The 54,275-nt window shown below is 45.7% G+C and carries 48 protein-coding genes and 1 pseudogene; 5 read left to right on the forward strand and 44 right to left on the reverse strand.

The window, feature by feature from the left end; all coding sequences use genetic code 11:
* Positions 1 to 345: 345 nt before the first annotated feature.
* The 23 genes from RTX25_RS10550 to RTX25_RS10660 form a co-directional block, all read right to left on the reverse strand.
* Positions 346 to 1,044, reverse strand: coding sequence for a DUF6198 family protein (locus RTX25_RS10550; protein ID WP_312653455.1), 699 nt, complete (start codon positions 1,042 to 1,044; stop codon positions 346 to 348).
* 27 nt (positions 1,045 to 1,071) lie between these two features.
* Positions 1,072 to 1,551: a metallophosphoesterase gene (locus RTX25_RS10555; RefSeq protein ID WP_312653457.1), complete on the reverse strand. Its 480-nt coding sequence runs from the start codon at positions 1,549 to 1,551 to the stop codon at positions 1,072 to 1,074.
* Positions 1,529 to 2,152 carry an RdgB/HAM1 family non-canonical purine NTP pyrophosphatase gene (rdgB, locus tag RTX25_RS10560; RefSeq protein WP_312653459.1) on the reverse strand — a complete coding sequence of 208 codons (624 nt, stop codon included), beginning with the start codon at positions 2,150 to 2,152 and terminating at the stop codon, positions 1,529 to 1,531. Before rdgB ends, RTX25_RS10555 begins: the two co-directional genes overlap by 23 nt.
* Complete coding sequence (rph, locus tag RTX25_RS10565) at positions 2,152 to 2,886, reverse strand: ribonuclease PH (RefSeq protein ID WP_312653461.1); 735 nt, start codon at positions 2,884 to 2,886, stop codon at positions 2,152 to 2,154. Before rph ends, rdgB begins: the two co-directional genes overlap by 1 nt.
* Before the next feature lie 19 nt (positions 2,887 to 2,905).
* On the reverse strand, positions 2,906 to 3,886 hold the full coding sequence (locus RTX25_RS10570; RefSeq protein ID WP_312653463.1) for an AIR synthase family protein: 981 nt from the start codon (positions 3,884 to 3,886) through the stop codon (positions 2,906 to 2,908).
* A 115-nt stretch (positions 3,887 to 4,001) separates the two neighbouring features.
* Complete coding sequence (locus RTX25_RS10575) at positions 4,002 to 4,511, reverse strand: GNAT family N-acetyltransferase (protein ID WP_312653465.1); 510 nt, start codon at positions 4,509 to 4,511, stop codon at positions 4,002 to 4,004.
* 110 nt (positions 4,512 to 4,621) lie between these two features.
* Positions 4,622 to 6,058, reverse strand: coding sequence for an Asp-tRNA(Asn)/Glu-tRNA(Gln) amidotransferase subunit GatB (gene gatB / locus RTX25_RS10580; protein WP_312653467.1), 1,437 nt, complete (start codon positions 6,056 to 6,058; stop codon positions 4,622 to 4,624).
* 11 nt (positions 6,059 to 6,069) lie between these two features.
* Positions 6,070 to 7,515, reverse strand: a complete 1,446-nt coding sequence (gene gatA / locus RTX25_RS10585) for an Asp-tRNA(Asn)/Glu-tRNA(Gln) amidotransferase subunit GatA (protein ID WP_312653469.1) — start codon at positions 7,513 to 7,515, stop codon at positions 6,070 to 6,072.
* On the reverse strand, positions 7,516 to 7,815 hold the full coding sequence (gene gatC / locus RTX25_RS10590; protein ID WP_312653470.1) for an Asp-tRNA(Asn)/Glu-tRNA(Gln) amidotransferase subunit GatC: 300 nt from the start codon (positions 7,813 to 7,815) through the stop codon (positions 7,516 to 7,518).
* Positions 7,816 to 7,916: 101 nt separating this feature from the next.
* Positions 7,917 to 8,219: a hypothetical protein gene (locus tag RTX25_RS10595; protein WP_312653471.1), complete on the reverse strand. Its 303-nt coding sequence runs from the start codon at positions 8,217 to 8,219 to the stop codon at positions 7,917 to 7,919.
* On the reverse strand, positions 8,212 to 10,218 hold the full coding sequence (gene ligA / locus RTX25_RS10600; protein ID WP_312653473.1) for an NAD-dependent DNA ligase LigA: 2,007 nt from the start codon (positions 10,216 to 10,218) through the stop codon (positions 8,212 to 8,214). The genes RTX25_RS10595 and ligA overlap by 8 nt, the downstream gene beginning before the upstream one ends.
* Positions 10,219 to 10,281: 63 nt before the next feature.
* On the reverse strand, positions 10,282 to 12,516 hold the full coding sequence (pcrA, locus tag RTX25_RS10605) for a DNA helicase PcrA (RefSeq protein WP_312653475.1): 2,235 nt from the start codon (positions 12,514 to 12,516) through the stop codon (positions 10,282 to 10,284).
* 360 nt (positions 12,517 to 12,876) lie between these two features.
* Positions 12,877 to 13,599 carry a 16S rRNA pseudouridine(516) synthase gene (locus tag RTX25_RS10610; RefSeq protein WP_312653477.1) on the reverse strand — a complete coding sequence of 241 codons (723 nt, stop codon included), beginning with the start codon at positions 13,597 to 13,599 and terminating at the stop codon, positions 12,877 to 12,879.
* Between the two features lie 80 nt (positions 13,600 to 13,679).
* Positions 13,680 to 15,023 (reverse strand): glucose-6-phosphate isomerase, encoded by a 1,344-nt coding sequence (locus tag RTX25_RS10615; protein WP_312653479.1) that lies wholly within the window; start codon positions 15,021 to 15,023, stop codon positions 13,680 to 13,682.
* Between the two features lie 93 nt (positions 15,024 to 15,116).
* Positions 15,117 to 15,629: a SprT-like domain-containing protein gene (locus RTX25_RS10620; protein WP_312653481.1), complete on the reverse strand. Its 513-nt coding sequence runs from the start codon at positions 15,627 to 15,629 to the stop codon at positions 15,117 to 15,119.
* Positions 15,630 to 15,656: 27 nt separating this feature from the next.
* Complete coding sequence (locus RTX25_RS10625) at positions 15,657 to 15,908, reverse strand: metal-sensitive transcriptional regulator (RefSeq protein WP_312653483.1); 252 nt, start codon at positions 15,906 to 15,908, stop codon at positions 15,657 to 15,659.
* A gap of 157 nt (positions 15,909 to 16,065) precedes the next feature.
* Positions 16,066 to 16,320, reverse strand: a complete 255-nt coding sequence (locus RTX25_RS10630; RefSeq protein ID WP_312653485.1) for a metal-sensing transcriptional repressor — start codon at positions 16,318 to 16,320, stop codon at positions 16,066 to 16,068.
* Positions 16,310 to 16,615 (reverse strand): rhodanese-like domain-containing protein, encoded by a 306-nt coding sequence (locus tag RTX25_RS10635; RefSeq protein WP_312653486.1) that lies wholly within the window; start codon positions 16,613 to 16,615, stop codon positions 16,310 to 16,312. Before RTX25_RS10635 ends, RTX25_RS10630 begins: the two co-directional genes overlap by 11 nt.
* A gap of 1 nt (position 16,616) precedes the next feature.
* Positions 16,617 to 18,263 carry an FAD-dependent oxidoreductase gene (locus RTX25_RS10640; RefSeq protein ID WP_312653488.1) on the reverse strand — a complete coding sequence of 549 codons (1,647 nt, stop codon included), beginning with the start codon at positions 18,261 to 18,263 and terminating at the stop codon, positions 16,617 to 16,619.
* On the reverse strand, positions 18,263 to 18,556 hold the full coding sequence (locus RTX25_RS10645; RefSeq protein ID WP_312653490.1) for a rhodanese-like domain-containing protein: 294 nt from the start codon (positions 18,554 to 18,556) through the stop codon (positions 18,263 to 18,265). Before RTX25_RS10645 ends, RTX25_RS10640 begins: the two co-directional genes overlap by 1 nt.
* Positions 18,557 to 18,826: 270 nt before the next feature.
* The gene (locus RTX25_RS10650; RefSeq protein WP_312653491.1) at positions 18,827 to 19,384 is read right to left on the reverse strand and encodes a helix-turn-helix domain-containing protein; all 558 of its coding nucleotides are present in this window, start codon (positions 19,382 to 19,384) and stop codon (positions 18,827 to 18,829) included.
* 202 nt (positions 19,385 to 19,586) lie between these two features.
* Entirely contained in the window at positions 19,587 to 20,027 is a 441-nt protein-coding gene (locus tag RTX25_RS10655; RefSeq protein WP_312653493.1) for a VOC family protein, read from the reverse strand.
* Positions 20,028 to 20,080: 53 nt separating this feature from the next.
* A complete protein-coding gene (locus tag RTX25_RS10660; protein ID WP_312653495.1) occupies positions 20,081 to 21,229 on the reverse strand; it encodes an alanine--glyoxylate aminotransferase family protein in 1,149 nt (382 codons plus the stop codon).
* A 219-nt stretch (positions 21,230 to 21,448) separates the two neighbouring features.
* Here RTX25_RS10660 and RTX25_RS10665 point away from each other — a divergent pair, with 219 nt between their 5' ends.
* Positions 21,449 to 22,375 carry a VOC family protein gene (locus tag RTX25_RS10665; RefSeq protein WP_312653496.1) on the forward strand — a complete coding sequence of 309 codons (927 nt, stop codon included), beginning with the start codon at positions 21,449 to 21,451 and terminating at the stop codon, positions 22,373 to 22,375.
* A 77-nt stretch (positions 22,376 to 22,452) separates the two neighbouring features.
* Here RTX25_RS10665 and RTX25_RS10670 read toward each other — a convergent pair whose 3' ends face one another.
* The 5 genes and pseudogenes from RTX25_RS10670 to RTX25_RS10695 form a co-directional block, all read right to left on the reverse strand.
* Positions 22,453 to 23,028 carry a manganese catalase family protein gene (locus tag RTX25_RS10670; protein ID WP_312653498.1) on the reverse strand — a complete coding sequence of 192 codons (576 nt, stop codon included), beginning with the start codon at positions 23,026 to 23,028 and terminating at the stop codon, positions 22,453 to 22,455.
* Positions 23,029 to 23,040: 12 nt separating this feature from the next.
* The gene (locus RTX25_RS10675) at positions 23,041 to 23,295 is read right to left on the reverse strand and encodes a spore coat protein CotJB (protein WP_312653500.1); all 255 of its coding nucleotides are present in this window, start codon (positions 23,293 to 23,295) and stop codon (positions 23,041 to 23,043) included.
* Positions 23,296 to 23,306: 11 nt separating this feature from the next.
* Positions 23,307 to 23,525 (reverse strand): spore coat associated protein CotJA, encoded by a 219-nt coding sequence (locus RTX25_RS10680; RefSeq protein ID WP_312653502.1) that lies wholly within the window; start codon positions 23,523 to 23,525, stop codon positions 23,307 to 23,309.
* 366 nt (positions 23,526 to 23,891) lie between these two features.
* A pseudogene (locus RTX25_RS14635) lies at positions 23,892 to 25,326 on the reverse strand (flavocytochrome c).
* Between the two features lie 21 nt (positions 25,327 to 25,347).
* Complete coding sequence (locus tag RTX25_RS10695; protein ID WP_312653506.1) at positions 25,348 to 25,689, reverse strand: FMN-binding protein; 342 nt, start codon at positions 25,687 to 25,689, stop codon at positions 25,348 to 25,350.
* Positions 25,690 to 25,996: 307 nt separating this feature from the next.
* Between RTX25_RS10695 and RTX25_RS10700 the strand changes: the two genes are divergently transcribed.
* Complete coding sequence (locus RTX25_RS10700) at positions 25,997 to 26,611, forward strand: TetR/AcrR family transcriptional regulator (protein WP_312653508.1); 615 nt, start codon at positions 25,997 to 25,999, stop codon at positions 26,609 to 26,611.
* A gap of 68 nt (positions 26,612 to 26,679) precedes the next feature.
* Here RTX25_RS10700 and RTX25_RS10705 read toward each other — a convergent pair whose 3' ends face one another.
* The 7 genes from RTX25_RS10705 to RTX25_RS10735 all read right to left on the reverse strand — a co-directional run bounded on the left by RTX25_RS10705 (position 26,680) and on the right by RTX25_RS10735 (position 37,873).
* Complete coding sequence (locus RTX25_RS10705; protein ID WP_312653510.1) at positions 26,680 to 27,333, reverse strand: helix-turn-helix domain-containing protein; 654 nt, start codon at positions 27,331 to 27,333, stop codon at positions 26,680 to 26,682.
* The gene (locus tag RTX25_RS10710) at positions 27,333 to 31,124 is read right to left on the reverse strand and encodes an efflux RND transporter permease subunit (RefSeq protein WP_312653512.1); all 3,792 of its coding nucleotides are present in this window, start codon (positions 31,122 to 31,124) and stop codon (positions 27,333 to 27,335) included. Before RTX25_RS10710 ends, RTX25_RS10705 begins: the two co-directional genes overlap by 1 nt.
* A 398-nt stretch (positions 31,125 to 31,522) precedes the next feature.
* A complete protein-coding gene (locus RTX25_RS10715) occupies positions 31,523 to 34,102 on the reverse strand; it encodes an FtsX-like permease family protein (protein ID WP_312653514.1) in 2,580 nt (859 codons plus the stop codon).
* 5 nt (positions 34,103 to 34,107) lie between these two features.
* Positions 34,108 to 34,854: an ABC transporter ATP-binding protein gene (locus tag RTX25_RS10720; RefSeq protein WP_312653516.1), complete on the reverse strand. Its 747-nt coding sequence runs from the start codon at positions 34,852 to 34,854 to the stop codon at positions 34,108 to 34,110.
* Positions 34,851 to 35,564, reverse strand: a complete 714-nt coding sequence (locus RTX25_RS10725) for a glycerol-3-phosphate acyltransferase (RefSeq protein WP_312653518.1) — start codon at positions 35,562 to 35,564, stop codon at positions 34,851 to 34,853. Before RTX25_RS10725 ends, RTX25_RS10720 begins: the two co-directional genes overlap by 4 nt.
* A 15-nt stretch (positions 35,565 to 35,579) precedes the next feature.
* A complete protein-coding gene (locus RTX25_RS10730; protein WP_312653520.1) occupies positions 35,580 to 37,091 on the reverse strand; it encodes a PEP-utilizing enzyme in 1,512 nt (503 codons plus the stop codon).
* Positions 37,092 to 37,144: 53 nt separating this feature from the next.
* Complete coding sequence (locus RTX25_RS10735) at positions 37,145 to 37,873, reverse strand: PEP/pyruvate-binding domain-containing protein (RefSeq protein ID WP_312653522.1); 729 nt, start codon at positions 37,871 to 37,873, stop codon at positions 37,145 to 37,147.
* 435 nt (positions 37,874 to 38,308) lie between these two features.
* Between RTX25_RS10735 and RTX25_RS10740 the strand changes: the two genes are divergently transcribed.
* Positions 38,309 to 39,277 carry a DUF1002 domain-containing protein gene (locus RTX25_RS10740; protein WP_312653524.1) on the forward strand — a complete coding sequence of 323 codons (969 nt, stop codon included), beginning with the start codon at positions 38,309 to 38,311 and terminating at the stop codon, positions 39,275 to 39,277.
* A 126-nt stretch (positions 39,278 to 39,403) separates the two neighbouring features.
* Here RTX25_RS10740 and RTX25_RS10745 read toward each other — a convergent pair whose 3' ends face one another.
* From RTX25_RS10745 to RTX25_RS10775, 7 genes are all read right to left on the reverse strand, one after another.
* Complete coding sequence (locus tag RTX25_RS10745) at positions 39,404 to 40,357, reverse strand: tocopherol cyclase family protein (protein ID WP_312653526.1); 954 nt, start codon at positions 40,355 to 40,357, stop codon at positions 39,404 to 39,406.
* Between the two features lie 57 nt (positions 40,358 to 40,414).
* Complete coding sequence (locus tag RTX25_RS10750) at positions 40,415 to 40,924, reverse strand: hypothetical protein (RefSeq protein ID WP_312653528.1); 510 nt, start codon at positions 40,922 to 40,924, stop codon at positions 40,415 to 40,417.
* Positions 40,921 to 42,033, reverse strand: a complete 1,113-nt coding sequence (locus RTX25_RS10755) for a glycosyltransferase family 2 protein (protein ID WP_312653530.1) — start codon at positions 42,031 to 42,033, stop codon at positions 40,921 to 40,923. Before RTX25_RS10755 ends, RTX25_RS10750 begins: the two co-directional genes overlap by 4 nt.
* Complete coding sequence (locus RTX25_RS10760) at positions 42,030 to 43,607, reverse strand: NAD(P)/FAD-dependent oxidoreductase (protein ID WP_312653532.1); 1,578 nt, start codon at positions 43,605 to 43,607, stop codon at positions 42,030 to 42,032. The genes RTX25_RS10755 and RTX25_RS10760 overlap by 4 nt, the downstream gene beginning before the upstream one ends.
* The gene (locus tag RTX25_RS10765) at positions 43,604 to 45,448 is read right to left on the reverse strand and encodes an FAD-dependent oxidoreductase (protein ID WP_312653534.1); all 1,845 of its coding nucleotides are present in this window, start codon (positions 45,446 to 45,448) and stop codon (positions 43,604 to 43,606) included. The genes RTX25_RS10760 and RTX25_RS10765 overlap by 4 nt, the downstream gene beginning before the upstream one ends.
* 301 nt (positions 45,449 to 45,749) lie before the next feature.
* Positions 45,750 to 47,174 carry a glycosyltransferase gene (locus RTX25_RS10770; protein WP_312653536.1) on the reverse strand — a complete coding sequence of 475 codons (1,425 nt, stop codon included), beginning with the start codon at positions 47,172 to 47,174 and terminating at the stop codon, positions 45,750 to 45,752.
* Positions 47,164 to 48,006 (reverse strand): HEAT repeat domain-containing protein, encoded by an 843-nt coding sequence (locus RTX25_RS10775; protein WP_312653538.1) that lies wholly within the window; start codon positions 48,004 to 48,006, stop codon positions 47,164 to 47,166. Before RTX25_RS10775 ends, RTX25_RS10770 begins: the two co-directional genes overlap by 11 nt.
* 64 nt (positions 48,007 to 48,070) lie before the next feature.
* On the opposite strand from RTX25_RS10775, the gene RTX25_RS10780 reads away from it, so the two are divergent.
* Entirely contained in the window at positions 48,071 to 48,775 is a 705-nt protein-coding gene (locus RTX25_RS10780; protein ID WP_312653540.1) for a hypothetical protein, read from the forward strand.
* A 340-nt stretch (positions 48,776 to 49,115) separates the two neighbouring features.
* Complete coding sequence (locus RTX25_RS10785) at positions 49,116 to 50,306, forward strand: zinc-dependent alcohol dehydrogenase (protein ID WP_312653542.1); 1,191 nt, start codon at positions 49,116 to 49,118, stop codon at positions 50,304 to 50,306.
* Positions 50,307 to 50,494: 188 nt separating this feature from the next.
* Here the strand turns inward: RTX25_RS10785 and RTX25_RS10790 are convergent, their stop codons facing one another.
* Entirely contained in the window at positions 50,495 to 50,806 is a 312-nt protein-coding gene (locus tag RTX25_RS10790; protein WP_312653544.1) for a YbjQ family protein, read from the reverse strand.
* 551 nt (positions 50,807 to 51,357) lie between these two features.
* The gene (locus RTX25_RS10795; protein WP_312653546.1) at positions 51,358 to 54,099 is read right to left on the reverse strand and encodes an ABC transporter ATP-binding protein/permease; all 2,742 of its coding nucleotides are present in this window, start codon (positions 54,097 to 54,099) and stop codon (positions 51,358 to 51,360) included.
* Positions 54,100 to 54,275: the final 176 nt, after the last annotated feature.

A 54,275-nucleotide genomic window follows, 5' to 3' on the forward strand; every position in this document is an offset into this window, starting at 1 on the left:
AACCTGCGACCTCATGCTCCCAAAGCACGCGCGCTCCCAGCTGCGCTACACCCCGTAGATCATCTGTTTTCGACGACAAAAATAATTCTATACCAAAAACCGGAACCCGTCAATAGCTATCTTGGAACATTTTCTGAGATATTTTTCCAGAAAAGCTAAATGCCTTAATACTCATACTGAAACCGGTGATAATCTTTTTTGTCTTGCAACGGACTTATTACAGACCGTAATCCGGCCGCCGTTTTGCCGAAAATCAGGAGAACCACTGGAAACTAAGGTCAATTATGATTATAACCTAAGGCTGCAGATATTTAAAGCGTAAAAATGAAAAAACAGGAAAATCCATCAATTTCCTCCCTGAATTTTTCCTGAATCTGCCACGGACAGCTCAAATCGGTCCTCTTTTTCACCGATGAATCTCTTCACATTATTCTTCAGAATTCCTGAAAACACTCCGACAAACTTACCGATAAAGAAAGCGGAAATGAGTGTACCGATACCGATTCCCTGAATACGCCCAAGAAAAATAAGTGAAAAAGCCAGGCTCACGACAACCATAGTGAGATCAAACATCACCTTCACTTTGGCGAACGGTTTCCCTGTCTTATCGGATATCGCCTTTGTGAGGCCTTCTGCGGGCAGGGGCATGACTCTCGCCTCGACATACAGAAATATACCCAGACCGCAAAGGGCTGCGCTGCTTATGGCTATAACGAGTCTCAGGAGAAAATGGTCAGGTGTCGTAAAAAAAGACAGGAGAAAGTTCGACAGATTGACAAAATAACCGAAGGCAATGGAGCAGAGAATCTGAAGCGCATTTATGATCTTGAACTCTCTTCTTAAGATCGCGACCTGCAGTCCGATAAACGCAATAAAAACACCCATGGTGAAATACCCCATTTCGAGGTCCACGATATGGCTCAGCACGTAGGGCAGTGAATTGACAGGTGAAATGCCAAGGTTGGATTTGATTGAAACGGATACGCCCAGTGCCAGAATAAAAAGTCCTGCTATATAGATTCCGATTTTTCTCATTGCTGTCATGATTCTCCCCCAATTTATCATTCGATACTACAGTTTTACGATATCGAAGAAAACCCCATTCTCTCCAATATCAAGAAAAGCCATACTCTTCTTCTGACCTTCCTTAGGCAGGGACGCACTCCCCGGATTAAAAAGATACACCTCGCCTATTACTTCTTCCTTCGCCACATGGGTATGCCCGTAAAGAGCGATTCTAGCCCCTTTTCTGCGCGCTTCGCCTTTAAGGAGGTTAAGCCCTCTCTTCACGCCGTGAGCGTGTCCATGGACCGCAAGGACCTTATATCCTTCCACTTCCAGCAGGATCTCCTCGGGGGTGCCGAATGTGTAGTCACAGTTTCCAGGAACCCGTCTGACTTCGCGATCAAGCATCACTTCCATGACATCGGCATCATCCATGACATCACCCAGGTGTATGATGAGATCCGCATGTGAAGATCTGATTTTCTCACATACCTTCTCTATGGCGTCCATGCTTCTATGGGTATCAGAGACTACTGCGATCCTCAATTTTCTTCAGCTCCTTGATCAGATTCTTTAACGCATTTCCCCTATGGGAAACGCTGTTCTTCTCCTCATTGGTGGCATCAGCAAAAGATTTCTCAAGATCAGAGGAATAGAAAAGAGGGTCGTAACCGAAACCGCTGCCGCCCGAGCGCTCGAATAGAATTCTCCCCTTTGCCTCTCCTGTCACACGGATATCCATGTCTTTACCAAGGAGAACCATGGCGGTGATGAACTTTGCACCTCTTTCTTCTTCGGGTACATCCTTAAGTTCTTTAAGCAGTTTCTCGTTGTTTGCCTCATCATTATGTGCCTCTCCAGAGTAACGTGCTGAATAGACCCCTGGCGCACCATCCAGGTGATCCACGGACAGTCCTGAATCATCGGAGAGTACAAGGGTGTTTTCTCTTTCTTCCTCACTGAGATGAAGATAGATCTCTTCCGCTTTTTTATGGGCATTGCCCATGAAAGTGTCTCTGTCTTCTTCCACATCGATCTCTATTCCCGCATCATGCAGGCTGAGAATCTCGTAGTGGAAGTCTTTGAGCATTTCTCTGATTTCCATGACTTTATGTGCATTATTGCTGGCTATGATCAGTTTTTTCATTAAACGAGCCTCCTCAGATCTTCTCCCAGAACTTCCCTTACTTCTCTAAGAAGCTCTTCATTTCCTTTGGCGCCGAGCGCCATAAGATCAGACATTTCACTGGCCGTGAACGGTCTTTCTTCTCCAGTTCCCTGAAGCTCGATATATTCTCCCTTATGGTTCATGATGACATTCATGTCCACATCTGCAGTGGAGTCTTCCAGGTAGTTGAGATCTAGAATTGCGTAATCTTCCCTGATGCCGACACTGACGGCAGAAACCATTCCATTAAGCGGATACACTTCAAACGGTGTTTCTCTGTCTATCGCATTCACAGCATCCACAAGTGCAACAAATGCCCCTGTAATGGATGCGCAGCGGGTACCTCCGTCTGCCTGAAGGACATCACAGTCGATCCATACGGTTCTTTCGCCCAATGCTTCAAGGTTCATTATAGAGCGCAGCGATCTTCCGATCAGTCTCTGTATCTCCGTGCTTCGGCCATCAAGTCTCAGCTTTGAGATGTCTCTCTGTTTTCTTGTCTGTGTGGAGCTTGGGAGCATGGCATACTCTGCAGTCACCCAGCCCTTTCCGCTTCCTTTAAGAAATACAGGAACCTTTTCCTCAACTGTCGCTGTGCAGAGCACTTTGGTATCCCCCATCTCAATCAGCACGGACCCTTTCGAAAACTTCGTGAAGCCCCTCGTTATCTTCAGCTTTCTTAACTCATCATTTTCTCTTCCATCAAATCTCATAATTATCTCCTTCTTTTCTTCAGTCATACAGCTTGTAGATTTCATCCCGAAGGGGAGCATCCACTTCTACGAGCCTGCCTTCAATATTTAGCAGACTTTCCTCTTCTGTCACCTCTCCGATGACATGCGCTTCCACCTGATGATCCCTAAGAATCTTCAGTGCCTGGTCTGCATCTTTTACGGTCACGAGCATGCTGCCGGATGAAATGAGCCTTAAAGGATCGATTTCAAAATGTGCACACAGCTTTTTTGTGATGTCTCTTATGGGCAGGGCATCATAATCCACCAGGAATCCCTTCCCTGCGGCTTCTCTTACTTCCCACAAAGCGCCGAGCACTCCGCCTTCCGTAATGTCATGCATGGATGAAGCCAGGTTCTTGAGGAGTCTTCCTTCCTTGAGTACGGAAAGTTCATGGGAAAACGCCTTAGCCCTCTCCATCTCCTCTTCATTCAAAACTTCTCGTGCCTTATCCTGAAAATCATTCACCAGAATGGACGTCCCTTCAAGACCCAGAGCCTTAGTGACGATGATCTTATCATGGACTTTCGCCCCACCTGTCCAGACCACATCATCTCCGGAATCCATGGTTCCTATGGCTGTGACGGACACGATCATCCTGTTCACAGCGTCTGTCACTTCCGTATGTCCGCCGATGATCATCACATCATTTGCCTTCGCTTCACGTGAGATCTCACCCATGACCTTGCTGATCTCTTCCAGTGAAGATTCCTTCGGTGCAAGGATGGTCACCATGATGCCAAGAGGCTTTGCCCCGGTCGTCGCAACATCATTGATGTTGATGTGGAAGGCGATATGCCCAACATCTTCTGTTGCCGCTGTCACAGGATCTGTAGAAAGGACCAGTTTCTCACGGCCAAGCTTTATGACTGCACAGTCTTCTCCGACCGCTCCGCCTTTTATCACTTCTTTTCTCCTCGCTCCCTGATTCTCCTCAAGAAGCTTTTTCAATATATCCCAGTTCAGTTTACCTGTTATCATGATTTCTACCTGTATCCTTAAATTAAATCTATTCTCATTTTAGCACAGCTCCATGAAGATACAAACTCTCACACCTTAAAACTCTGACTCCTTAAAATCCCGTAATGGATATTTGTCAGAGTTCAAGCTTCATGAGATCATCTGTCTGTATATCATCCCCCAGCATGAATACATGCCGGTCAAAGCGTACAAAGCCCATCTTTTCATAGAATCTGATTGCAGCCGTGTTATGCTCCCAAACGCCAAGCCAGATATACTTGAGATTTTCAGCCTTTGCCGTTTCCACAGCTTTCTCTATGAGTTTCTGACCGATCTTCTGGCCCTTGTATTTCTTCTCTACGTAAATTCTCTGCACTTCCAGAGAGTGCTCATGGCCTTTCTCTGTCTGAGCTTCACCGAAATTTATCTTCATGTAGGCAGCAGGCTGATCCGAAACGAATACCAGAAGGTACCTGGATCGGCTGTCACTGAGCTCTTCATAAAGCTTTTCTACTGAGAAATTTTCCTGAAGATACGCTTTCATATCCTCTTCTCTATTGTCCGCACCGAAAGTCTCCACAAATGTGATTTCACTGATGGATCTAATGATTTCGAGATCTTCAACTGTGCATTCTCTGATCTTCATATTCTTCACCTTATCTTTCCTTCGTTTTTTCTGTTCTTCTTATTTCTTCACCTGCACCCAAGAATAAGAGCGGATGAAAAACACCCGGGAATAAATCCCGGGTATGACTTCTATATTCTTCTGTCCAGTTCTTCTTTAACCAGCTTGTTGATGATGGCAGGGTTCGCTTTCCCCTTGGTCGCCTTCATGGTCTGGCCTACGGCAAAGCCCAAGATCTTGGTCTTTCCGTTTCTGTAGTCTTCCACGACGTTCGGATGCTGATCCAGAACCTTTCTCACTTCGTCCAGGATGAAATCTTCATCACTGTTCTGAACAAGACCTTTTTCTTCCACGATGACCTTAGGATTCTTTCCTTCGGTAAACATGAATTCCAGCACCTTTTTCGCAATGGCTGTGGAAATGGTTCCGTCAGCGATAAGCTTCAGAAGATCGCTGAGATCCTGTGGTGTGAATTTAAGCTCTCCGATCCAGGTTCCGGCTTCATTCATGAGCCTTGAGAGATCGCCCATGAGCCAGTTGGATGCCCCTTTGGCGTCGCCTGAAATCTTCGCCGTCTCGTCAAAGAAGTCCGCCATTTCTTCAGTAAGGGTAAGAACCATGGCATCATACTTCGGAATACCGTATTCTCTTACAAACCGCTCTTCCTTTTCATGAGGAAGTTCCTTTATGCCGGCTCTTATGCTCTCGATCCACTCCTCGCTGATGTTAAGAGAAACAAGGTCCCCTTCCGGAAAGTATCTGTAGTCGTTGGCCATTTCTTTTGATCTCATGAGCACGGTCTTCTCCTGTGATTCATCCCATCTTCTGGTTTCAACGGAGAGCTTTCCGCCTTCATTCAAGGTCTCCACCTGTCTTGTGTACTCATATCTCATGGCTTTTTCAAGCGCCTTGAAGGAGTTCATGTTCTTGACCTCTGCCTTTACCCCGAATGCTTCGTGTCCTGCTTCTCTTATGGAGATGTTACCGTCGCATCTTAAAGAACCTTCCTCCATCTTGACATCGGATACGCCAAGGGAGAACAGGATCGCTCTAAGTTTGGTCAGGTAAAGGGTCGCTTCTTCGGGTGTTCTGATGTCCGGTTTTGACACGATTTCGATCAGCGGAACCCCTGAACGGTTGAAATCCACAAGGGTACCTTTACTGGAATGAAGCTGCTTTCCGGCATCTTCTTCCATATGGATTCTCTCGATACCGATTTTCTTCTTTACCCCGTCAGCTGTCTCGATTTCAATGTACCCGTCGTAGCAGATGGGAAAATCGTTCTGAGTGATCTGATAGTTCTTCGGCGCATCAGGATAGAAATAGTTCTTTCTGTCGAATCTGTTGAACCGGTTTATGCTGCAGTTAAGAGCGAGTCCGGTCTTGATGGCTTTATTCACCACTTCAAGATTTACCCTTGGAAGAGCACCCGGAAGACCCAGGCACACCGGACAGACATGGGAGTTCGGCTTTCCGCCGTATTCGGTGGTGCAGCCGCAGAAGGCTTTAGTTTTTGTTGAAAGTTCTACATGGACTTCAAGTCCGATGACTGTTTCATAATTCTTCATCATATATCCTCCTATAATCCCGGTGTCATATCTAGATTCAGGCTCTGTTCCACGGCATGGGCGATATTTAAAATGCCCTGCTCGTCGAAATAGTTCCCCATGATCTGAAGACCAAGCGGAAGACCATTAAGCTTTCCGGAAGGAATGGACACTGCCGGGATTCCTGCAATATTCACAGGAACGGTATAGATGTCATTGAGGTACATCGCAAGGATGTCCTCTGTATTGTCGCCCAGTTTAAAGGCGGGAGTAGGTGTGGTCGGTGAAATGATGGCATCATAATTTCTGAAGATCTCCTTATACTCATCCTGGATGAGCTTTCTGACCTTCAGGGCTTTGCTGTAGTAGGCATCGTAGTATCCAGCCGAAAGAACATAGGTCCCCAGCATGATTCTTCTTTTCACTTCCGCTCCGAAGCCTTCACTTCTGGATTTGTTGTACAGATCGATGACATCCTTCGCCTTTTCCGCTCTCTTTCCGTATCTGATTCCGTCGAATCTTGCAAGATTAGAGGAAGCTTCTGCGGAGGAGATGATATAGTAAGCCGCAAGGGAGTAGTCTGTGAGCTTAAGATCGATGAAATCGACACTTGCCCCATTGTCCTTTATGACCTCGATCATGTCCATAAGGTTCTTTCTAGCTCCGTCACTTAAGCCTTCACCAAGGAAGTCCTTTGCGATGGCGATCTTCTTTCCACGGATATCTCTGTTGAGACCAGTATAGAGATCGACCTTATCACGCTGATTGGTGGTGAAGTCCATTCTGTCGTATCCGCTGATGGATGTTGTAAGAAGCGCAAGATCCTTGACATCACGGGCGAAAGTGCCTACCTGATCAAGGGTTGAACCGAAGGCTGTAACGCCATATCTTGAAATGTTCCCATAGGTCGGCTTAAGACCTGCGATTCCGCAGAAAGATGCAGGCTGTCTTACAGAGCCTCCGGTATCCGTTCCAAGGGAAAGAGGCACTTCCATGGCAGCAACAGCTGCTGCGGATCCGCCTGAAGAACCGCCTGGAACCCTGTCAAGGTCATGGGGATTCTTTGTGGGGAAGTATGCACTGTACTCGGTGGAAGAGCCCATGGCAAATTCGTCCATGTTGAGCTTTCCGAGAATGATCGCACCCTCTTCCTTAAGCTTTGTAACAACCGTTGCGTCATAAGGCGCAATATAGCCTTCCATGAACTTTGAACCGCAGGTGTTCTGCATACCCTTAACGGATATGTTGTCCTTTATGCCCACAGGAATTCCTGAAAGCAATCCGCCGTTTTCCCTGTTTTCATCGGCTTTCTTTGCGTTTTTCAGACTTTCTTCCTTATCCACATAGAGGAAAGCGGACACTTTAGGATCCACATCTTCTATTCTCTGAAGAAAGCTTGATACGATCTCTTCACTCTTGAGCTCACCCTTCTCGAGCAGACTTTTCAGCTCATGGGATTTCAGCTTGTATAAATCCATTTATGCATCCTCCCGATCGATTACACTTGGCACTTTCAGATAATCATCTGTTCTGTCCGGTGCATTCATGAGGAAATCTTCACTCTTCAGTGATTCTTCCACCACATCTTCACGATATACATTTTCAATATAAAGAGGGTTGACCAGTATTTCCACATGATCGGTGTCAAGCTCCTGAAGCTTGTCCACATATCCGAGAATCATGTTCAGATCCTTCACCAGTCCCTCAGTTTCTTCTTCATTCACACGAAGCCTTGCCAGCTCCTTGATATAGTCCACATCCTTTTTGGATACCGCCATATCGCACCTCCATTAAACTCTTTCTATTATAGTGAAGAAGTTACGACGAAAATGTCATAACTTCTCCGCAAAAACCTTATACTATTTTAGCATAACTCATTCTAATATACATTAGACAGAAGAAAAATTAACTGAATGAGCGCAAACACCAGAGCGAATATGCTGTACTTGAAATAGCTCGGATACCTTCTGGAATTGTAGTAGAACCTTATCCCCCAGATCACCTGAGTGATGAGAAGAGAAAGCCCGAGCGGGAAATAATTGTTGAAATAGGGCGTATCCATGACACCGTTAAGGGTAAGGACCGTAAGGCCCACCACAATGATGGTCACAAACAGCATAAACCATCCAAGGCTCCCCAGAGCATTCTCTAAGTTCTTTATGATCTTCTCATTCCTATCCATCTTTTTCACCGGTCATCTCAAGGAACTCGTCTTCCGTCAGTGTCTTCACACCCAGATCATTCGCCTTTGTAAGCTTCGAACCCGCTTCCTTGCCATAGACAACATAATCGGTCTTCTTCGAAACTGAAGAACTTACCTTTGCGCCAAGACTGAGGAGCTTTTCCTCTGCATCCTTTCTGGTGAACTTCTCAAGAGAACCTGTAAGAACCACAGTCTTTCCGGTGAACGGACTTTCCGTGATCTCCACTTCCTCATAGATGATTTCGATGTGGGAAAGGAGCTTTCTGATCTCCTGCCTGATCTTATCCGGTTCAAAGAATGTGAGGATGCTTCTTGCGACGATCTCACCCACATCATTTACCGCCATCAGTTCCTCAAGAGATGCTTCCATGACCTTATCCAGAGTCTTGAATGTGGATTCAAGATCTCTTGCAGTACTGATGCCCACATTCGGAATCCCTAAAGCATAGAGGAAGGCATGAAGCTCGCGTTTTCTTGACTTGTCTATAGCGGAGAGAAGATTCTCGGCTTTCTTGTCCTTCACCTTCTCAAGGGACATAAGGTCTTCCTTGGTCAGGGTATAGAGTTCGGAGACTTCTCTCAGCTGAAGCTTTTCGAAAAGCTGTTCCACGGTCTTTTCGCTGAGCCCTTCAATATTCATGGCATCTCTTCCTGAGAAGTGAACAATGCTTTTCACAAGCTGCGGTTTGCAGCTCAGCGTGTTTTCACAGAAAAGATGAGCTCCGTCAAGAATCAGCTCCGTTCCGCAGGAAGGGCAGAATTTAGGCGGAACGATTTCGATGATCTCTTCCCTCAGTTCCTCGTCCACTGTGCCCATGATTTCAGGTATGACATCATTTGAGCGTCTGACAAGAACCATGGAATTTATGGAGACTCCTTTACGGCGGATGTCATCCATATTGTTCAAGGTCGCACGCTTGACCGTAACCCCGGAAAGATCCACCGGATCAAGAAGTGCTGTGGGATTCACTCTGCCGCTCCTGCCCACGTTCCACTCCACATCCAGAAGCTTCGTCACCGCCTCTTCCGCTTCGAACTTGTAGGCGATGGCCCATTTGGGGAATTTTATGGTATAACCGAGAAGCTCCCTTGTCCTCATGTCATCAATGGCAATGACGACGCCGTCGATATCAAAGTTCAGGTCCTGTCTTTCTTCTTCGATTTCTCTGATGAGTTTTTCAAGGGTCACGAAGTCCTCCGCTTCCTTGAAGAAGTGATCCGTAAGGAATCCCTTTTCCTGTATGAATCCGATCATTTCACGGTAGCTTTCAAACGGTCTTCCTTCCTTGTACCCGATATCATAGAAGAAAACCGTAAGGTTTCTCCTTCTGGTTTCTGCAAGATTCAGGTTTCTCAGTGCCCCTGCTGCGCCGTTTCTTGTGTTTTTCAAAGGAACTGCAGCGTTTTCGTTATATGCGCGGAAGGCTTCCTTTGTCATCATGGCTTCACCGTGAATTTCAAGAACATCCTGCGAATCGATTTTAAGGGGGACCGACCCGATGATTCTCACCTGGGCGCTCACCTCTTCCCCAACGGTTCCGTTTCCTCGTGTTGCGGCAGTGGTCATGATTCCATTCTCGTCATAGGTGACATTTACTGTCAGTCCGTCAAATTTTCTCGTGACGATATACCGGATTTCCGGCAGCTTGTCTTCGTTCACCATATTATAGCCTTCAACAAAGCTCAGATTCCGTTTATGCCAGGCAGAAAGTTCGATGAAATCCTGAGCTTTATCCAGGCTCCACAGCCTCGCTTTGTGTCTGTGCTTCACAAAAGCTGCAGCCGTTTCATCCCCTACCCTCTGGGTCGGAGAGTAGGAAAGGATATATTCCGTTTCCTTTTCAAGGCTTTTCAGCCTATCGTACTTCCTGTCGTACTCCGCATCGGATACGCTCGGTGCATCGAGAGTATAATATTCTTTTGCATAGCGGTTAAGCTCTTCCACTAAAGATTCGATTTCTCTTCTTTTCTCTTCCATATCAGATCTTCAGATGACCCGCTAAAGGTCATCCTCTCCTTTTACAAAAAATTATGTTTGATGCTAGGCAAGCTCAAGCGGTGCAAGGCTCAGCATCAGCTGCTTGATGCCCTTGCTGTCGAATGCGATGGTGACTTTGATGTCGCCTTTGGCATCTTCAGCAGAAACCACGGTGCCCACCCCGAATTTAGGATGTTTCACCTTTGCTCCGGGCTTGATGTCCTTCTTGCCCATGGCCTTATGATCCGGAACATCCAGAATCCTTGCCGCGTCTTCCAGTGCTTTTTCCACACTGTAGTTCGTGTATTTGAGGTTCTTGTCTGTGTACTTTATGGTATGAGGATTCACTTCTTTTCTGAATGACTTCTGCTCATCATTGAGATATTCCTTCAGTGCAGATGGGATATCCAGAAGGAAATCCGATACCGGATAGGATACGATTCGGCCATAGACCATACGGTTTTCCGCATAGGTCATGTAAAGCTCTTCCATGGCTCTTGTGATGCCTACATAAGCAAGCCTTCTTGACTCTTCCATTTCCCCGGAATCAGATAAAGATGCAACGCCAGGGAACAGGCCATTTTCCATACCCACCATGAAGACCACCGGGAATTCCAGCCCTTTTGCACTATGAAGCGTCATAAGGGTAACGGAGTCCACCTCTTCGTCGAAGCTGTCGATGTCCGATACCAGCACGACGGTTTCCAGGAATTCCGAAAGACTTGGCTCTTCCGCCTTCATCTCGTATTCCATGACTACGCTGACAAATTCTTCAAGGTTCTCCACTCTGGAGATGTCTTCAGGACTCTTGGATTCTCTGAGTTCCTTAAGATATCCCGTAGATTTCAGGATATGATCCACAAGATCCGATACTTTCATATCCACCTGCTTGTCGTTGAAATCAAGGATCATGTCACGGAAGCTTACCACCGACTGGGTGGATCCTACTGAAAGTAGATTGTACTCCTCAAGATTCATGATGGTATCAAAGAGGCTCTCATCCTGAGAAAGGGCATTTTCCTGAAGCTTCTCCATGGTCGTGTTTCCAATTTTTCTCTTAGGCACGTTTATGATTCTTCGAAGGCTCACTTCATCAAACGGGTTATTGATGATTCTCAGGTAAGCAAGAATATCCTTGATTTCCTTACGGTCGTAGAACCTCAGGCCACCGATGATCTTGTAGGGAACACCCTCACGCATAAGGGCTTCTTCAAACTTTCTGGACTGAGCGTTGGTGCGGTAAAGCACGGCCATTTCCCTGTAGTTTCTTCCCTCACGGAACTGTCTTGCCATCTCGCGGACAACAAAGCTTGCTTCATCTCCGTCGTCAAAGGCACGATAGATCTTGATCTTGGAACCGTCATCCTTGGTTTTCTTAAGTGTCTTCTCTTTTCTTTCCGTATTGTATTTGATCACCGCATTGGCAGCGGAAAGAATGTTCCCCATGCTTCTGTAGTTCTTTTCCAGCTTCACCACTTTGGCGTTTGGAAAGTCCGATTCAAAATCGAGAATATTTCTGATGTCTGCGCCTCTGAACATGTAGATGCTCTGATCGTCGTCACCTACCACGCAGATGTTCTGATGCTTCTTTGTGAGAAGCTGAACCAGCTTGTACTGGGCGTGGTTTGTATCCTGATACTCATCCACAAGGACATATCTGAACTTCTCTCTGTACTTTTCCAGAACTTCCGGAAACTTCTCAAAAAGCTCAACGGTCTTCATGATGATGTCATCAAAGTCCAGAGCGTTATTCTGCTTCAGCTTCTTCTGATAAAGGAGATAAGCATCCGCAATCTTATTCAGTCTGAAATGATATTCATTCTTCTTCTTGTAATCCAAAGGTTCAATGAGCAGATTCTTTGCTGTGGAGATCTGTCCGATGATTTCTTTGTCCGTGATGTCTTTCTCATCAATATTCAGCTCTTTTGTTACCTGTTTCATCAGGGATTTCTGATCATAGCTGTCATAGATGGTGAAATCCTTCTTGTATCCCATGACATCAATTTCTCTTCGGAGAATCTTCGCGCAGCTGGAATGGAAGGTAGATATCCACATGTATTCAGCTGTGTCACCAACCAGAGTCTTCACTCTCTGTTTCATTTCGCCTGCTGCTTTGTTCGTAAACGTGATGGCCAGAATCTCATAAGGGCTGATCCCTTTTTCCTTGATCATGTAGGCGATTCTGTGGGTAAGCACCCTCGTTTTTCCCGATCCTGCACCAGCCAGTATGAGGAGCGGCCCCTCTACAGTGGTTGTGGCGATATACTGTTCTTCATTCAATAACTTTTTTAAGTCCAAATCTACTCACTCCTTCTCTTTCAATTAAAATTATACCATATAAGAACCATGGGTATATAGTACAAATTCGAACTGATGTTTTTTAGAAGACAACAAAAAAACCTAAACGATTCACGTTTAGGCTCTGCTTAATCTCTGCCCTCTGAAAATTGGGGGGATCCAGAGGGAGTTTAAAAAGGCTTTACTGTATAACCGATTGGGGGGTGGTTATACTTCAATAAAAAGGGGCTATATGTCTTTTTATTTATCCTTACATTTGAATTATAGACCTTTCCACGCCTGATTTTCAACGGTTTATGTAAAGTTTCAGAGGATGACATTTTGAAACCTTTACATTTTAATAAAGACAAATGTAAACCATTAATTTTTTTCATTTGTTAGCGCCAGAAGTTCCTCTTCCGTCAGCTCTCTGAAGTCTCCTTCTTCAAGATTCTCATCCAGCCTCAGCGGACCAAAAGAAATTCTCTGAAGGTAAGTCACTTCATTGTTTCTGGCATGGAACATACGCTTCACCTGATGAAATTTCCCTTCTCTAAGGGTCACATGCACTTCTTTTCTGTCTTCTTCGCTTATGGTGAGTCCTGCCGGCATGCACTTGTAGCCATCACCCAGGACAATGCCCTTTTCAAAGGCTCTGATGTCCTCGTCCTTTGCGTCTTCCTTGAGATAGGCATAGTAGATTTTGTCCACATGATTCTTCGGAGACAGGAGCTTATGGTTCAGCTCTCCGTCATTGGTAATGAGAAGAAGTCCCACGGTGTCCTTATCGAGCCTCCCCACAGGAGCAGGATCGAAAGCCTTGTAGTCAAAGGGCAGAAGATCGATCACAGTCTGATCGTGATTGTCGAAGGTCGCCGAAACAACGCCTTGAGGCTTGTTCATCATGAGATAGATGAATTTTCTATAGATGACTTCCTCTCCTTCAATGACGATCTCGTCTGATTCAGGATCCACCTTCATTCCAGGATCTGTCACAACCTCACCTTTGACGGTGACCACTTTCTTCTTGATCTTTTCCTTGATTTCCTTACGACTACCGAAGCCCATATTGGAAAGCACCTTATCGATTCTCTCTTGTGCCATACATTCTTCATCTCCTCTATCCTTAAAAATTATGGACCCGGAAAAGCATCCCGGGTCCAGAGTCTATTCAGTCACCTTTTCTATTTCAGTCTCTTCTCTAATGTCGCCTTAAGCTCTTCATAGCCTGGCTTTCCGAGAAGGGCGAACATATTCTTCTTGTAGTCTTCAACGCCCGGCTGATCGAATGGGTTGATGCCCAGAAGATATCCGCTGATGGCATTTGCAAGCTCGAAGAAGTAGACCATGTAGCCGAAGCTTTCTTCTCTCTTGTCGCGGAGATTCAGGACGATATTCGGTACACCTCCATCAAGGTGTGCAAGCAGTGTGCCCTTGAACGCGTTCTTGTTGACTTCATCCATGGTTTTCCCCGCAAGGAAGTTCAGTCCGTCAAGATCGTCTTCGTTGGCTTCTATGGTGAAGCTTGAATTCATATTTTCCACATTGATGACGGTCTCGAAGATATTTCTTCTTCCATCCTGTACATACTGTCCCATGGAATGAAGATCTGTCGAGAAGTTCACAGAAGCCGGGAACAGTCCCTTTCCATCCTTACCATGGCTTTCGCCGAAGAGCTGTTTCCACCACTCGGAGAAGAAGGTAAGTTGAGGCTCGTAGTTCACGAGAATCTCGATGTCTTTTCCTCTGTTGTAAAGTGCAGTTCTTGCTGCAGCATAAGCGTAGCATTCATTATCCTTCACGGAATCGGAGGTATAGGCTTCTCTTGCCTTGGCTGCCCCCTGCATCATAAGATCGATATCGATTCCTGCACAGGCTATAGGCAGAAGACCTACAGGAGTAAGTACGGTGAAACGTCCACCTACATCATCCGGTACGATGAAGGTCTCATAGCCTTCTTCATTGGACAGGCTCTTTAAGGCGCCTCTTGCCTTGTCTGTTGTGGCATAGATTCTCTTTGCAGCTTCTTCCTTTCCATACTTCTTTTCAAGATAGTCCTTCATCACTCGGAAAGCGACAGCAGGTTCAGTCGTTGTTCCTGATTTTGAGATGACATTCACAGAAACGTCTTTTCCTTCGATGATTTCAAGAACATCATTTAAATAATCCCCAGAGATGTTCTGTCCGAGGAAATAGATCTCCGGAGTCTTTCTCTTGTCCTTTGAAAGCGTATTGTAGAACGTGTGACTCATCATTTCAATGGCAGCTTTGGCACCAAGATAGGAGCCTCCGATACCGATGACAATCAGCACATCAGAATCGCTTTTGATTTTTTCCGCCGCTTTTTTCACTCGGTCAAATTCTTCTTTATCATAATCTCTTGGCAGATCCAACCATCCCAGGAAGTCGTTTCCAGGTCCGGTTTTGTCATGGAGCATCCCATGGGCTGCTTTGACCAGCGGGTCCAGATATTCAATTTCATGAGCATTCATAAAGCCTTCAAGATTTTTAAGATCGACTTTTAACATTTATATGCACCAACCTTTCCATTTTCTTTTGTTTAACAGAATAATTATACCACAGGAATTTCCAATTTCATCAGATAAAGTCGAACTCCCTGCCTAGAACACAGAGCTCCTGTAGCGGATCTTCGCATGGCAGCATCCCGAGACTTTCATCTTGACGATGTTCTGTACCGCATCGATTTTTCTTCTAGCCGCAACTTGGCTTCCGCACTTGCTGCAGACGAGAATATAACCTTTTCTTTTCACTCTGGGCAGCAGTTCTTTAAAGTAGGTGTGACTGGGAATGCCTAGCGCCTCGCAGGTCTTTTTAAAATATTCGTCATGCATGTGATTTCTGTTGTCTTTCACATTCACATAATAATGGGCATATTCATGGATGATGACATTCCTGACCACAGTTTCATCATAGTATCCCGAAAGAAGCACATGAGAAAATCGAAAAGCGTGAGGCAAAATCTTTCCATCCTTTGCCTTGAAGAGAAATGACCCCATGGTCTTCTCCATACGTTTAGATACTTCAACCGGGACATCCCCGCAGGGAAATCCTGCTTTTTCACCTGTCTCATGAAGAAGTGTTCTCACATCTTCCACTGACCAGACTTTATTCATGGTAAATCCCTCCAGTCTCCTTCATTCTCATCTGATCTTGAATATCAGCTCCAGAGCATCTTCAAGTTTCTTTTTATTGATTTCTTCGCCGTCCTTAAGGACACATCCCAGAAGATTCTCAGTCACGATGATGCTGATGACTTTGTCGACACCGGCTTTCACTGCGGCCAGCTGAGTGACGACTTCACTGCAGTCTCTTTCTTCTTCGATCATCTTTGTGATCCCTCTGATCTGTCCTTCTGTCCTGTTTAATCTGTTGATGAGTTTTTTTCTATCCAAATTATCCTGTTCTCCTTCTGTCTTTGATGTCCGACTCATCTTTTTAAAGGTCGGCTTCACTTTTTTACTTCTTTTATTATACCAGAGCCTTCAGAAAAGGACACAACAAAATACACCCAGGGGTATTCCCGCTGGATGTATCCGTTACATATTTTTCTTATCTGCTTTTGAAGATCAGCTTGAGCGCCTCTTCTACCCTCTCCCTCTGATTCTCCTCATCTTCACCTGAGACGCAGTGCAGGAGATTTTCTGTGACCATCATGGTGATGATCTTGCCGATTCCCGCTTTCACCGCCGAAAGCTGGGTCACCACATCCTGGCAGCCTCTTTCTTCTTCGATCATTTTAGAGATTCCTCTGATCTGGCCTTCCACTCTGCTGAGTCTGTTGATATAGACCTTTCTATCTTCCAAATTCAACATCTCCTCTGTACGCGGACATGCCTCCCATTACATTTACGATCTTGAAGCCCTGCTGGCCGAGGTATTTCGAAGCCATTGCCGACCTTCCTCCGGAAAGGCAGATGACATGGTATTCCTTATTCCTGTCCAGTTTTGCCAGGTTTGAAGGGATCTCCCCAAGTGCGATATGCTCCGCACCTTTGATATGACCTGATTCAAACTCATCCGCTTCTCTTACATCTATAATGTTGAGCCCGCCTTTTCTAAGCAGCTGCTCGAACTCCGCCATCATTACTGAATTAAACATATTATCTGATCTCCTCTTTCTTTGCTTTACTGTAGATATTGAATGCACCGTCAAGGTTTGCGGTCCTGTAACCCTTCTGCTTGAGTATTCTTTCTGCCATGTAGCTTCTCTGACCGCTCTGGCAGCTGACAACAACTGTCCTGTCCATTGGGATCTCACCGATTCTTGTTCTCAGATCGTTCAGCGGAATATTGACGAAGCCGTCAATTCTACCTCTTTCCACTTCACCGGGTTCTCTGACATCAAGAAGAAATGCACCATTCTCTCTCATCTCTTCCAGTTCATACCACTGGATATTATCGCTGAACCCTTCCATGATGTTGGTTGCCGCATATCCCAGCATGTTTACAGGATCCTTGGCTGAACCGAATGGAGGAGCATAGGTGAACTCAAGCTCCATAAGGTCATCTACCTTGAGATTGCCTTTTATGGCTGTTGCAAGAATATCGATTCTCTTATCCACGCCCTTCTGGCCTACACCCTGTGCACCGAAGATGGTTCCATCTTCAGGATCGAACAGCATCTTCATGTAGATGGATGTGGCTCCAGGGAAATATCCTGCATGATCGTTCGCTGTGACATGCACAGCCTTGAAATTTCTGCCTGCAGCTTTAAGCTGTCTTTCATTGAGACCGACAGAAGCTGCCGAAAGATCGAACACTCTTACAATTGCGGTACCGATGGCACCTCTGTTTCTTCTTCTGTAGCCGCTGATGACGTCAGCCACCTGTCTTCCCTGTCTGTTTGCAGGATTTGCCAGTGGAATCATGGTGTTCTCGTCTAGGATCTGATTCTTGATGATGATGGCATCGCCGACCGCATAGATATCCCTGGCACTGGTTTCGTAGTTTTCATCCACAAGGATTCCGCCGCGCATCCCAAGTTCTATGCCTGCAGTCTGAGCAAGGGTATTTTCGGGAAGCACGCCGACAGACATGATCGTAAGATCACTCTCAAGTCTTTCACCGCTCTGGAGCTCCACGATTCTGCCTTCTTCAAGGAACCCTGAAGCAGCTACACCTGTATAAAGCTTTATTCCATTTTTCTCCAGCTCTTCCTGGACAAATACGGACATTTCATAGTCAAATGGAGGCAGTACCTGAGGTGCCATCTCGACGACGGTCACATCGATACCTCTGTGCTTAAGTGCCTCAGCCATTTCCAGTCCGATGAATCCTGCTCCGATTACAACAGCTTTCTTAGGACTCTTTTCATCGATGAAACGGGTCACCGCATCAACATCCGGTACATTTCTCATGGTGAAGACATTCTTTGCTTCAGGAAGGCCAGGTGTATTGGGCACAAAAGGTCTTGCTCCAGGGGATAGGATGAGCTTGTCATAACCTATGCTGTACTCTCCTTTTTCGCCTCTGACCATGATTTCCTTCTTATCCGGATCGATGGACAGTGCCTCTGTGTTCACTCTGACATCAAGTTCGAATCTTCCTTTAAGGCTTTCAGGTGTCTGGACAAGAAGCTTTGATCTTTTTGTGATCTCACCGGACACAAAATACGGCAGTCCGCAGTTTGCGAAGGATACATAAGGTCCTTTTTCAAGGATGATGATCTCTGCATCTTCGTTCAGTCTTCTGAGTCTTGTTGCTGCAGACATTCCTCCGGCAACTCCACCTACGATTACGATTTTCATTATTTTCTGGCTCCTTTCCACATGTTCATACCGCCCTTGACGTTGATGGCGTCAACACCCATCTTTGTGAGCTTCTTTGTCGCACTTGAGCTTCTCATTCCGGACTGACAGATGACATAGACAGGACCTTTTCCTGTATAGGTATCGACCTGTGCCAGCGGAAGATTCTTCGCTCCGGGAATATGGCCGTTCTTGAACTCATAAGGTTCTCTTACATCTATAATCGCCGGTTTGTCTTTAAGCATATTCTGCAGTTCATCTGTGGATACTGATTTCATTTTGTTAAAAAACATTTATCTTACCCCTTTGTATTTATGTTTATTTGTCATTTACATTAAAAATTGAAGGAAGCGTTATACCCCCTCCAGGTATGTTTAGATAATACCATAGGGGGGTATAGTTTGTAAAGAGAAAAAAATGATAATTTTTCTCCACAATATTTTACACATTGAACTTAAGTCTCCCTCACCTGTTACAGCAAATATTTAAAACACATCCATCTTCATCCAAGAAGGAATGAATGATGGATGTGTTTTGTTATGACCCGGTGTTTATGTATCTCTCTAGAAGATCGCAAGCAGAAGAAATGCGAGAGCGCCTCCGACGCCCATGCCAAAAACAACTTTAAGGATATTTTCCTTCCAGAGTTTTTTCTTTCTCTCGCTTATGGTCCTTTCAACAGGTTTTCCTTCCATAAAGTCGACGATTTCTCTGTAGGTCTTGATATCGAGATCTTTCTTCATCCTTTCGATTTTTACAGCGTAAAACATCATCAGTGCACCAAAGACGAGTGTCAGGATAAAGAAATAGTCACTGAAGTTTTTGACGAGGGGCAGCGTAATAAACATCAATACAAAAAAGAGGATCATCATCCTGGTCAGATTGTGCAGCTCCCGGCTTGAAATTTTATCTTTCATGATTTCCACATCTCCTTTAATGAGTTCATCGATGGAGATTTCGTAGAGTGCAGAAAGCAGAAGCAGGTTATGGACATCAGGATAGCTTCTCCCCGTCTCCCAGTTGGATATGGTCTGTCTTGAAACATAGATTCTTTCGGCCAGTTCTTCCTGGGAAAGACTGATTCTCTTCCTGTGATTCCTGATCTGACTGCTGATATTCATACGGTTTCTCCTTTTGTGAATATCTGATTTCATGATAGGCTGATGTGGTCGAAACTGCCGCCAAAACCCTTTGGAAACAGGCACAAAGTCCTTGCTAAATGTTTTTGTCATAATGAAACACCTTGCAGCAGAAAGCTTTTCCGCTTATAGATTAACAAACTTCAGAAAAAGGCGACGCAGTTCTTCATCTCTTTCTTAATGCTTACTGAATTCTGTTCTTTTCTTCTTCCCAGAGTTTCATGCGGTCCTCAAAGCTCACTTCACGGTGAACCTGATGGAGCATCCATAAGTAACCGAACTGATCGGTGAACATGGCATTGGACACACCGAAATCGGTGAGTTCAATTACGGGCTGAACTTCCATACACCCTGCTTCCATGGCTTTTCTGTAGGTGTCATGAATGTCAGGAACCATTATGTTGAACCAGATGGTATTGGGATGAGCAGGATCCGGTGCTACAAGCTGGAATTCTCTGTTTTCATCCAGCATATGGAATCGCACACCGTAGATGCTGAATATCACCTCATTCTCCCCTTTAGGAAGATCTGTGACTTCAATGGGAATGAGCTCGAATATCTTCTCGTATAGCTCCAGGGCTTTCAGGCTTTCCGTTACCACAAAATCGATTTCCACTCCTGTCATGATCCGTTCTCCTTTTTCATTAGAATAGTATAATCATCTGAGCCATAGCCAGCTTATGACCGATATTTATCCATCGCCCGAGCAAAAGCCAGGTGGATGGGTTCTTCAAGGTTCACCCCTAAGGCAGCCAGAGATAGATGCAGTGCTTTAAGTGTTCTGTAGAGTTTTTCCTCACGTGCATTTTCACCCATATGTCCGATTCTGAAAACCTGATTGCCAAGATAATCGAAAGCGCCGCCGATCAGCACATCATGTGTCCCGAGCATTTCCTCCTTAAGTGCAGAAAAAGAGACTCCTTCAGGTAAAAAAATGGTCGTGACCGTTGCAGAGTAACCTGATTTCGCATAAAACTGAAGACCTGAACGCCTGACTGCCTCTCTCACAGAGAAGGCGATCTTTGCATGCCGTTGAATCGAATCATTCTCTTCAAGAATCACATTCAGCGCTTCTTCAAGGGCAAAGATATCACTCACGGGCTGACTGTAGGGAAACCATTTTTTCTCGTACCAGCCGTCAAAAATGGAAAGGTTAAGATAATAGCTGCCCACAGGTGTTCTTCGCTGTCCCATCGCCCGCCTGGCACCCTGGCTGATGCCCACAAGGGTAAGACCTGGTGGCGCGGATATACACTTCTGGGAGGCACCCAGCACAATATCCATCTTCCACTCATCCATAAAAAGCGGTTCTCCGGCAAGAGAAGATACACTGTCCACAACCGACAGAATCCCATAGGCATTAAGAAGCGGACAGATGCTGTCTACCGGATTGACAAGCCCTGCAGGTGTCTCGCAGTGCACAAGCGTCGCAAGCTTGAAGTCATGGTTGTTTTCAAGAAAGATCTTTAGCTGGTCTGTGTCTACCGGCTCATCATAGGCACTCTCAAAGACCGTGACCGACCCGCCATGCATCTTCGCGAAGTCGATAAACCCATGTCCGAAGATTCCATTGTCGATGCAGAGCACCTTGTCCCCAGGTTCAATTAGAGATGCGCAGGCCGCTTCAAGACCCAGTATCCCTTCACCGCTTAATATGAGGATATCTTCCTTTGTATGGTAGATTTTCTGAAGGAGCATCTGCGTCCTTTTATAACGTTCAAAGAATTCTTCTTCCATATCCGGATTGAGGATGGGCATGGCCATCGCCCTTCTCACTCTTTCAGTAACATAGGTTGGTCCTGGTGTCATTCTCAGTATATCTCTCATTCCATAACTCCTATCTCGGTGTTTCAAAAAAATTTACATTATTCGCATAAACGTAGCAAATATCACCTGATTCCATTGTATCAAACTATTCCTTCATTCACCAAAAAATTATATTTCCGTTCATGGCTTCAATGAGACAACGATAGCTGTTCACTACCTTTAATTTTCAAGGTTAAATGTGATACAATGCATTCAATAATATGACAGGAGGTCATGCAAATGAGAACAGGTCACATCAGACAAAGAATCGTACCTCCTTTATGGTTTGATAAAGAAGCTGAAGAAGCGGCTGATTTCTATGTATCCCTTTTTGAAAACTCCACATTCAACGGCAAAACCGTCCTGCCTGATACCCCTTCAGGAGATACCGCCATGGTAGACTTCGATCTTGCGGGAATGAACTTTGCAGCAATCAGCGCGGGTCCTTACTTTAAACTTAACCCGTCTGTCTCCCTTATGGTTACCTGTAAGGACAAGGAAGAAGTGGACAGACTGTATAAAGCGCTTATAGAAGGAGGAAAGGAACTCATGCCTCTTGGCGAATATGATTTCAGTTCCTGGTATGTATGGCTTGAAGACCGCTTCGGTCTCTCCTGGCAGATTGCAGTAGGAGACGGCACCCCTTCACCTCGAATACAGCCTTGTCTTCTTTTCAGCGGTGATGCTGTCGGTAAGGCGGAAGATTTCATGAAACAGTATGTGGATATATTTGAGAACTCGGATATCGGATTTGTACAGAACTATGCCGAAGGCGACTCGGAGGTCAAAGAAGCAAAAGTCATGTATGGTGAACTTATGCTCTACGGCTTCCCTCTGGTCATTATGGATAATGGTATGGGTGCCGATTATACTTTCAATGAAGCATTTTCACTGATGATCTACTGCAACACTCAGGAAGAGATCGACTATTACACCGAAAAGCTCTCTCACGTTCCTGAGGCCGAGCAGTGCGGCTGGGTAAAAGACAGATTCGGATTCTCCTGGCAGATTGTTCCTGCAGATATGAATGAACTCCTGTTTTCCGGCACAGAAGAAGAAGTGGCAAGGATCACAAGAGCATTCCTTCAGATGAAGAAATTCGACATCGCAGAGCTTAAACGGGCGAAAGCCGGCGAAACAGGGCAATTTACCAGCGACACAATATAGAGCAGCTGTTCCGAAAGAGAATATGAGCAAATCAGAACCCGCAGACCACAATCTGCGGGTTTTCTTCCGTTGAAAAATTAGACGAACAGCCTTTTTTCGGCATTATATTCATAGACCTTATTAAGAAGCTCTCCGAACCTCTGATAATGGACAACTTCGCGCGCTCTAAGGAACTTGAGAATCTCGCGGACATCATGGTCATCGGTCAGTTTGATCAGATGCTCGTAGGTAGCTCTTGCTTTCTGCTCTGCTGCCATATCCTCATGAAGATCTGTGACAGGATCGCCAAGAGCCTGGAAATAGGCAGTCGTAAACGGTACGCCATTGGCATCTGCCGGAAAGAGACTTCCGCCGTGCTGGGTGAAATGTCCACCAAGACCGGCTTCTTTCAGCTCATCAGGTGTAGCTCCATCTGTCAGCTGAAAGATCATGCTGCAGATCATCTCCACATGATTAAGCTCCTCGGTTCCGATATCGGTGAGAAGGGCCTTTGTGTCTCCTGTCGGCATGCTGTAGCGCTGATTAAGGTATCTTAACGCCGCAGCCAGTTCACCGTCAGGTCCGCCGTACTGTGCCATCAGGCATTTTGCCATTTTCAGATCTCTGTTTCTGATATTTACCGGAAACTCCAGTTTTTTCTCATAAATCCACATATTCTACCCTCCTCACTGTTTTTCCCATGGCCAGGGGTCATTGATCCACTTGCTCAGATCCACTTCATTTCTGATGTGCTGACTGAAAAGAATCGTTTCGTTTTTCTCGTAATCCTCTCTGAGCGTCTCTGCCTTTTCGCTGTAGGCAGCAAGTTTCTTCACCGCTTCATCATCCTCCGGATGGGTATCCAGATACAGATTAAGCTCAATCAGAGCAAACTCGGTCTCCTGAAGTTCTCTCAGTTTTGACGCTGATTTCTTTGGCATACCATTACCTCCTAAATTTCAAAACCGTCATCCAGTGACACAAATATCGTACCCTTAAGAAGTCCTTCCTGAGGCTCATAATAGTCAGGCGAGATCTGCGGGGCGACGAATCCTTTTCCAAGACCGCCTTCAAAAGGAGCTTCAGCGGAATTGGTGGGAAGAACCTGAAGAGGCTTTGCACTATTCAGATCTTTTTCCGCCAGAGTGTTGTTCTCTTTGCTTTTTGCCATATATAATACCTCCTTACATGATAATCCCATTTTAAAACATGCAGGCCGAGTACAATTGAATATTCTTATAACATTGAATGTCATTTTCGTTAATCTTGAATCATATCTGTATCTCTTTGTTACTCAATGATTCTTTTGTCTAAGAGTGGAATAGGTGAAAGAAATTATCCCTATCACGCAAGATCTTTTCCTCAGTTGCGGTCAGGAAAAAGCCAAAGAAAAAGCTCGAAATCTTAACGGATTCCGAGCTTTTTCTGGTTGTCTGGGTGTATGCAGTTCATCAGAAAGGACATGGATAATCTATTCAAGGACAGGGGATCCGAATGTGATCGCCGACCTCTGATGTCTGTACATATAGAATATTTTCTATTTTGCAAGCTCTGCAGCTTTAGTACCAGCCACTCTTCCAAATGTCAGAGACATCTGGATGGATGTGCCGCTTGCAGGGTAAACCTTATTGTAGAAGTTTCCGTTGGCGGATTCTCCTGCAGCAAACATTCCCTTGATGACCTGTCCGGATTCATCCAGTACCTGAGCATCAAGATCTGTTGCAATTCCGGTCATTGTTCCAAGGATAGCCGGTACGACCTTTACAGCGTAGAAGCTTCCTTTTTCGATCTGTGTATGGCCAGTGAGAACTTTCCCGAACTGGGTATCCTCACCCTTTACGATCATTTCATTGTAGTTCTTTACGGTTTCCTGGAACTTGACTGCATCGATGCCCGCAAGCTCGGCCAGATCTTCCAGTGAATCCGCTTTGAATGCTGATCCTTTTTCAACTGCCTTGTCCAGAGCTTCAGTATATGTGCTGCCGTCAAAGATCAGATAGCTCACCTGTTCAGGCTGCTTGATCAGTTCTTCGTAGAACAGAGGGTAGTCCATGGTTTCGTTGGCAAATCTCTCACCTGTCTTATTTACGGAAAGGTAGGGCATCCACATGAGTGAACATACATCTGTTGTATAGGCAACTTCGCCTTCTACAGCCCTGAATCCGATCACTCCGTTGTTTGTAAGAACTGCGGCACCTGCATTCTTTGCCATGGTGAGTCCATCACCGGTGTTTCCGATTCCGGCAAAGCTTGTCTGGCCTTCTGCCTGAGGCGCATATTCCTTAACAAGGTCCTTGCTGCGGTCAAATCCTCCGGTTGCAAGAATTGTGGCCTTCGCACTGAAAAGAGTTTTCCTTTCCTTTCGCATCAACAGCTTTTACCCCGGTGACTGTTCCGTCTTCAGCCTTGATGAGTTCCTTGGCAGTCATCTCAAATAGAATTTCCACATTCTTTGATTTGGCATACTCTTCCATAGGACGAATGATTCCGCCGCCATGACCCGGTGAGGTTACCGCTCTTGCCACAGGACTTGTTCCTGTAGGTGCAGGCTCTCCGAACTCCACCCCCATATCCACAAGCCAGTCGATGGTCTCGTCTGAGCGCTCAGCAACAAATCTTAAAAATTCTTCATCGTTCTTGCCTTCAGCACGTTCACTCCAGTATTTAACAAGATCCTCAACGGAATCTTCCACACCTGCAGCTTCATGAAGCTTTGAGCCTGTTCCATAAACGATACCACCGGAAAGTATTGTACTTCCACCGGATACCGGCATTTTCTCGAGAACAGCAACAGATGCACCGCCCTCCGCAGCCTCAATGGCAGCTGCAAGTCCTGCAGCACCCGCACCTACGACCACAACATCATATTCTTTCGTGCTGGCACTTGTCTTAGCCGCGCAGCCTGTAAATAACGCTCCTGACAGAGCAAGCACTGCCAGAAGTGCAGTACCTTTTTTTCTTAGTATACTCATTTTAGTACCCCTTCATATGGTTTATTTTGCCTGATTAAGTGCTTCTTCTACAGCGTCTTTGATCCCATCGGATGTGTAAGTTACTCCTGAAATGGTGTCCACTTCAAAGGTCTGTTTCTCTAGAATCGCTGCTGGAATCTTTTCCAGTGCCGGATCAGAAACTCCTGGCGACTCCTTATGTTCAAGGATATCCACCTTGGAAATCTTTCCTTCTGAAACGGTTACCTGAACCTTGATGTCATCCTGAAGCCCATCACCCGTTCCTTCATAAGTTCCATCTTTCCATTTGGATGCATTTGAGCAGCCTATGGAAAACAGCATCAGCGACATGGACAGTACTGCGATTATCTTTCTGCTTTTCATTTTATACCCCTTTAATTGTTAATTTATACACATGATATCTTCCGGATTTTCTGTCAGCATTTTACTGAATAAAGCTCCCGAATATCCCGGGTGATTCGTAAACCTCAGTCATTGAAACACTTTTCGCTTTTCAGTTTTATAATTATACATGCATGCATGTATAATAGGAACTCATTATAGTTTAATTTTTAACATAAATCAATCACTTTAATAAATAATTAACGAAATAATTTTTAGCCGCTTCACATCATGTTTTTCTGCCTGGATGACTCTGTATATGTTAAAATAAAGGTCAGGGGGTGATTAGGTGTCAGATAAAAGTAAAGAGAAGAATCTGGATAAAGAAACCATCGACAAGCTGATCGATAAGGCCATAGAGATTTTTTCCACCAAGGGATACGGTGCAACAAAGCTGACCGACATCACCAACAGTCTTTCCATCTCGAGAGGCCCGATCTATTACTATTTCAAAGATAAATACGGTCTGTACTCCGCCGCTTTCGACCGCTTCGAGAAAGGTCTGCGGGAAATTCATGAAGCCGTATTCTCAACCGATAAACCGCTCATGGACCAGATGGAAGATATGATCTTTGAATTCGTCAAACACATCTCCGTCTTTGGCGACAATTTCTTCTTCATGGTGGATGAAATCATTGAACTCAAAGAAATCAGCGCACGTTACCACGCCATGAACAGAGAACTTTATGAAGACAAAATCAGAATGGTGGAAGCTGCTCAGAAAAAAGGTATCATTTTATCCGCTATGACGTCAAAACTCATTGTGGACTATGTCTATCTTGTCTACTTCGCCATATTAGGCGGCTTCAACAGTGTAATCCTTGAAGGATACAGCGAGAAGGAAATCAAAGATTCCATCAGAATGCAGTTTGAAGGTCTGAATCATCGCATTTTAAGCCGGTAAATAGATATAAAGCACCTGGTCACATCCGCTCATAAGGGATGTGACCAGGTGCTTTTTGATTCTTTATCCTATGCCAGTGCTTTTAAGATGAGTGTCAGTGTTCTTTTCTTCAGCTCAGAAATCTCCAGAGCATTTATCTCGTCACCTTCTATTTTCTGAGGTTCCATCATACATCCGCCGATTTTCAGCGGAAAGAGTTCGTGGACATATGCGCTGAATAAGCCGAATACGACCATCTTGAACTCCGGTAGGCCGATATCCTCACCGATCTGACCTTCATTCTGCCCAATCATGAGCGCCTTTTTCATCTGATCGATTACTACAGTCTCAAGCTTCAGTCTCATCTCTTCATCCATCAGACTGCCCGCATTCTTCCGGTCATGTTTTTGCGAGAGCAGCACCACGAATACGCCCGTGAATCTTTTTTCAAGGCTTTCATCGAGATAGTCAAGCGCATTTTCCATCATTCTGCTGAATTTTTTCTCCTGGAAGATATATGCGGTGAGTTCAAGAAAGCTCTTTCTGAGATGAAAGGTCAGTGCTTCACGGATGATTTCCTCTTTACTTGAGAAATACTCATAGGCTGTGCTTTTGCCCATACCGGCGGAGCCTGCGATATCTGCGACCTTCAGTTCATGGATCTGTCTGCCCTCTCTCAGGAGCGTCATGACCGCCTCAAAGATATGGATCTGTTTCTCTGTATATTTTTCCGCAAAATCCATTATCTTCCCTCCATACTGTGGTCTGTTTCTTTATTTTCTTCGAAGTCATCCTCGCTTCTCTTTTTCTCTCGAACGAAAAGATCATAGAGGATCGGAACGATGAACAGTGTCAGAAGAGTGGCATAAGCCAGGCCGCCGACGGTTACTACAGCCATAGGCTGCATCATTTCCGCACCGCTTCCTAGTCCTAGTGCAAGTGTCGTCATGGCCAGAATGGTAGTCAGTGCGGTCATGACGATCGGTCTCAGCCTTGTAGTACCGGTCAGAATCAGGGCTTCTCTTTTTTCATATCCTCTTGCTCTCAGCTGATTGACATAGTCCACAAACACAATACCGTTATTGACGACGACCCCTGCAAGAACAAGGAATCCAAGCATAGCGATGACGGACAGGTCCATTCCTGCAATCAGAAGGAGAAGGAATCCTCCCGTAAACGCCAGAGGTAATGTAAAGAGCACAATAAACGGTGAAAGCAGATTCTGGAACTGTGCAACCATAATGAGGTAGATGAAGACGATGGCAAGAAGAATCATGGCAACGAGATCTTTCATGGTATCCCTGATGCTTTCATTCTCTCCTGCCAGGGTCACTTCATATCCTTCTGGAACGTCCAGTGTACTGAGCTTTTCATCAAATGCCCGTCCGACCAGTCCGATATTATACCCTTCAGCAACAGATGCGGTTACGGTCATGTATCTGCTCTGGTTTACTCTTCTAATGGCCTGAACACTTTCAGTTTCCTCTATATCTGCAACATCTTTCAGAATCACGGTCTTTTCGCTGCCGTCTCTCTGGGTGACCGTCATGGAAAGATCTCCGATGGTTTCTCTTGAAAGTCCGTCTTTTTCCGGTTTCAGAAGAACAACCGGGAAGCTTGTTCCAAGCTCCGTAAGCTGTGTCGCAGTAATCTCCTGGCTGAGTACTGTGGATACTTCCTGGAAGACCTGTGCCACAGTCAGCCCTTCTCTTATGGCTTTATCCTTATCCACAATGATTCGGATTTCTTCCCCTGCATCTTCAAGCCCGGTAAGAACATCTTCAGTACCTTCGGTTTCTTTAAGAAGCGTAGCCACTTCTCTTGATATTTCAGCCATTTTATCCATATCGAATCCTTTTACTTCCACCTGGATACCGCTTCCGCCCAGTGCGGAAAGATCCATGTTGGAAGCTGATACGCTGACTTCTCCACCCAGATCTTCCGTTTTCTCGTAGATCAGTTTTTCCACATCACGATTGGTCAGTTCTCTGTCTTCTTCAAGCAGGATATAGAACGTGCTAGTTCCGGGACTTTCCGGACCACCCATTCCCATACCCATGACTCCGCCACCGCCGCCGCGCATGACGCCGACTGTTTCAACGGCTTCAATGGAAAGTATACGTTCCGCCACCTGATCATTCAGCGCGTTGACTTCATCTGTAGTCAGACCGTCCGGTGCTTCAAAAGATGCGGACATCTGAGGAGAATCGATCTCCGGAATGAATGCTGTTCCGATACGGGTTACCCCGTATATGCTGAGACCAAGAAGTCCTACGGTGAAAAGGACCACCAGAAACTTGAACTGAAGCGCTTTTTCAAGGGTTCTTCCGTAACTTCTGATGACTCCGTCAAACCATTTATGTTCTTTTTCACTGGTCGTCTTAAGAAGCGTCGCACCCATGGAAGGGACAAGCGTCAGTGCCACGATAAGGCTTGCAATCAGGCTGTAGGCGATGGTCAGTCCCATATCCACAAACAGCTGCCTGGAAATACCCTGTGTGAATACGATAGGAAGGAATACGCAGATTGTCGTAAGGGTTGAGGCGAAGATCGCTCCTGAAACCTCATTTGCTCCTTCTATTGCCGCCTGCATTGCCGGCATGCCTTCTTTTCTTAACCTGTAGATATTTTCGATGACAACAATACTGTTGTCCACAAGCATTCCGACACCCAGGGCAAGGCCTGAAAGTGAAATGACATTCAGCGTTACATTGCTGAAGTACATGAGGACAACGGCAAAGGTCAGACTGATCGGTATGCTGAGTGCAATAACGAAAGTCGGCTTCGAATCTCTCAGGAAGATGAGAAGCACGAGAATCGCAAGGACACCGCCGATAAGGAGATTCTGCATGACACTGCTTGTAATCATGTCGATGTAATCGCCCTGATCCATCATGGATGTGATGCTGAGTCCTTCATGCTGAGCTTCCAGTCTTCCGATTTCCTTGTCGATGGCGTCGGATACCTCTGCTGTGGAGGATGTACTCTGCTTCTGGAAAGTCAGAAGGACACCATCGTTACCATTGACCTTCGTATAGAGGGAATCGGAATTGTCCTTTTTCTCCACGGATGCAACTTCATTAAGGAAGATGTCACCGATGGGTTCCATGCTGAAGAGCACCAGTCTATCGACTTCTTCCGGTTCTTCAAAATTATCGCCGACCTTAACAAGGATCTGGTCGTCCCCGTCTCCGATGTATCCTGCAGGCATACTGAAGTTCTGAGCTTTCAGGATATTGGAGATCATCTCTTCTGTAAGAATATTATTAAGGTCTGCACTGCTTAAAGCCTCTTCTTTGGATTCCTGAAAGGTGGCCATTCCCTTATCGAGTTCGGACATACCTGTCTGCATCTGCACTTCAGCTTTGGCAAGCTCCACTGCCATGGTGATTTTTCCCGCTTCCAGCTGTTCATAGGCTTTTTTTGCTTCATTCAGTCCATTTTCCAGTTGCGGTTTCATGGCAGATATGGTCATCTGTCTGATGCCGATGCTCTGAAGGTCAAGCTCTACTGCAATCAGCGTCTTGATGGCTTCTCTAGCCTGCTCGGACAGCTGATCGGCTCCTTCCTGAGTCATTCCTGCGATGCCATCCGGCGGATTCTGCATGGAATCAAGAACCGCCTGAAAATCTTCAGGTGAAAGGTTCTCTGCTCCACTGGGGAATATACTTTCAAACACCGCATTGAGATCAAGAATTCCGCTCAGCTGTTCTCTTACACCTTCCAGTGCTGCCTTTTCTGCGGTAAGACTTGCCTCTTCAGCAAGAAGCGCATTGAGATTGCCCATGGCGCTGTTTAATTCTGTGCTCGCTTTTGCGATCTGATCTTTCTGACTTGCTGATTCTGTCGCAAGTGTTTTCTGCCCCGAAGCCAGAGCATTCTTTGCATCTTTCAGCTCATTCTCCGCTTTGGCAAGTTCGGTCTGTATGTTTCCTTTCACTCTTTCGTTCAGCGCCATGATTTTGTCAGGGACAAGACTGATTTCCAGCCTTGTTTCCACAAGTCCGCTTCCAGTTACGGATGCGACACCGTCCTGCCTTTCAAAGGAAGGCATAACCACTTCTTCCGTGAAGGTGGAGAGTTCATCGATTGCCATACCCTCAACGTCTACACTTGCCACGATGATCGGAAGCATATCCGGGCTGATCTTCATGACGATCGGCTGTCCGATTCCTTCTTCAAGACTCGCTTTGACCTGATCGATACTGCCGGAGAGCGCAATCATGGCACTGTCCATATTGGTTCCCTGAACGTATTCCATCATGATGATGCTGGAATTTTCATTGGAGATCGAATTCAGACTGCTCAATCCGCTTGAAGTTCCAAGAGCAGCTTCCATCGGTCTTGTAACCAGCTGTTCCACTTTCTCAGGACTTGCACCGGGATAGGGTGTGATGACCACAACAAACGGCAGATCAAGAGTAGGCAGAAGATCCGTCTTCATGCCCATAAATGATATTACCCCTAACACTATGGTCAGAATGACTGCAACCACAACGGTGTATGGTTTTCGTACGCTATATTTCGAAATCATTTCAAGTCCTCCTTAAGAACAGCCGACCGAACGGTCGGTCGGAAATTATGACTCATTTTAGCATCTTCTGAATAATGTGTAAACAAGGATCTTCTTATGTTTTTCTGAAAGATATGGCAGGAAGCCTGAAAACGCTTCACCGACTGGCAGACAGATGTTTTCGCGATATGACATACTGAGTTATTCTGATCCAATAAAAATGCCCGGAGATATATCCGGGCTGAGATACCCTTGTCCAAATTATACGGATCAGGTATGCAGTCTTCTTTATCCGTGGCCGGTTATCGGGGCTTGGTCCTATTCCTTGTTCATAAACTGTACTGTACTTTCCATCACGCAGTTTCAGCATGAAATGAAATTTAAATCGCATACCATCCCGGAACATCGTTATCCTTGGCCTACTCGTAATGGATGGCGGAAAGCATCGGTGTCTTTGCCGCTTTAACCGCAGGAAAGAGTGCTGCAAGAAAAGACGTCGTAACCGCAACAGCAATGCTCATCCAGATGGCTTTTACAGGCAGCAGGAAGTCCAGCTGGTAACCGGACATGGCGCCCATGGCGGCAATAAGAATCCTTGTGAGAAGAAGTCCAAGAAAAAGGCCGAGTACACCTCCGATCACCCCAAGAAGTCCAGCTTCCGATTCAATCATCTTCACAATCTGGAGCCTCGTCATACCCATGGTTCTCAGCATACCGATTTCCTGAGTTCTTTCCATAACGCTCATGGTCAGCGTATTGAGTACACCAAGTGCAGCAACCATAACCGCAAGAATGCCAAGGACATCAAACATGCCGAAAGCCTGGTTCATCAGTTCATCCGCCTGGACTTTAAGCGCAGTGTTGGATTCTATGATGAGATCATAGTCATCTTTAAATGCTTCCTTCAGTTTCTCCCGGGTAAGATCTGCGTCCGCCCCATCCATAGATTTTACAGAAAAACTGCTGACATCGGTGTTGTCAAACCATATCTTCAGATCGCTGAGGTTTCCGGTGACCACAAGGCCCTGACTGGAAAAATCCAGAACCACTGCTGTCACAATGAAATCATGATTACCGCTTACCGTTTCCAGGGTGATCGTATCTCCTTCTTTAACCCCGAATTTTTTGGAGATGACTTCTGATATCAGGAGATGATTCCCCTCATTCATTTCCTTGAGGACCTCCTCCTCGTCTGTATTTTCATCGGTGAAGACAAATCGTGTCACTTCGCTGTAAGCTGCTGGATCGATGCCAAGTAAGGTGATCTTTTCTTCGCCGCCTTCTCTGATCCATACTGCGGGCTGTGTAGCCGATGGTGAAACCACCTCGATTTCATCAAAAGCTTCCAGCTGCCTGCGAAGATCTGAGTTTACCGGAATAGAGGAGCTGATGAAGATATCTCCCCCAAGATAGGCATCCATCCAGTCAAGAAGATCCGCCCTGAATGAACCGGTTATCCCCTGCGTTGCTACGATCATGGAAACGCCCACCATAAGAGCCGCAACTGTAAGCATAGTCCTGCTTTTTGACCTTTCGATGTTTCTTATGCCGATGACTCCGATTCCGCCAAAAAGAATCCTGAACGGCCATTTCACGATATACTGCCAGAAGAAAAGCGTCACAGGAATCATGAGTGTCGCACCCAGAAACAGCATGAACACGGTCATGCTTCCAAGTCGAAACTGTACATCATACGGGAAGGGATTTAAGATCAGAATGCCGACTGCTGACAGCAGAAGAACCAGCCCGGGAATCCAGAGATACCGGTGGTACCTGTTTTCGTTTTTCCCCTCACCCGTGCGAAGAGCTTCAAGAGGTGATACCTTTCCTGCAGAAAATGCGGGAAGAACTGCTGAGAGAAGGGTCACTCCTGCGCCCACAGCCATGCTGGAGAGAATCATAAGAAGAGAAAATCCGCCCTTTTCAATCGGACTGCCCAGGATATTTTCCATAAGTCCTGAAAGACCGTCAGAGAGTATCATGCCAAGAAGAATGCCAAGCAACGAACCTGCAAGTCCTAAAAGGATTCCTTCAAGAAGAATCTGTCCGATGGTCTGGCTTCTTGTGAGCCCTACACACCTAAGCAGACCGATCTCCCGTTTCCTTTCCGCAACTGTCATGGAGAGTGCATTGTAGATAAGAAAAGCGCCCACAAATAGGGCAATCCCGGCCATGAAGTTGAGACTGATCTGATACCCGCCCAGCATCTGGCTGGTTTCCTGGCCGCCCTGACTGGGATAGCTCACCTGTAGGGTATCGGGAAGCTTTTCTGAAAGTCTTTGCTTCAGTTCTTCAATACTTCCCTCCTCTTTCAGATCAGGATCCGCAAGGACATCGATTCGGGAAATCCTCCCCTCGCTGTCTCTTATTTTCTGCGCATAGGCAATAGGCATGACGCCAAACTTTCCAAGGCTCGTCATGCCCGCTCCTTCTTTCTCGATCAGTCCAGTTACTTCCATTTCTTCTACACCATGTTCCATCTGAACGCTTACGCGGCTACCCACGTCTATCCCTTTTTCCTTAGCATAGTCATAAACGAGCACGATCTCTGCCTCATCTTTGCCTGAGAAAAATCCGCCTTCAAGAAACGTATAGCTCCTCACCTCCTGATCCATCATTGAATCAATACCATAAAGCGAGAACCCTTCGCTGCCTATTCCGGAAAAACCGATGGAAAGAGGTTCTTCTTCCTCTTCCTCATCTCGTAGCAGAGCCGTGGTTATAAAAAGAGGTACTGCTTTACCCACCCCTTCTGTCTCAATGACCCTACCTAGGATTTCCTCATCAAAGGTCCCGCCTTCTGTCAGGCTGGATATCTCCAGCTGCACTTTTCCCGAAGTTCCTTCAAAAAAACCGGTCAGAGACTGAAATGCCTTTTCGTTGACGTGATTGATGGAAAATATGGCTGCAACGCCAATAATGATGCCAAAAAGAGTGAGGATGCTTCTTGATTTTCTTTTATACATGGAGCGTATGGTGATGAGCTTTGTCAGTCTCATAGCAATCACTCCCCGCTCTCAAGACTGTCCAGAATGATGCGTGCTTTCGAAGAAATGCTCTGTCCCTCCAGAAATGAAACTTCCTTCTGGATTTTCCCGTCCTGAAGAAAAATCAGCCGGTCGGCATGGGCTGCTGCTTTAGGATCATGGGTGACCATGACGATGGTCTGATGAAGATCCTTAGCGCACTCTGCAAGAAGCTCCATGACCTGTTTTCCGGTCTTAGAATCCAGATTGCCTGTTGGCTCATCGGCAAGGAGAAGCTTGGGCTCTGTAATCAACGCTCTTGCAAGAGATACTCTCTGCTGCTCTCCTCCCGAAAGCTCACTTGGACGGTGGTTTCTTCTGTTTGTAAGACCTACACGGACAAGGAGATCCTCAAGCTTTTCCTCATACGCCTTCGTCTTTTTTCCGTCGATGATAAGAGGCAGAAGAATATTTTCCTGTGCACTTAGGGTAGGCAGAAGATTGTAGAACTGAAAGACGAACCCGATGTTTCTCCTTCTAAGAAGTGTCGCATCATGATCCGAAAGAAGGGATACCATTTCACCGGCAAGCTCGATTTCTCCCCCGCTCGGCTGATCCAGTCCGCCTAAAAGATGCAGAAGTGTTGATTTTCCGCTTCCCGAAGGCCCCATGACCGCGATAAACTCTCCCTCCTCCACATCAAGACTGACCCCATCAAGGGCTCTGACCTGATGTTTTCCGACGTCATAGACTCTGCGGAGATTTCTTGCTGTAAGAACGCTCATAATGATTCCTTCTTTCCCTCCTGATTTTTGTCTGTCTTCATTTTCGATGAATGCTTCATCATATTGACCACATATTTCGAATCAAAAGTATGTCCTTCTTTTTTATAGCGGAGAAAGGCTCGGGTCTCCGGCAACTGCGCAAGCAGATAGAATAGGGTCATGAAAAGTGCAAAGAGCGTTTCGTCACTCGTCACGCCTTCCGTCACCATGAACCAGGGAATTGAAAGGGCGACAACAGCCATGAAGGTAAAGGATGGGGCAATCATACCGATGATCATCCCGCCGGACTGGGTGATGAGAAAACCTAAAGGACTTGCAGCAAGCATCATGCCCATCACCGTGGAGTTTCCTCCCCCGCCCTTAAAACGGTAGAAAACAGGCCACAGATGACCGATGAGGACGAAAAGTCCGGTAATCAGATGATATGATTCCTGAGGATAGAGAATCCTCAGGATGACCATGGGAATAAACGCTTTAAGAAGGTCCAGAGCCATGGTGAGAACGCCCCATTTCCTGCCCATGGCCATCATGACGCTTGTGGCCCCCACCGCATGGGTGATGATGACCGCTTCACCGTCTGTTGAGACACTTGTGATACGTGCAGGTTCTTCACCGGGCCGTTTCAGGGCGAATAGCGTGCGGGCAAAAGACACTGACCCGATGAAATAGCCCATGACCGAAAATAAGATGAGTCTTCCGTAATCTTCCATATTTCCACTTCCCTCCTACTCTTTCTCAACAAATATATTTCCGCTGTATCCGTCCACGGTAACCATTCTGCCGTCTCTGATTCCTGTTGCTCCTGAAACGGATACTACAGCCGGAATCCTGTATTCCCTGGCGACAATGGAGCTGTGGGAAAGGATCCCGCCCGATTCGGCAATCACAGCACCTGCTCTTGCAAAAAGAGGTGACCAGCCCACATCTGAAAATGGAATGATGAGAACGTCCCCTTCCATGAGACGCTCAAAATCTGAAAATCCGTGAAGCACTCTTGCCGGACCGCAGTAAACACCAAGGGATGTGGGTATGCCTTTCAGATCCTCTTTCACATGATTTCTTATGGGCGGCTGCTCTTTTCCGATGATGATTTCTGGTGCATGTATTCCTTCATAATACTTAAGCTCTTCTTTTCTTTCCTCAACCAGCTTCTTAAGAGGCAGCTCTTTCCAGTCGTCCACGATGGAGACGAGCTCATCCCAGTAGAGATAGAAGATGTCCTCCTGATCCAGAAGAAGACCTTCCCTGACAAATTCTTTTCCCATAGAAAGAAAGACATTTCTGAACTGACCATAGCCTTGGGTATATAGAGAACTGATTGATTCACGAAGGACTGCAAACCGGCTAGTCCTTTTGTACAGGCTCCCATATACCCCCCTCTTCATGAGCGGAAACTTCAGGTCCTTAAATTCCAGACATTGCTTACTCCTTGAGGGTTCCTGTGCCATTTCGATCATGCTGTAGACAAGAGATGGGGTTTCGCGCCATGGAATCTTCGAGCAGTCATTTCCGCTGTCGCTGAAATGACCGAATTTCTGAATAAACGCCTGAACATCCTCATCCAGTGCTCTCCTGTCCGATTCACTTAAGGAATCCAGAGGCAGGGTATATTTCCTTCTCATCTTTGCCAGATGATGGTGAGGACTGTAGTCATCTGCCGCTTCTTCCACACCTTTAAGCTTAAGGTCCCGGATATCATAGCCTTCCTTCTTCAGACCGTTTGAGAGCATCCTGTGATACATCATCATCTCCATGGGGAGTATGATGTTGAAGTAGGCGACTTTCTCTGTTTCTTCTGCAATTCTTCGAGCAAGTCTGAGGTTCTCTTCTTTAGATGCACTCTCTCTGATTTCTCTTTCCAGTTCATCATAGACTTTATGTTTTGAGGGCTCCATAGCTCTGTATCTTCTCTCTGCAGTAAGAAAGCTTCTTGTCAGTGACAGAAGACTCGGGAGTCTCCCCAGGATTTTCATGCCGGGCTTGATATGCGGTTTTCTTGGACCATCCTGTTCTAACCCAAGAAGAAGTTCCAGCCCTTCATAAGGAATGCCCAGACTTTCAAATACCTGCCCGAAAAGCGCCATATTAAAGTATGCCCGTCCATAATAGTACCCCGTAAGACTTTCGGGGTCTATTGAAGGGTCACCTGTAAGCTTCACAAGAATTTCCGTCCAGATTCTGTTGATCATGGTGGTATTCACCGACCAGACCAGAGGCTTGATGATTCCCGGAAGCATTTCCTTTGTAATCCGGCTGGAGTAGATGGGTATGCTCAGCTGTGTTATGGGTCTTACCTGAAGAAAGTACAGTTTTCCCCATCATAAGCCCATTCCAGATCAACAGGTTTACCATAGGCTTTTGCGATGAGATACGCATTTTCAATGAGCTGATCCGCAAACTCCTCACTGATGATTCTCGTTTCCGGCTTTTCTATCCAGTTTCCCCATTTGGATACCCATCGCTCAGGGTTTTTCATGGCTGAAACCTGGTCATCCCCTGTTCCTTCCCCTGCTTCAATGATGATTTCAGAAAATCCCGTAATGGGATTTTTTGTAAAAATAACCCCAGACGATCTGGCTTCGACCATTTCCTGAATGATCACAGCCATAAGAATCGACTGGGTATCGATATCATGAGTTTTACAGTAGGTCAGAAGTTTTACATCATAGAGAGACTGCCATACTTTAAGAACAGCCTCAATGATCTCATCTTCTCCGCTGATGCCAAGATAGCTCTGAAAAAGACCAGCGCAAGAAAACTCATTATGGTCTTCCACTGAAGCCGATGAGCGCACGGCATAAGTCTGCCCTTGCTGAATGAAGTTTTTCAGCTCGCTTCTAAGCTTTCCGATCACATTTTCATTTCCTGCCTGATAATCATTCAGGGCAAAAAAGCTTACAACACACCCTTTCGGAACCGGATATCTTTTTCTCATCAGAAACTGAAGGTTTTTCGTTTTATTTCCTCCAGCATTACCAAGGGTCAGATCCTCAAGTGAATACAGATATTTTTCACGCATTTAAGATCACCTCATTCCTTCAACACTTAAATAAGGATTAATCAGAACCATATCTACCATTAATCTTATGTTCAACTTGATGAGAATGTACTTGTTAAGTGGATTATAATGCTAATAGCAACCTTCTACTACAATACCTTTAATTTTTGATAAATTATTCATAACGTTATCATTCTATCCATGGCATGTGAAAAAATGGCAGGGTTTCATTCCACCTTTTTGCAGTCTCCATATTTTTTATACCCTTCAGACAGAAGTTATTTTTTGATGTAAGGTTATGGAAGAAGAAGAGAGCTCTTCACCTTATCATTAAATAACTACATTCAAGTCCTTACTAAATCTTCATTTTATCTACTCCTTAACTTAAGAAATGTATGATATCCTTTGGGATATAAGCTAAAATAATCATGTTAAAAGAAAAGGAGCATCAGTTATATGATAAAAAGAAACCTGAAATTCAAAATAAGCTATATAGCAGCTGTGGCTATGATCATGGTTCTTTCTACAGTTTTCATAGGAGGCAGAAAGGTACTGGCTGCTGATATAAAGCAGCCGGCTTTTGCCTTCGGAGAAAGCCTGACCGAGGCAGAATACGAAAAGACCAAAGAACTTCTTGGCGTAAAGACCGACTCAAGAGAAATTGAAGTCATGATCAACGAGCTGAATGATATTCTGCATAACAGCTATTCCTACCATCAGGTATACTCTTCAGTCTATCTTGAGCCAAGTGACACAGCTGAAGGTGTGAGCGTGGAAATCGTTACCCCTGAGACCATTACAAAAATCACCCCCGCACAGTATCAGAATGCCGCAATTACTGCGGGTGCAATTAACCTCGACATTAAGATCGCCTCGGTGAAAGCGGTTGACGGTTCCGGAGCGCTTGCCGGTGTATATAAGGCATTCAGCGATGCAGACGCCGAGCTTCCAGAGGAAAACATCGTCGTCGCTCAGGAAGAGCTCGAAGAAACTTCAGACATCAGCGAAGAGAATGAAGGCAAGGAAGGCTATTCCGATGAGCTTCTCAACGCTGCCATAGCTGAAATCAAGGCACAGATCCAGAAAGAAAAGGACGAGAACAATGGTGAGATTACAGTGGTCACCATCACAAACATCGTCAATACCGTAATCAACAACTACAATCTGGATGGTGTCATCACGGAAGAGAACAAACAGAGACTGATCTCTCTCATGGAGAAATTCTCCAAGCTCGAATTCACAGATGAACAGAAGACAGCCATCAAAGACTTCGGCGAAAACCTCATAGAAGGCGGCGGAAAGCTCATGGATGATGTAAAGTCAACATGGGATGGTCTTGATGAGGATGTCAAGACAGGCATCAGCGGTTTCTTCAGAAACTTTATGGATGCCCTCGCAGACTTCTTCAGAGGCCTGTTTAACTGAAAAATGGACAGCTTGAGATCTGAAGAAATTCAGTAAAGCATATCAGCTGAAAATAAAGGCAGCGCTTCATGCACATTAGGTGTCATGAGGTGCTGCCTTTTCGTTTCTGTAACACTTTATTTCTTATTACGTATCATTTTCAGACGGTGATTTCGGATACTCCTTCCAGTGGACATCTATTGATGCCCGATCACTTTTAAGATTGACCGTTTCCTCTCCTTTGACCATCATGATGATTTCAATTGTTCCATCTAGAGATTCCTTGATGCGCTGGCTCATTTCTCCTTTACTTGGTGATGCCAGAGCAACAGGGTTGGACTGTCTGGCTTTCAGCGTCACTCTGTATTTCCCTTTTTTCACGGTGGCGGTAAAGGCATCCTCAGTCACCTTGAAATTCAGCATTCTTGCTCCTTCAATGGAACTGAAACGGAATTCCTGTCCTTCATGGTGAAAAACAAGAAAGAATCCTTTTGCGAATCTCCCCAATACAGGAACAGTCGCATAACTGAATACGACAGCACTCGTGTCCCATCCGTTGGCATGTGCCCATACATATTCTTTAGGAAAACTTGTCCCCCAGTCTTTCTCGATATAGCCGTCTGCCTCACTAACTGACCAGGAATCTTCTCCGATCTCAAGATGTCCATTTACTCGATGGTACATGCTGATGATCGAATGATTGCATTCATTCGGAAAATGAGTCAGCCAGCCCATGATGTTCGGTCTAAGAAATGATGTTCTGATCGGACTGAATGGACCGAATGTGAAGTCCCCTTTTACAGGAACACCATCAGCATCAAAATCCAGTTTCATTCCTTTTTCTGACAGCTCATTGTTTCCGATCTTCAGAACAAAAGGATCCTTCTCCCATTTCAGCTCTTCCATGGGAAAACGGATGTAGGTCGTTTCATGCCTGAGACTGTTTGTAAACTGAATAAATGCATGCCTGGTCGCCTTATGGGTAGAATATCCCCAGATGACAGATAGAATGAGATCATTCTCCTGATCATCGATCTTACTGAACCATCCCTCAAAGGATTCCGCTTTTTCAAGGCCTACCATTATTCCAAACTGTTTCATCTTATCCACCTCTGTCTCCCATCCCTTTACGAGACTTTCCGTCATTATCTCACAGTTTCACAAGACTGTATCTGAACTTTTCCCTCTTTTCTTCATGAGTATTCTTCTGATTCTCGGCCTGTTGTATCTCTGGGCTATGATGCAGGGAAGATTCAAAACGAGTGCATAGGCAATCATCATAAAGAGCACATAAAACGGTGTAAAAAAACCGAAGACCCAGAAAAATGACATGGCCAGCCAATGGGTCATTTCCCCTCTTGCAGATTCTGTGAGATATCTTGTGAGATTCTCTGTGGAGAGGTCTTTCAGGTTCTTTTTCTGATAGCCTTTCTTTCGCCAGACCGCACCTCCGTCTGGCAGTAAGCCTTTCCAGCTCCGTACTTTGAACACTTTCTCATAGATTTCTCCGCCTCTCTCAAATTTATGCAGGCGATAGAAGTATGCATCGGGATCAAAACAGCGGTCCGGGATCAAGATGCAGATGAGCACAGTACCAGCCTGAATGATTCCCCACAGAATAAAGCATAAAATGATCGTTACCGGCTTTGACAGAAAGATCACCCTCATGGCACTTCACCCGTATCAATCTTTCGTCCTTTCCACGTGACCTTCAGTCCAAATACTTTCTTGAAAACCGACAAACTGAACACCCCCAGAAAAACAAGAAGAACCGCCGGATAAAATACAGTTGTCCATAAATGATATCTGCCGATTTTTGCCGAAATCACTTTCAGAAGAATCACCCATGTCATATAAAGCAGTGAATAAATCAGCGCCCAGTCGAATTTCGAGGACATTAAAAAGGCTGAAAGATGAAGTGGTACGGAGGTCAGTGAAGTAACCCAGAGGAAAACCAGAATAAAAAGGAATAACGGCGTTTTCGATGCGCCTTGCGCAAAATTCTTTGTCCATCCTTCAAGAAGACTGCTCAGACCTTCCCCATACATTCTGTAGGAGATATCCTCGTCTCCCATAAAAATACTGAAAGGCAGATTCTTCCTCTTCATCTCAAGTCCAAGGGAAACATCATCGACCACACTGCTCTTTATGACCCTATGACCTCCGACCCTATCATAATCCGGCCGTGAAATGAGGATGAGCGGTCCGTTAAGCCCTGTATTTATGGGTTTTTTCAGGGCAGAGCCGTTGGCTGCAAACTGCAGAAGATTGAAAAACAGGGAAAACTGTTCGTAGACTTTTTCCGTTTTATGGAAGGGCTGCACAGAAACTGCAGCTTCCGATTCAGAAAATCCGCTTACGAGTCTTCTTACCCCATCCTTTCCGAGCCTGACATCTGCATCAATGAAAAGGAGAAGATCTCCTTCAGCAGCCTCTGCACCAGTCTGGCATGCCCAGGATTTACCCAGCCATCCATCGGGTTTGTTTTCTAAAGTCAGAAGCTTGACACCATAAGACTCCGCAATGACAGCGGTTCCATCTTCTGACCCGTCATCCACACAGATGATTTCTTTCGGAATAAGGGACTGATTCCTCAAATCAGAAAGCAGCAGCGGAAGATTTCTCTCCTCATTTCTTACAGGAATAATGACTGAAACGGATGGAATGCGGCTCCTTTTCCTCTTTTCTTCAGGTAGCTTCGGTATATGGTTAAACAGTATGGCTGTAGAGAGCAGTCCAGTCACTGCGATGAAAAGGTCCAGTATGTCCCTGTTCACAGCTTTGTTCCTTTCAGCGTTTTACGCACTTCATCGGCTGCAAGTTTACCTGTCAGGATGGAAACCGGAAGACCCGAGGGGCTGAATGTCCATTGTCCGCACTGATAGACATCCTCTATCGGGGTCGTCACAGATTTTGCGATTTTCCTGAAGCGGTTTTCTGCCGGCATCTCACCTGTGAATGCCCACCCGGTGATCGCGCCCTGGGCATTAGAGGTTTCACGCTCGATGGTCAGCGGTGTGGAACACAGGGCAAACTCTGTATGCTCTTTCAGTTCGGGGAATAGAGTGGATGCAAGGGTTTCAGAGATGATCTCTATACACAGCTTCTTGAATTCCTCATAACCGCCTTCCTTAAGAAACCTTCTGACCAGTCTATAGTCCATCAGAGTACTGATGATGAGTCCTGTTTTTCCTTCCGGAGCAAGTGAGTCATCTCTTAATGAAGGACAGGAAATCTCGTAGGTCGTCAGTTTCAGGTATGCCCTTACCCACTCGTTCATTTCCTCCAACCCCTGTTCCATGGATTCATCATAGGAAGGAAGCGTTGACAGGCCTTTTGTCACTGGGGTATAAAACGCATGGGCGCCACATTTCCCCTGAAAGTAGTCAGAACTTAAACTGGTTCCCATATATAGCGTGAGAATGGAATCTCCACCCTCATTCACTTCCACTAGAGTTTTCTGTTTCTCCATTTCTGGTGTCATCAGACCGCCGAAATTATTGTAAAGCGATTTCTGATCTGCTGCCCAGACAAGTTTTCTGTAGTTTAGCGTCTTTCCATGAGATGTTCTGACCTCATGCCGCGAAGGATCCACATGGGTGATCTCTGTTTCTGTGAGGATTTCACCACCGGCGGAGAGGATATATTCTGTCATCTTTTCGGCGAGAACTCCTGTCCCACCTTTGGGATAGCTGTAATCAAGATAGAGCCCGAAATAGCTGAGGGCGAAGAACGAAGGCGTCTCTTTGAAAAAATGCTGAGTGATCATATCGATGAGCTTCTGATTTTTTGTGAAACGCCTGAGATAGTCATTCACCGGTTCATTCATTCTGCTGGCTTTTCCGATCTTCATCTGATATCTGATCAGCCATGGCAGCAGGGTCTTCATGATATATTCTCTGTCTTTCATGTCTTCCAGAAATAGCGGATTCTCGATTCCGTAGAGGACATCCATATACCCCATGACTTTTCTGATTTCATCTGCAATTTTCGATACCGCTTCACCATCATCCGGAAAAATCTCAGCAAGCATGCTACTGTAGTCTTCTAGACTGTCTTTCGACTGAAGTTTTGTCCACCTGTCTCCTATTCCTATGGATACGGGATTTCTTGAAACATCAAGGCTGATGCCGAGGCTCTTCAGCATGGGAAAGATGATGCCGGAATTCTCAAATGCCCTGATTCCCCCATCAAATGCAAAATCCTTATACCAGAATGTATTGACAAGGCCTCCTGTCTTCTTTCCTTTTTCGCAGAGCAGCGTCCTGTAGCCGTATTTGGAAAGATAGGCTGCACTTGTGAGGCCTGCCAGGCCTCCACCTGCAACAATCACATCATAATCCTTACTCATCTCGTCACCTCTTCAAGCTGTGTGATGACATCTTTAATTCTTACTGGACCACCCTGATCATGAGCCAGGATGCACCGCGATTCATAGTTGATAAGTTCTTCAGGCTCAGCAGGCTGAAGGCTCCAGCTCTTCCATGCCCCAATGAAGTTGCCCACTGAAGCTCTTCTCATGATGCCTCTGATATCGGCGCCTTTCCCTCTTGTGCAGCCGGGATGCTCACAGTATCTGCATCTCATGGCTTCATGCATCATGCTTTTTGTTTTTTCGTCGTACCCTTCAAATAGCCTGTCTTCTGTGAAAGGCTTTCCCACAATTCTCACGTAGTTTTTCATATTCTTCTGAAATACAAAAGGTTCCTTGCCGAGCTTCTTTAAAACCACATTGGCGGCTGTAAGCCCCGAAGTGGTCACTGTGGGTGTTCCCGTTCCCATGACGGTCGATTCACCGCAGCAGAAGAAATTGTCCCACTCTGTTCTGGTAAGAAGTCTCTTGAACATATGCTGCCCGAGCATCTGCTTGGGACCGGCAACAGCTCCGCCATTTTTCAGGGTATACCGTCTGATGGTTTCAGGTGTTGCAAGCTCCGCAAAGCGAAGCGCGTTCCTGAAACCCGGAAACCTCTTTTCAAGAACTGCAATGAGCCTTTCTTTTTCCAGCTCTTTTTTCTCATGATAGGTTGTATGATCTGACCGATCCCAGCTCTGAAAGGTCGGACCGATGGCAGTCACTGTATGTTCATCCTCTGCGCAGAGCGTTCTGTCGTCTATGCTGAGAATATAGGCTGTAACTTCACTTTCATCCAGCTTTTCAGGATTGCCCACGATAAGCTCAATATTTGCAGTGTCAGGAGGGATGATATCACGATCGACCACCGTGTAGAGTACTACGCTTGGATAGGTTGGCACCTGACTTTTCGCCCAGTCTCTTCTTTTTTTTGTTGTATGGGATGGGTCCAGCAGCTTATCGTATAGATTCCATACCGTTCCGGAGTAGACGATGTCTTTTGCTTTCAGCGTTCTTCCATCATCAAGAAGCACACCTGAAGGTTTATCCTTCTCAAAAACTATGGCGGTGACTTCATGCTCAAGAATCATATCTCCGCCATTTTCTTCGATGACCTTCTCGAGCTTTCCGGGAAGAAAGAGTGTGGAACCCGCCGGGTAATAGCTTCCACCCACATGGTTGTCTACAAACATGACCGCGGCAAGAACTGCCGGTGCTTCCTCAACCGTCGCATAGCAGTATGTGGAGGTCAGTTTATCAAAGAAGTTGAAGATTTCAGGATCGGTAAAATACCGGCTGAGCAGTTTCCGCGCACTCTTATTGAGGAGGGTAAGAAAACGGAAATAGGAAACCGGATGTTTTCTCATGCTTTTCAGCGCATGATTCCGGTCTGTTTCGTCAGCAGTTGTGTATGTAGGTGTATCCACCATGACGTGTCTGTACATGACCAGCATGTCATGATAGAAGCGATGGATATTCTCTCTTTCGCCTGGAAAAACCTGAGAGAGCTCATCTGCAAACTTTTCCACATCCGGCCAGAACTTTATATTCTTCCCCTTATAATTCACCGTATAAAGCAGATCATGACGGATCATATCGATAGGTTCTTCAAGGGCATTGAAAACAAACCGGTGTGCATTGAATCCATGTTCACCGAAACCGTAAAGCATCGCTGAGCCCTGATCAAAGGTGACGCTTCCTCTTTTGAACACCCCGCAGGATCCACCCGGATTATAGCTTTTGTCTATGACTGCAACAGACAGTCCCCTCTTTGACAGAAGACCTGCTGCTGTCAGACCTGAAAGTCCTCCCCCAATAACGATGACATCGTAATCCATTATTATCCCCCTTACTCTGAGATCTGAATAAACATATCCTACACACACTTCAATATTTATAAACGATATATTATTCAGAATCAATCCAATTTTCAAATATATACTCAGTTTACTATTTTAAGGAACGTCTGTAAATCTTCAGACTGAACTTCTCCTATTCCTTTCCAGTCCGGTGCTGACTGCATAATAAATGCTCCCTTCATGATCAACAGTGTTTTTCTTTTTCACTGTCTTTCATAAAGGGAGCATAGCAGGATTTTCAGCCTGTTTCAGCTTGTATATTTCTGACCCTATGGATTGATTATGCCGCTTTTGAGCTGAATTCTTTACGCTCGATATTTCCCCACTGGTTCTTCTTCCTTCTGTAACCGAAGAATGCTCTTAGCCTCCACCAGGTGGTCAGCTGCCTGTAGCCGAAGTTTTCAATCACGGCAAAGATGATCATTCTGATGTAATCTGTGACCTTGTCATACTTCATGAAGTTGTATTCCTCCAGCATCACGGAAGTGACTGAGAGGAATATTCCATAAAGTACGGAAAAGGTGAAGTAGAGAATGGCAAAATCGACATTCAGTATACCAAGGAAAAAGGATCCGATAACGGAAAGATAACCGATGATTTCAACCACGGGACCCAGCATCTCTACCAGGAAGTAGTATGGAAGAGCTACAAGTCCGATAATGCCATACTTGGGATTAAGAAGCATTCCTCTGCAGTTATAGAGGGAATCCATTAGACCTCTATGCCATCTGATTCTTTGTCCTCTCAGGGATTTAAGATCTTCAGGAGCCTGGGTCCAGCATACGGGATCCGGAATGAAGACAATCTCGTATTCCTTCTTTTCTCTTCTCATCAGGCGATGAATCTTCAGAATCAGCTCCATATCCTCACCGATGGTATCCTGTGTATATCCGCCGACCTTAAGTACCACACTTTTTTTGAATACACCGAAGGCTCCTGATACGATGAGCAGACTTCCAAGCTCGCTCCATCCCATCCTGCCGAATAGGAATGCACGAAGGTATTCTATGGTCTGCATGGTAGGCAGGGCTTTTTTCGAAAGGCCGACTTCTTCAATGAATCCGTTGACCACTTTTGAACCGTTGAGGACCCGGACGATACCGCCGGTCGCCACTACTTTCTCCGGATTGTCGATGAAGGGTCTCACCACTTTCAGCAGTGAATTCTTTTCAAGGATGCTGTCCGCATCGATTGCGGTGAAAAGAGGATATCTTGCAACATTGATTCCAGCATTCAGTGCATCCGCCTTTCCGCCGTTGACCTTATCCACCACCTTGAGATTGCTCCTTGTGGAAGAGATGTAGATCCCTCTGACCTCTTCCGTATAGATGTCTTTCTTGTAGGGACTATCCATTTTCTTCAGCCCGAAGGCTTTGATCAGCGTATCCAGTGTATTGTCTTTTGACCCGTCGTTTATGACCACAACCTCAAACTGGCTGTACTCTATGGCCAGTAAGGATTCGATATTGTCCACGATGGTTCTTTCTTCGTTAAAGCTTGGAACGAGAATCGATACCGGTGGTACATATACAGAGGAGATCATCTTCTTGTAGGGCCAGCTCTTTCTTTTCTGGCGGTACATTCTGATTCCTCTAAGTGCAAGAAGCAGAAGAATGCTGTTTACCACATTGATGAAGATCAGAAAAAAGAGGGAAAAATTATTGTATCCCAGCAGTATATTACGAATTATTTCTTCAAGACGCAACTTCATCCACCTCCATGCCAGTTTCCTTGTATCCATTAATATTCATCATGATGGACTGACCCTCACTATAGGTCATAATCTTCTCTTTCAGTCCGAAAAACGTCATCTCTCTGCTGAGAATATCCCAGGCTTTTTCTCGTGCGAAAAGATCCTCCGAGTAGAGCGTCTCCGATAGTGCACGGATACCCGGTTCTCCAAGGCTGAAGAGGCTTTCCGAAGCATTGAAACGGACAAACCAGCTTGGGTCCTCCATGAGCCTTTTCAAGCCTTCCAGAGCCTCATGATCCAGGGTATACGCATAACCCATGGCCTTGGCTGTGAAGGCTCTTGTTTCCCAGTCTCTGTCACTCAGGAGGTTCTGAAGATGATCATCCAGTCTTCCGCAATGGAAGCACTTGAGTGATATAGCAGCCTTCAGCGCAGAGATCTTCAGCTCTTTCTCGTCCGTGGACAGCGCTTTTTCAATATAGGGATATACCCTTTCATCCTGCCTTGATCCCAGCACTTCCAGGGCCAGAGCCTGCATATGGATATCCTCCCCGAGAAGATATTCCTTCATCTTGGGAAAGACTTCATTCGTCCTGATTTCCGAAATCAGTTCCAGCATCTTGGTCTTTAGAGGATATCTGGCATTTTTCATATTATTGAAGATATAATCGATGTGCTCAGTGCCACCGATCTGAACAAGAGCTCTTGCAATGCACTGAGAGAGTTCCCGGTGACTGGTCTTGATCGCCAGAAGAAGAGGAACTGCTTCCTGTACGCCCATGACGCCTAATGAATAGGCAGCCACAGCCCGTCTTGAATCTGATGAACTCTTTAAAGCCTTCATTTCCTCCATAAGGACTGATCATGACGAGCGATACCTCTACTTTGCAGTGGAATATCATGAGCCCATGGAAAAGAACCAGACCACCTTGATTCTTCTTAACACCCATCCAGCTCAAGGCAATACCACTCATGGCTTAGAGAATCTCACGACAGAGGAAGGCATGGAGTATCTCATCCGGATCGGGAATGAGGATGAATCCAGGATTCTCGTGGACAGCTATTATGACGTCCACCAGTATCTCTATGCCCATAAGCTCGGTATGATCGACAAAAAGAATGCCGACGGAAAGAAAGACCAGGGAATCTATGATGAACTGAGACTCCCCCTTAATAAAGAGCTGACTGTCCCTTTTACCGGAGAAGTCATACCATTCTCCGATTATGAAACCGGAAAACTTCGGGAAGGAACCACTGATCTCAATTCAGCCGCCTATGACTCACTCGCCGACTACAAGATCAGCTACGAAGAAGGCGTTGTCGAGGTGAGAATTCCATGGCAGCTTATCGGTTTTACAGATCCCAGCACCATGGAAATCATGGGTGATGTCTATAAAGACGGGATTGAATCAAGACTGAACATCAATGAAATCTCCTTTGTGGGGATTTCCGTTAAAAGCGGAAAAGAAAGCACTTCGGTGAACACCCAGAATGGAATCATCAGAAAAGATGAACTCCATACCTACACCTGGAATGAATGGACCGAGCCCGTCGTGAAGGAAAGACTGAAAGAGTCCTATCCCATCATCAGGGAGCTCTTCAGCAGATATTGACTTTCATTTATTCTGAAGCCAGTCGCCCTTTAAGGAAGCAACAGTTTTCAGCAGTATAAACTAAGTAAGCAGCCCAGAGACCATCAACGGTTTCTGGGCTGCTTACTTCATTTCACATTCTCGAAGACTTCCTGTTTCGGAATAGACATTGAAGAATTAACAGAAATTACTCCTTATCGTAAAATTTTCTCTTTATCTTCATAGTAATATCTAGACAATCAGAGGTGAAACCTATTGTATGCAACTACAGACGGTCAGAGATAATACATCGAATGTAAGCTGATTCACTGTTCAGGCTATCTGAATTAAAAAGATGGCTTTATCATAAGGAGGAAAAAGAATGAAAGCAGTCGTTTGGCATGGTGAGAAGGATGTTAGAGTAGAGACAGTTCCCGACCCTTCTATACAGAAGGATACGGATATCATCATTAAAGTCACCTCTTCCGCAATCTGCGGCTCGGATCTTCATCTTTACCGTGTACTGTCTCCCATTATGGAGGCAGGAGACATCATGGGTCATGAACCTATGGGTGAAGTGGTTGAAGTCGGAAGCAAAGTGACGAATCTTCAAGTTGGTGACCGAGTCGTTATCCCCTTCAATATATCCTGTGGCCATTGCTTCATGTGTAACCTTGGACTTAACTCTCAATGTGAGACTACCCAGGTAACGGAATATGACCGAGGCGCAGCGCTGTTCGGCTATACCAAGATGTATGGTCATGTTGCCGGCGGTCAGGCGGAGTACTTAAGAGTTCCACAAGGTCAGTTCGGTCCCATCAAGGTCCCAAAAGAAGGACCTGATGATCAGTATCTTTTCCTGTCGGATGTCCTGCCTACAGCCTGGCAGGCTGTTGAATATGCCGGTGTCAAAGAAGGCAGCAGCGTGGTGGTCATGGGACTTGGACCAGTAGGGCTTATGTCCTGCCGGGTAGCACTTCTAAAGGGTGCATCCCTTGTCATCGGTGTAGACGCTGTTCCGGAAAGACTGGCTTTTGCCAAAGAAAGTGGAGTCCATGTTCTTGACTATAAAAAACTGGGCAACGATCTGAAAGATGCGGTTCAGGCTCTGACTAAAGGTCGTGGTGCCGACTGTGTCATCGAGGCTGTCGGTATGGAAGCTCACGGCATAGCATCTCAGACCTTTATTCAGAAAGCTGCAGGGAAGATGCCTGATGTCATCGCTGAACCACTTCTTAAAACAGTCGGAATAGACCGTATGGCAGCTTTCCATCAGAGCGTTGAAACAGTTCGAAGAGGCGGAACCATCTCCCTCATCGGGGTGTACAACGGTATGGTTGATCCAACTCCTCTGGGTATTCTCTTCGATAAGCAGATTACACTGAAAATGGGTCAGGCTAACGTCAAGCATTGGGTGGATCAGATCATCCCGCATCTGACCGATGATGATCCTTTAGGTGTCATGAACTTTGCAACGCACCATGTACCCATCGGTAAAGCGGAAGAGTACTACAAGCTGTTCGAGAAACAGGAAGACGGTGTCATCAAGGTCGTGCTTAAACCTTTTGAATGATTTCATGATCTTAGATTATGCTGATCAGAAGTCAGAGACTGGCCCGCTTCAAACTGAAAAGAGAAATACAGATATTAATCGAAGAGATGGTCATGTTCAGCTGAACATGACCATCTCTTCCTTGGCAGTATATTGAATTCCACTTCTCCATGAGTGAGCACCTGATGAAAGTGACTGGATACAGGTACTTATCTGAACTTAACCGCTGTGCCATATGCAATGACTTCAGCTGCCCCCTGCATGACTGCAGCGGAAGCATACCTGATGTTCACTACTGCATCTGCACCCAGCATATCCGCTTCTTCTACCATTCTTTTGGTCGCCAGGGCTCTTGCATCATTCATCATTTCATTGTATTCCTTCAGTTCACCACCGATCATGTGCTTGAATACCTGAGAAATATCCCGTCCTATGTTTCTTGTCTGAATGGTACTTCCCTTCACAAGACCAAGCATTTCAAGCTCTTTACCTGTTATATAATCAGTATTTACCAAGATCATCTTCTTCACCCCCCTTTATCTCTTTAATTCTCTCAAACAGCATGTAACTAATCAATCCAATAAATCCTGCAGGAACAATCAGCAGCAAGACTTTCATAATAAATGGTATCTCATCGCTTGAGGACCAGCCGATCCACATATAGAAGATGAAATACAAGATAACTAAAACGGTAATGACAATGGGTGCGATCACTTTTTTCGTGTGTTTTTTCAGAACAATCCTCCTCCTTATATTTCCTTGGATTTAATGATTTTCGCTCAATAGGATTTTATCTGCAATATATCATTACTTTATAGTTTTATTATAAGTGTATGTCTTCACCATTACTACAAAGATTTTAAGTAATTACACCTCTCGTTTTTTATAAAGACTGATAATCCTTATGGTCTCAGATCAAAGCAATTGACTAAAGATATTTCAAAATCAATAGTAATATGATCTCAGCTACTGCATATCATTTCACCGCATCAAAAAGACGGGATTCCTAATCAAATCCCGTCTCTTCCTGATATTTTCTCTTAGCTGCCTTATTATCTGCTGCTAAATTGAACTATTCCGTTCTTAATGCAATAACCGGATCCTGCTTGGCTGCCTTTTTCGCAGGCAGAAGTCCGCCGATTACGGTGAGCAGAACGCTCAGTACAATGAGAATGAGCCCACTTGTAAGTGGCAGCTTGGCATTCACGGTATCGAGCCCCGTCATCGCGTGGATGATGGCATTTCCTGGAATAAGGAGCAATAGACTTACGCCTACCCCGATGATACCCGTGATGATTCCAATGATGAAGGTTTCCGCATTGAACACCTGAGAGATGTTCTTCTTGGACGCACCCATAGCACGGAGAATTCCGATTTCCTTGGTACGTTCCAGAACAGAGATAAAAGTGATGATTCCGATCATGATGGAGGACACCACAAGGGATACGGCAACAAACGCGATCAGCACATAGGTGATGACATTGATGATTGTTGTGACAGAAGACATCAGAATGGCCACGTAGTCTGTGTACACAATCTTGTTTTCTTCCGGCACAGTTTCGCTGTAGTTCTCGATGGCCTCGGAGATCTTATCCTTGCCTTCGAAGCTGTCCGCATAGATGTTGATGGAGGAAGGCGCATCCAGGCTGACCACACCAAACTTCTCCAGATTTTCCTCGTAGCTTCCAGGAGAAATGTAGATGTCATAGATGTTAAGAAGGGTCTCGTCCTCTGGGTCTAGAAGATAATCATCAAACATGGCAGCAAGCTGCACTTCTCCCATCTCTCCGGACTGTCCTGGTGCTCCCGGCGCGTTTGGTGCTCCACCTGCTTCTGGTGCTCCGGTCTGACCGGTGGCCATGATGGTTCTAAAGAGGTTGGCCTTCTCTGTGACGCCCAGATTGGAAAGGTAGACCTTAGCATCCTCAATCTTTGCCTTTTCATCTGAAGGAGCAAAGCTTACACCGCTAAGGATATTGACCTCTTTTGAAGCTTCCTGCTCTTTCACGAGATCTGAGCTGTTTGTATATTCAATGAGGTAGTCTGTAAGAGCTTTGGTATATCCGAATACTCCTGTCACAAAGGCATAATCCGAATCAGGCTTTAAACGGATGACTCCGCTGACCTTCATTTCAACGGCCCCCTCCAGAAGCGCTTCCAGATCTTCTGTCTCTGTAAGCTCCTCATAAAGCCCGTTATCCCCTTTCACGAAAGTGTCTGCTGCAGGGATCAGATAGAAGGACTGTTTCATGATTTCCTCGTAGTCGATCTTTCTGTTTTCAATGGTGACTTCTTCGCCATTGTCGATTTTCTCCATGATCTCCTTATACTCGGAGGCTGGAAGCACACCAATCTCATAGAGCTTGGTGGCGGAAATCTCGCTGTTCTTGTTCAGTGCCAGCACCATCTCGTTATACTCAGATGGCCACTGACCCGCTACCACGTCATAGCTTTCAAGGATTGCTGAGCTTACACCCTCTCCTTTGACTCCAGGAAGAAGCTCTGTGAAGTTTGAGGTGCTTCCACCCATGGTTCCACCGAACATTCCTCCGCCAGGTCTTTGCGTGTCATCTTCCTCTTTGAGGGTACTGCCGTCGGTATTGATCAGAGCCTCTTCACTGTCTTTCGTAAAGATACTGAAATTGGTGTTGTAGCTGTAGATGATGCCGTTTTCGCCGACAAATTCATGAATCTCGCTGGTCGGGTCATCCAGATACTTTTTGAAGGCAGTGAGGTTGTTCTCATTGTAGTTTGTCTGGATTTTGGATGCCTGCTCGAGGTCCGATCCGTTGACATAGACCCCATCCAGCGCATGGTCCACTTCCTCTTCTACAACCCCAGGTCTTGGTGTTTCCGCAATGACAGTACTCAGATCAAAAGTTCTTTCTTCGATATTGATCGGATAAGACGCCATGGTGCTCTTCTGGATATCTTCAATATACTCATTGACTCCAGTGGACAGAGAAAGAATAAGCGCGATACCGATGATCCCGATGGAACCCGCAAAGGCCGTTAATATGGTTCTTCCCTTTTTGGTCTTCAGGTTGTTGAAGGATAGTGAAAGAGAAGTGAGGAAGGACATGGAAGCTTTACCCATGTTCTTATGCTCCGGTTCTTTCAGCTCCTCTGCACTCAGCTCATAAGGATCTGTGTCGTCCACGACTCTTCCATCCCGAAGACGTACCGTACGTGTGGCGTATTTGTCCGCAAGTTCGGGATTATGGGTCACCATGACCACCAGTCTGTTTTTTGCCACTTCCTTAAGAAGCTCCATGACCTGTACACTGGTTTCGGTGTCGAGAGCGCCTGTAGGCTCATCCGCCAGAAGAATGTCGGGATTATTCACCAAAGCTCTGGCAATGGCCACTCTCTGCATCTGTCCTCCGGACATCTGGTTCGGCTTCTTGTGGAGCTGATCACCAAGACCCACTTCCTCCAGAACTTTTCTTGCCCGTTCTTTACGGTCTTTTCTGGAGATGCCTGAAATGGTCAGCGCCAGCTCCACATTGGAGAGAATGGACTGATGAGGAATGAGGTTATAGCTCTGGAATACGAAACCGATGGTATGGTTTCGGTAGGAATCCCAGTCACGATCTTTGTAGTTTCTGGTGGAAATGGTGTTGATTACAAGATCTCCACTGTCATAGCGATCCAGTCCGCCGATGATATTGAGCAGGGTTGTCTTTCCTGATCCGCTTGGCCCAAGGACGGCCACAAACTCATTGTCACGGAGATTCAGGCTGACGCCGTCAAGGGCCGTCTGAATAAGATCCCCCGTCTGATACTTCTTGCTGATTTTCTTTATCTGTAGCATATATTCATCTACTCCTTCTATTTATCTAACGACTGCTATTCTACTGCGACTTAAGAAACTGAACATAAACTGAGGGGGTGTTTATCATTTTTCTTTTCCACTCACATGCATAGCCCGCTCACTTAGTGTAAAATTATTGTTGGTTAAAGAAAAAAGAGAATAGCTCTAACCGTGTT

Source organism: Proteiniclasticum sp. (genome assembly GCF_032054185.1).
Classification (GTDB): Bacteria; Bacillota; Clostridia; order Clostridiales; family Clostridiaceae; genus Proteiniclasticum.

Bases quoted from the DNA above. Each gene is read 5' to 3' on its own strand.
- RTX25_RS10550 (WP_312653455.1), bottom strand. From the start codon at position 1,044: ATGACAGCAATGAGAAAAATCGGAATCTATATAGCAGGACTTTTTATT.
- rdgB (WP_312653459.1), bottom strand. From the start codon at position 2,152: ATGAAAAAACTGATCATAGCCAGCAATAATGCACATAAAGTCATGGAA.
- RTX25_RS10670 (WP_312653498.1), bottom strand. From the start codon at position 23,028: ATGTGGATTTATGAGAAAAAACTGGAGTTTCCGGTAAATATCAGAAAC.
- ligA (WP_312653473.1), bottom strand. From the start codon at position 10,218: ATGGAAGAGAAAAGAAGAGAAATCGAATCTTTAGTGGAAGAGCTTAAC.
- RTX25_RS10635 (WP_312653486.1), bottom strand. From the start codon at position 16,615: ATGTTTAATTCAGTAATGATGGCGGAGTTCGAGCAGCTGCTTAGAAAA.
- RTX25_RS10705 (WP_312653510.1), bottom strand. From the start codon at position 27,333: ATGGATTTTGCGGAAAAATATACAGAGAAACAGATCCATATCTTTGAG.
- RTX25_RS10680 (WP_312653502.1), bottom strand. From the start codon at position 23,525: ATGGCAAAAAGCAAAGAGAACAACACTCTGGCGGAAAAAGATCTGAAT.
- RTX25_RS10645 (WP_312653490.1), bottom strand. From the start codon at position 18,556: ATGTTTTTTAACAAAATGAAATCAGTATCCACAGATGAACTGCAGAAT.
- RTX25_RS10620 (WP_312653481.1), bottom strand. From the start codon at position 15,629: ATGAATAAAGTCTGGTCAGTGGAAGATGTGAGAACACTTCTTCATGAG.
- RTX25_RS10745 (WP_312653526.1), bottom strand. From the start codon at position 40,357: ATGAAACAGTTTGGAATAATGGTAGGCCTTGAAAAAGCGGAATCCTTT.
- gatB (WP_312653467.1), bottom strand. From the start codon at position 6,058: ATGAAGAATTATGAAACAGTCATCGGACTTGAAGTCCATGTAGAACTT.
- RTX25_RS10760 (WP_312653532.1), bottom strand. From the start codon at position 43,607: ATGAGTAAGGATTATGATGTGATTGTTGCAGGTGGAGGCCTGGCAGGC.
- rph (WP_312653461.1), bottom strand. From the start codon at position 2,886: ATGAGATTTGATGGAAGAGAAAATGATGAGTTAAGAAAGCTGAAGATA.
- RTX25_RS10570 (WP_312653463.1), bottom strand. From the start codon at position 3,886: ATGATAACAGGTAAACTGAACTGGGATATATTGAAAAAGCTTCTTGAG.
- RTX25_RS10740 (WP_312653524.1), top strand. From the start codon at position 38,309: ATGATAAAAAGAAACCTGAAATTCAAAATAAGCTATATAGCAGCTGTG.
- RTX25_RS10615 (WP_312653479.1), bottom strand. From the start codon at position 15,023: ATGTTAAAAGTCGATCTTAAAAATCTTGAAGGCTTTATGAATGCTCAT.
- RTX25_RS10710 (WP_312653512.1), bottom strand. From the start codon at position 31,124: ATGATTTCGAAATATAGCGTACGAAAACCATACACCGTTGTGGTTGCA.
- RTX25_RS10795 (WP_312653546.1), bottom strand. From the start codon at position 54,099: ATGCTACAGATAAAGAAAATCAGCAAGAAGTATCAGACGGGGGATCTT.
- RTX25_RS10595 (WP_312653471.1), bottom strand. From the start codon at position 8,219: ATGGATAGGAATGAGAAGATCATAAAGAACTTAGAGAATGCTCTGGGG.
- RTX25_RS10655 (WP_312653493.1), bottom strand. From the start codon at position 20,027: ATGACAGGAGTGGAAATCGATTTTGTGGTAACGGAAAGCCTGAAAGCC.
- RTX25_RS10775 (WP_312653538.1), bottom strand. From the start codon at position 48,006: ATGAAGGCTTTAAAGAGTTCATCAGATTCAAGACGGGCTGTGGCTGCC.
- RTX25_RS10765 (WP_312653534.1), bottom strand. From the start codon at position 45,448: ATGGATTACGATGTCATCGTTATTGGGGGAGGACTTTCAGGTCTGACA.
- RTX25_RS10650 (WP_312653491.1), bottom strand. From the start codon at position 19,384: ATGAATATCAGCAGTCAGATCAGGAATCACAGGAAGAGAATCAGTCTT.
- RTX25_RS10665 (WP_312653496.1), top strand. From the start codon at position 21,449: ATGAGAACAGGTCACATCAGACAAAGAATCGTACCTCCTTTATGGTTT.
- RTX25_RS10610 (WP_312653477.1), bottom strand. From the start codon at position 13,599: ATGGCACAAGAGAGAATCGATAAGGTGCTTTCCAATATGGGCTTCGGT.
- RTX25_RS10720 (WP_312653516.1), bottom strand. From the start codon at position 34,854: ATGAGCGTTCTTACAGCAAGAAATCTCCGCAGAGTCTATGACGTCGGA.
- RTX25_RS10575 (WP_312653465.1), bottom strand. From the start codon at position 4,511: ATGAAGATCAGAGAATGCACAGTTGAAGATCTCGAAATCATTAGATCC.
- RTX25_RS10725 (WP_312653518.1), bottom strand. From the start codon at position 35,564: ATGGAAGATTACGGAAGACTCATCTTATTTTCGGTCATGGGCTATTTC.
- RTX25_RS10715 (WP_312653514.1), bottom strand. From the start codon at position 34,102: ATGAGACTGACAAAGCTCATCACCATACGCTCCATGTATAAAAGAAAA.
- RTX25_RS10730 (WP_312653520.1), bottom strand. From the start codon at position 37,091: ATGCTTCCGGGAATCATCAAGCCTCTGGTCTGGTCGGTGAATACCACC.
- RTX25_RS10640 (WP_312653488.1), bottom strand. From the start codon at position 18,263: ATGAAAATCGTAATCGTAGGTGGAGTTGCCGGAGGAATGTCTGCAGCA.
- RTX25_RS10675 (WP_312653500.1), bottom strand. From the start codon at position 23,295: ATGCCAAAGAAATCAGCGTCAAAACTGAGAGAACTTCAGGAGACCGAG.
- RTX25_RS10790 (WP_312653544.1), bottom strand. From the start codon at position 50,806: ATGATCTTGGTAAATACTGATTATATAACAGGTAAAGAGCTTGAAATG.
- RTX25_RS10785 (WP_312653542.1), top strand. From the start codon at position 49,116: ATGAAAGCAGTCGTTTGGCATGGTGAGAAGGATGTTAGAGTAGAGACA.
- gatC (WP_312653470.1), bottom strand. From the start codon at position 7,815: ATGGCGGTATCCAAAAAGGATGTGGACTATATCAAGGAGCTGGCAAGG.
- RTX25_RS10750 (WP_312653528.1), bottom strand. From the start codon at position 40,924: ATGAGGGTGATCTTTCTGTCAAAGCCGGTAACGATCATTTTATGCTTT.
- RTX25_RS10660 (WP_312653495.1), bottom strand. From the start codon at position 21,229: ATGAGAGATATACTGAGAATGACACCAGGACCAACCTATGTTACTGAA.
- gatA (WP_312653469.1), bottom strand. From the start codon at position 7,515: ATGGATTTATACAAGCTGAAATCCCATGAGCTGAAAAGTCTGCTCGAG.
- RTX25_RS10695 (WP_312653506.1), bottom strand. From the start codon at position 25,689: ATGAAAAGCAGAAAGATAATCGCAGTACTGTCCATGTCGCTGATGCTG.
- RTX25_RS10735 (WP_312653522.1), bottom strand. From the start codon at position 37,873: ATGCGTGAAAAATATCTGTATTCACTTGAGGATCTGACCCTTGGTAAT.
- RTX25_RS10780 (WP_312653540.1), top strand. From the start codon at position 48,071: ATGGAAAAGAACCAGACCACCTTGATTCTTCTTAACACCCATCCAGCT.